This window comes from Akkermansia sp. NBRC 115031 (assembly GCF_030268505.1).
GTDB classification, from domain to species: Bacteria; Verrucomicrobiota; Verrucomicrobiia; order Verrucomicrobiales; family Akkermansiaceae; genus Akkermansia; species Akkermansia massiliensis.
The window spans coordinates 1-45686 of record NZ_BSQU01000011.1 but is presented as its reverse complement, the minus strand read 5'-3'; the positions used below and the strand labels follow the sequence as shown (position 1 = coordinate 45686).

Sequence of the window (45686 nt, the reverse complement as noted above, 5' to 3'; positions counted from 1 at the left end):
ATCGTCTCCTTCCGCTGGCTGTCTCCCGAGGAGGTGTAATAAAAGAGAGAGAGAGTTTTTTTCTTCTTCCCGGCCAGCGCCGCTTCCCATCCACGGGGAGCGGCTCTTTTTGTGCTTAAGGGGAGGGAGGGAAAGAAAGATAGAGTTTATAAGGTTTATAGGGATAATAGGGATAATAGGGATAATGGGGGGGGTTGCAATTATAGACGCATATTTTTTAAGTGAGCCTCCATTTGAGAATTACGAAAAATATAAATCTGCAAATACGAGGCCGGCCTGCTGACATGTTTACTATCCAGAAAGAGAAGGAACGTCTTTTGTTCGCGGAACTTACAAGGCAGCCAATTAAAGAAAACAGGCCTTCTGAAATCCTGGCAAAATGGGCCTTTGCGGATTTCAAGCCGCGGAGGCCTGCATCTTTTATCCCGAACCTCCGAAAGAGGGTTTCTATCATTCCATGTAACTACCCCCGGCATGAGAATTATTCCACTGCATGCCAGAGCAGTTTTTATGTGAAGCGGGAACGGCTTTTTCACGAAATCCATCGCGACAGACAGACCAGTGCAGAGACTTCTGCATTTTTGCTCGATGGGGAAGACCTCAAAAAAGTGAAAAGTTGTGAAGCGGATATTATTTTACTCTCCTTGCCGTTATTTAAAAGAGCCAAAGACAAGGTACAGCCCACATTCCATAGGGACGTCATTAAACCGCTTCTATAAACGTTATCCACCACTTATTTTTTAAGCTCAGCAACAGCCACTTCATGCAATATGTCAAATTCAGCAGGAGCAATTTCAGCAAGCAGTTTCATATGCTCCTGTTTCCGTGCCTATATCAAGCATATTCCGGCCACTTACACATAGTTTGCGATTGATGATTTTATCGTAAAATTCCTGCGGATAAATATCACGGAACATTGCACAGGATGCCGAAGTTCCGCCCCAGACAAATGCTTTTCCTCCGCCTATGTCTTTATCTCACTTTTTCCGCCAATAGAGCCCTTCCCACAAAACGCATCTTACCCGGCCAAGGCGAATAACCAAGGCTTCCTATCCTTTAAATGCAATTATTTTCCTGTGGAGATCTCACATAACTTGTTTTTCATCATTACTCCATGTACCTGCACATAAGCCATTTTATTCATTCAGATACTATTTTACCCTGTGCAGATGAGGTCATGCGTAACAGAAATGCTGAATCCGCAGGCTTTCCCGGCAGAAAAAGGGGGCCAATTACCGCTGGAATTTTCTATTTTTTATCTCCAACATCCCTACTTTGAGCTTGCACGGCCTTCCTCATTCCTGTACTTCACAAGGGATATAAAGTCCATCAAGGCTTGCGTCCGTACCCTGTTGCACGCTCCGATGGATTCAGCCTGCTGCATTCTCTCCCGCAAGACTGTCCGTCAAGGGTCCATGCGCCGGCCAAAAGCCCCCTTTTATTTTTCACTCCCCCGAATATATGCGCATTTTACCTATCCTCGCCTTTACCTGCCTTCTCGGAAGCGTTTCTTTCGTCCATGGACAAACCCGCACTCCTTCCAAGCCGGAGCCGGCTAAACCGGAAACGAACGCCCCGGCGGCTGATACCGTGGACAAGTCCCTCTCCCCCGCCGCCGTCAACGGCATCCGGTTTGTCCTTAAGACGCCCATGCCCCTCCCCTCTCCCATTTACATGCCCATTGATTCCAAAAGGCTGGAGAAAGTGGAAATCCGCGCCGCCCTTCCCGGACGCCGCAGCGTTTATCCCAGGAGCAAGATTATTACCCTGTTCGGTGGCCTGGACCAGAAGGGGATGCCGACCAACAAGCTTGTCAGCAAGCCCCTTCCGACCGACCTTGGCCCCAAAACCCTGGCGCTGGTAGGCAAGAACAGCAGCGGAGAGTTTACCCTGGATTTCATCAATGAAGCGGAACTTCCGCTTAATTGCGTTTACATTCAGAATCTGACCGGCCGCACCTTCACTCTGGAGCTTCCCAAGCCCCCCGCGGGAGAAAAGAGCGCCATTGAATTGCCCAGCAAGTCCATTTACATTTTCGGCAAGGACTCTACGGACAGCAACGTTTCCCGCACTACTGCCGCCAATTTGACGTACATGACCCGTTTGAAGAACGGCAAAGTCGTGAAGGTGAAGGACAGGGGCATGATGCTGACCACCTACCCCGGGCGGAAAGTAGTGATGATCATTTCCCCGGATTCCACCGGACGCACCGTCGTTCTAACGGAACTGATGATTTTCAAGGAAAAACCGGTGGCAGCCTCTTCGGGCAAGTAAGTTTTCCCCCTCATCCTCCGGCAATACGGGGGCGAAAGATATTCAAGAGCCGGAAACCAATCCAGTTTATTCGGAAAAACGGGCATTACTGCCCGTTTTTTTACGCCATCATCCCATCCTGCCGCCATTCCCGGTGAATAAAATGCTCCGCGTTTTCCCGGCAGGAGAAATTGCCGCCGCCATTTAGTTTCCTCATGCGGCAGCCCATTCCTCCGGGACAACAACGACACGATTCCCACAAGAGAAGGAAGTAAAAACAGCAGGTAAGGCAGAAAGTTCCTCCCGGCCAAAACCGGACGGCATGAAGAGCACGAAGATGCCTCGAATACTCCAGGCTCCCGGGCAGTTCATCTCTTCACCTCCCGGAAACCAACCGAGCTTAATAGACCTTCGGCACCAGTCCCTGGCGGCTCATCTTGTCCTCCACCTTGCGGCGGTTTTCCTCCAAGCGCCGTGCGTCATAGGAGTCGTCCACAGGCTGGGCATCCGGAATGTTTTCTCCGCGGCCGGCCTGGTACTGCTGCACCTGCGGAAGCACCCCTTCCACCAGTTCCCGGCATATCCAGGAGGGGAGAATGTAGGTTTCCGTACGTCCGGCGCGGCTCAGGGCCAGCCCCACAAATTTTCCGTTAACGTCAATGACCGGGCATCCGGCGCGTTCCGGGAACAACGTCATGTCCGACTGGATGACCAGCGGGAATTCGTCCCGCTTCAGGCTCATCCGGTTGCCCATGGAGTTCATCATGTCCAGGCGCTTCTGGGGGAATTTCATCACTTTGGGCCTGGGGCCCGTGAGGAGCTTCCCTTCAACCACCTGGTCCCGGCGCTTCACTTCCACGGGAACCGTCTCACCAGGGCGCACCCCGACCATGGCGGCACGGATGGAGTACATGCCGTCCACCGGCTTCCCATTCAGCTTCATCAGCACATCGCCGGCCAGCAAACCGCTGCGGTGCGCTCCGCTTCCGGCCTCCACGCCGCCGATCATGACTCCCTCCCCGTCCCAGCGGGGATCGGAAACGATGCCCAGGTAAGGTTGGTCGTCCGCCCGCAGGCTGCGCTGCGCCACGGAAACAACCCCGAAGTCACTGACATGCCCCGTGGGGGACACGGCCGCAATCACGTCCCCTTCCTGCGCCTGCACGTAGGAGTTCAGGTCAATGGGGGGAGCGGGAAGCCCCGGGACGTCCATCATCAGCAGATCGTGTTCCGGCAGGGCAAAGAGCACCTTGGCGTCATACACCCGTCCGGAAGAGTCCACCAGCATGACCGGCCGTCGTTCCTTCTGAAGGTCGCTCAACTTGGTAAGCACTTTCCCTTTCCCCACCACCGTTCCCAGGGCCACCTGGGTATTGCCGGCCACCAGCGCCACCACGGACTGCCCCACAGGTACAGCCACCTTGTCCCATTCCCGGAAGATTTCCTTGGCCTGGCTATCCAGCACGATTTTGTCCTCCGGGGCTATCATCTGGTCCGGAGGGAGCGGGGACGCTATTTCCTGGGCACACGCGGAAGCCGCCGCGAATGCCGCCCATAAGTATTTCATGATCATCCTTGAGTTTGTTCCTGGTATTTCAGGCCGGACATCAGATCGCCGCGCCTGCCGAATGTAAGATCCGCCTTGTAGGCCGTACCTTTCCTCACCACTACCACCGGAACGGTTTCCCCGGGACGGTGCCTGCCCAGCTCACGGAGCATGTCCCGCACGGAACGGAGGCTGCGGCTGTCCATGTGGGTGATGACATCCCCCGGCTTGATGCCCGCGGTATCCGCCGGGGAGTTGACCACCACGTCTTCCACTACCACTCCGTCCACGCCCAGCACGTCCATCATGGCAAATCCCAATACGGGGGATTCCGGGTCAGCCATGGGATGAAGTCCAAGCTGGCCCCAGTGCCGCCCGGAAAGAAGCCTGTCCCAGTCCCTCCGGAATACGGAGACGGGGACATGGTTGTTGATTTTCAACATGGGGCCGATGGAGGAATGAATGCCCACCAGTTTGCCGGACAGGTCAAAGAGAGGGCCGCCGGAATCTCCGCCGATGAGCGTGCATTCCGAGATGAGAAAGCGCTGTTTTCCGTCCGTGCACAGCCTTCCCATGCGGATGGGCGCGCGGCGTTCCGGGTCAAAGCCCTTGGAATGGCCCAGGGCCACCACAAAGTCCCCCACATGCAGCCCGTCGGATTCCCCCAGTTCCACATGGGGATAGTTTCCGCCGTCCATGATCTGCACCATGGCGGCGTCCCGCGTAAAGTTGGCCCCCAGCACGCGGCCCTTGACCACGCGCCCGTCGGCAAAGACCACGCGCATGATTTCATCGCCGCCCACCACGTGGGCCGCCGTCAGGATGAGCCCCTGCGGAGTGACAATCACGCCGCTGCCCGTCTCCCCCCCGTCGGAAACCAGCGCTACCGTAGCGGCCGTGACCCTGGAAGCCACCTGATGCACATGCTTCTGCAAGTCCGCCATGGAAGAGACATTCCCCGCAAGACTCATTCCTCCTAACAACAGGGACATAAGCCCCCCAACGACCAAGTAATAAAAACTCGTCATCCTGAATGCTGATATCATGAAATTATCGATAATCGAATGATAGGACATATCCTACCATATAAACGTTCAAACCGGTACGAATTTGTCTAAGGATTGCGACATGACGCTCCATCTTTTGCTTAGACCATTCCGGTTGTTTATGATAAAATTCCCTCACGGATGGGTTTAAACGACAAATCACGGAAACGAAATGCCGGCTCCTGGCGGGAACGCATCCAGGACGGTGAGGCGGCTTCCCGTCCCCAAACGGAACGCAAAAAAAGGCCTGCGCCCCGTCCGTCCTATCCCGGTTTGCCGCAGGAAGATCCCGGTCCGGCAGTCATTCCCGGCCCCACCCGCAGAACAAGAAATTCCCGCAGCGGTTCTTCCCGGCATGACACACCGCCCCCGCGCCCGCGGCGCGCTGCCCGTCCGGCTCCGCAGGAGGAGTATGAGGACTACCCTGAAGCGGAAGGAGAATCCCGTTCCGCACGCGCAGGAAGGCCGCGCAAGCCGCGCTTCACGATTTTCGGCGCCCTGCTGTTTGTCCTGCTGATGCCGTTCCGCTTCATCGGCTCTCTGACGCGGAATATCCGCTGGTTCATCAGCTGGCCCCTGCGCATCCTGCTGGGGTGCTGCTTCGTCGGCATCGTAATCGGTTCCATCCTGGTGTTCCTTTACGGAACCATTTCCAACCGCTATGACATTTCCGAGGTCAAGAGCAACATTCCGGAACGCACGGTGATTCTGGACCGCAAGAACCGGACCATCGGCACCCTGCACGGGGAAAACCGCAAGCGGGTGTCCCTCCGGGAAGTCCCCCCCATTTTCATCGACGCCCTGATTCTGCGTGAGGACAACCGCTTTTACGACCACGGCGGCGTGGACTGGATAGGCGTGGGCCGCGCCTTCGCACAGGTGCTCAAGCACAAGAGGGCCACGCAGGGAGCTTCCACGCTGACCATGCAGCTCGCCAAGATCACTTACAACCACCGGGAGCGCAACCTGCATTCCAAGCTGACGGAGGTGGCTCTGGCAAAGCGCATTGAAGCCACCTACACGAAGGATGAGATTCTGGAGACCTACATCAACCGCATTTTCTGGGGACACACTTTCCTGGGGATTGCGGCGGCGGCGCGCGGGTATTATGACAAGGAGCCCCGCGACCTGTCCCTGGCGGAATGCGCCACGCTGGCCGGCATCATTTACGGCCCGAATGATTTTTCCCCCATCAAACACCCGGAGGAAGCCAAAAAAGTGCGCGACATCGTCCTGGGACTGTTGAAAAACGAGGGCAAGATCACGGAGGTGCAGTATCAGGCGGCCCTGGCGGAACCCATCGTCACCCGGACTCCCCAGTCCCGGTCGGAGGAGAATTACGCCATGGACCTTGTGCGCCGGGAACTGGACGCCATTCTGGAAGAAGAAGACATCCGCCTGGGCGGTCTGGTGGTCCACACCACGCTGGACCTGGATTTGCAGAACGCCACGCTGGACGCCATCAACAAGCATATGGAAGCGCTGGAAGCGCGCAAGGATTTCAAGAAGCACCTGGCGTCCCTGCAAGCCAAACGTGAGAAGAAGGGAATCCTGAAGAACAAGCTGACCACCAAGGCAGAATATGAAGCAGCCCTGGCCGCCTGGAAGGCGCTGCCCGCGGAACGGAAGGAGGGAATGCAGCCTCCCATGCCCAATTACATCCAGTCCGCCGCCGTAGTCATGGACAACGCCACGGGGGCCCTCCTCGCCGTCGTCGGCGGACGGGATGCGGAGGAATCCAAGCTGAACCGCGCCATCCAGTCCAGAAGGCAGACCGGCTCCCTGTTCAAGCCGTTCATTTACGCCACGTTTTTCCAGCAGGGCAATTCCGCGGACACCCGCATTTCAGACGACCGGATCGCCTACGGGGAGGTACGCGGAGCCGCCAACTGGTCCCCCCGCAATTCGGACGGCACGTACCGGGGCATGAAGCCGGCCTCCTTCGGCCTCATCCTTTCCCGCAACACCATGTCCGTGCGCATCGGCAACCGGGCCGGGCTGTCCAACGTCATCCAGTCCGCCCAACTGGCGGGCTTCCACGGGAATATTTCCCGCACCCCGGCCCTTTACCTGGGCACGTGGGAGGCCTCCCCGCTGGACATCGCCAGCGCCTACAGCGTCTTCGCCAACGGCGGCGTGCGCCCCACTCCGTACATCATTGACCACATTACGGATTCCCAGGGCCAGCCGCGCTTCGCCATCACCAAGAGCAAGCGCACCGTGTATTCCCAGCGGGCAGCCAACATCACCTCCTCCATCCTCCAGCAGGTCTGCAAACCCGGCGGCACGGCGGGCAGGATCACTGCGCTGGGCTTCAAGTCCCCCTGCGGCGGCAAGACCGGGACCACGAACAATTACACGAACGCGTGGTTTGCCGGATATACTTCCAATCTCACGTGCAGCGTATGGGTGGGGTTTGACTCCTCCACCAAGATTCTGGAGAAAGGCTACGGCGGCACGCTGGCCCTTCCCGTCTGGGTGGACATCATGCTGGCCGCCCAGAAGGAGGGCTATCCCGCCAACGCCATCCGCACGCGGCCCGGTTCGGAAAGGCAGGCCGTGCTCGTCTGCCGGGAGTCCAACCAGCTGGCCCATTCCGGCTGCCAGTATGCCAGGACGGCGTATTTTGAAACTTCCGCCGGCTACCAGGCCCCCACCAGGATGTGTGAAAAGCACATCCCCATGGTGGAACCGGATACGGAAGAGAATATTCCCTATGCGGAGCCGCTGGACGGCAGCGACGACAATATTCCCCTGGCCGAACCCGTAGAAGAAACGGACGCCATCCCCTACGCCACCCCCATCTGATTGCCTTACCCTTCTTATGACTTCTCCCCTGATTCCCTGGTTTCTCGCCCTTCTGCTGCTGGCCGCCTGCGTGGCGCTGCTGATTCTGCTGCTGCGCTACCGGGACCGCTCCGTCCGGCTTGAAGCGGAATCCCGCTCCTGGCAGGAACGGGCGGAGGATAGAACACAGATGCTCCACCGGGCGGAAGAGGTACTGAAGGATTCCTTCGCCGGCATTAGCGCGGAAGTCCTCCGGAATTCGGAAAAACAATTCCTGAACCTGGCGGAAACGCGGCTGCAAAGCCAGCGCCAGCAGGCCAACCATGACCTGGAATCCCGCAAACAGGCCATTGAGTCCATGCTGAAGCCGGTGAGCGAGTCACTGAAACTCGTGCAGTCCCGGCTGGGAGAGATGGAAAAGGAGCGCGTGGGCGCCTATACGGACCTGAAAACGCAAATCCGCTACATCCTTTCCGGGAATGAAGCCCTGAAGAATGAGACCGCCAGGCTTTCCCAGGCCCTGCACCACAACAGCTCGCGCGGCCAGTGGGGGGAACTCCAACTGCGCCGCGTGGTGGAGCTGGCCGGAATGGTGGAATACTGTGATTTCACGACGCAGGAGACCCGTTCCAGGGAAGAGGACCGGGTGCGCCCGGATATGGTCATCCACCTGCCGGGAGGCCGTTCCATCATCATTGACGCGAAGGCCCCCATGTCCTCCTACCTGAATGCCGGGCAGACGGACAGGCTGGAGGAGCGCAGCCAGTGGATGTCCCGCCACGCCGCGGACGTAAAAAGACACCTCCAGCAGCTGAGCGCCAAGAATTATTTTGCCCAGTTTTCCCCGTGCCCCGAATTCGTCATCATGTTCCTGCCGGGGGAAGCCTTTTTCCAGGCGGCCCTGGAAGCGGACCCCTCCCTGATTGAATTCGGCGCGGAGAACAAGGTGATCCTTTCCACGCCCTCCACCCTGATCGCCCTGCTGAAAGCCGTCGCCTACGGCTGGAAGCAGGAGCAACTGGCGGACAACGCCAAGAAAATCTCGGAAGCGGGGGCGGACCTGTTCAATACCTGCTCCATCCTCTCCGGCCATTTTTCCTCCCTGGGCAAGAGCCTGAACCAGGCAGTGACCCAGTATAACAAGACCGTTTCCTCCTTTGAGCACCGGTTCATTCCCCGGGCGCAGAAGTTGAAGAATCTGGGCGTCACTTCCACCAAGGACCTGCCCGGCTCTCTGGAAGACATCACCGTGCAGGCCAAATCCGCAGATATTCCGGACATTCCGTCCTAAACGCGCAGCAGCAACACGGCAGCCATGCCCGCGTCCGGTTCCGGGCCGGGAATGCCGCCAGCCCTTGCGTTCACTGAATTTCTTTGCATCCGCAGGATGCGCTGGTGTTCAAAAAAGCGTGTTCGCGACTCCCGCATTGTTTTGGATGCCGCAGGCCACGGGGCGCTCCAGTATCTTCAAGGGATCGTCCTGTGGGCGGAAACGGGAAACGGCAGGCTGTCTTCATCCCGCAGCCGGGCGGACAGTTCCGTTACAGAGGCGCACACCGGCACACGGAAGGCGTCCAGCGCGGCTCGGGAACTGTAGCCCCACCCTACCAGAACAAGCCGCGTTCCGGCGTTCACGGCCGTGTTGCCGTCGTGGGCTGAATCCCCCACCATGCACACCTGCTCCGGCTCCATTCCCCAGGAACGGACGATGGACAGCAGGGAATCAGGCTCCGGCTTGCGCTGAAAGCGTTCGGAAAAGCCCATCACCTCCCGGAAGGGCACCTCTGGCAGGATATGGCGCACCAGCGGTCCCGTGACCACATGAGGCTTGTTGGACAGAACGCCCAGGGGGTGGCCTGCAGCGGCCAGTTCCAGCAGCATTTCACGGATGCCTGGGTACGGCACCGTGCCGTCCTGCCAGGTATGGGGGTATTCCCGCATGAATTCCCGGTGCACCGCTTCAAAGGCTTCCTCCGGCACCTCTCCGTGGAAGCATCCCCTCAGGGAAGCCAGGCAGAGTTCCCGCGCGCCCCTGCCCACCATTCCCCGGATGGCATTCACGGAGTGCTCCGGATACCCCAGGGACTTCAAGGCCAAGTTCAGGCCGCAGGCGATGCCGGGAATGGAGTCCACCAGCGTTCCGTCCAGGTCAAAGACAAAACCTGTTTTCATGGCCTCAGTGGCAGAAGCCCCGTTCGGAAGTTTCCACGAACTTGACGATTCTTTTCAGACAGGCATTTTCCGCGTAGTCCGAGTTCCGGAGCTCTTCCAGCGCTTCATGAACGGTCAGCTTCTTGTTGACGAAAAGCTTTTTGTAGCACATGCGTACGGCCCGCAGGTCTTCCTCGGAAAATCCGCGCCTCTGCATGCCGATGGAGTTGACGGAGCGCGTCACGGCCGGATGGCCTTCCACAATGGTGTACGGCAGCACGTCCTGGCTCACGCGGGCCATCGCGCCCACCATGGAGTGCTCCCCGATGCTGACGAATTGGTGCACGGCGCAGCATCCCGCCAGAATGGCGTAATCCCCCACCGTAACGTGGCCGGCGGCAGTGGCGAAGCCGGAGAAAATCACATGATTGCCGATCTGGCAGTCATGCCCAGCGTGGCAGGACACCAGGAAGAGGTTGTTATTCCCTATCCGCGTCGTGCCGCCGATGTCCGTAGCCCGGTTGATGGTGGCGTTTTCACGGAAGACGTTGTTGTCCCCCACTTCCAGATAGGTCGGTTCCCCCTTGTATTTCAAATCCTGGCTTTTCAGGCCGAGGACGGAAAACGGAAAAAATTCGTTGCCGCTTCCGAAGGTGGAAGGTCCTTCAATGACCACGTGGCTGTGCAGCACGCAGCCCGGGCCCAGCTTTACATGTTCTCCGACAACGCAAAAGGGACCGATTTTAACATCATCCGCGATCTCCGCAGCAGGATGCACTACTGCCGTTGGGTGTATTTCTGGCATGGCTGGGACAAGTATGAAACAAATTCAGGTGATTAAAAGGCTAAATCCCGCGCGGCCGGTCTTTTTGTCACATTTGCCCGGAGGCGCCCATGTACGCCTCCATTTCCGGCAGCCAGGGAATCAGCAGCACGTACATGACCTGGAGGCACAGGATGACAAGCACCAGCGTCATCACCACCTTGCGGAGGGTGAGTGAGTCGTTCAGCACGTCCGTGGTGCCCAGCTTCCTGTCCCAGGGAGTGAAGCCGAAGCGGCGCACCCACCACCAGGAAAAGAACAGGGCCAGCAGCATCAGGGAGGGGGCAAAGCAGCCCAGCCCCAGCACCATGACGAACAGGGAGCGCCGGAACGCCGTGGAGAAGGAAAGGCGCTTCCCCCGGTAGTCCCTGACGGAGACGCCCAGCATGGCTTTCCCCGGAGTGGTGCCCAGCGTTCCCAGAAAGGCGGTTTCAATGAGCACCATCGGGAGACAGAGGTAAAGGAGGGCTTCATAGGAACCGGGAAGAAAATCGGGGCTGAAGGCCAGGCCGAAGATCCTGAGCACGGCCAGATACAGCGTCATGTGCATCATCACGTCCGCCATTCTTCCCAGAAAACGGACGTACGGGTAGGGAACTACCAGAGGCGTGCCTTCCTCCACAGCCGTTTCCTCTTCTTCCGGCAGGGAATCCGCGTCCGTGGTGCCGGCGGCGGCATCTTGCGCCGCTTCATCCTCCGGCACATCTTCCTCCACATTACGCCGTTCTTCCTCTTCCTTGCGAACGGCGAACATTTCCTTCAGCGCCGGCAGGTCATGGATGCGCACCCATTCCGCGCATCCGGCATGCCACGCCCGGGCGGTTTCCGGAATGAGGCCAGCCTCCAGCATGGAGATTACCTCCACCTCCGGCAGGGGGCCCTTTTTTTCATGATCCTGAATCCAGTAAATATCCATGGGCGGTTTCCTGTTACATGCTGCGCAGGGAGCGGGCCGGGTCCTGGCGCGCCGTGATCAGGGCCGGAATGATGGAGGCCACCACGACCATGACGAAGGCTTTCACCGCCTGCCACGCCAGCTCCGCCCAGTCAATCACCACCGGGATGTTCGCCGTGCCGTGGAAAGCCACGGGGAACGGGTCAAAGCCTATTCCCGCCAGAAAGCCCTGGATCTGCATGCGGTATTCCAGCACCAGCAGTCCCAGGCCCACGCCCAGGAGAGCTCCCACAAAGCCGATGATGACCCCCTGCCACAAGAAAACGCGCACCACCTGGAACGGCGTGGCGCCCAGGGCCTTCATCACGGCGATTTCCTTTTTCCTCTGGATGGAAACGGTAAACATCACCGCCATAATGCAGAAGGCGGAAATCAGGGAGATGAAGGAGAGCACAAAGCTCATCATCATGCGCTCCTTCTGCATGAGTTCAAACCACGCGTTAAAGCGGTCATGCCAGGTTTCCAGCGTCCACGCGGAAGAGGGCTTTTCCTTTTCCAGAGCCTGCATCACGGGGGACAGCATCGTTTCCACATGGTAGGGGTCGTTCACGCGCAGGGCCACGGCCTGCACCACGTCATCTTCATAACCCAGCAATTCCTGGCCGATGACCAGCGGAATGAAGAGATCCGGGCTGGGCGTATGCTGGGAGGCCCGGTAAATGCCGATCACCTCCAGATCCTTCGGCATGACCAGCTCCCTGATCTTGCGGAAGCATTCCATGTCCGCCTCATTCCTCTGCCCCGCCTTGAAGCCGCCCAGAATGGTTTCCCATTCCTTCCGCGTGCCTTCCGGGAAGGTCACCCTGCCGTTGTCCACGGCTTCCCCGTCATTCAGCACGGCAAGCAAATCCATCAGGCTGGAGCGCTCCGCATCCCTGCGGGGGACGGACAGCAGCCCGTTGAGCAGGGTGAATACCTTGTCCACGGAGGCCTTGCCGGCCGTTTCACGCTCTCCCTCCCTTTTCAGGGACTTGCCCCACTCCTTCAAATCATTGAGTTCCCGGGCGTTCTTTTCCGCCAGCATCGGCAGTTCCGTCTGCTGGTAGGCGTGGGAAATTTCCTGGAAATTGCGGGTAGTGTACACCCGGACCACATCCCCCACGTTCAGCCCCATGTTCTCCGCCACGATGGAGGAAACCACAGCCTTTTCCCCCATGTCCAGCTCCGCATTGCCGGCCACCACCAGGTGCTTCAAATCTTCCAGCTGGGCGGCGTTTTCCGTATCGATGGCCCGGAAAAAGCAGGGCCTCTGCCGTCCCTGCACGTCTACCAGCGCGTAGTCTTCTATCAGGGCATACGTGGACTGGACTCCGGGAACGTGCTTGAGCTTCTCGCTCAATTCCATCCAGTCCGGAATCACCTCCCTCACGCCGAAGTCATTCCGGTAGCACACCTGGACGTGCGGGGAGTGCGCAAACAGGTTCCCCTGGATTTCCTTCTGGAGGCCGCCCATGACGGACAGCACGACGATAAGCACCATCACCCCCAGCGATACGCCCAGCAGGCAGATCAGGGTAATGATGGAAAAGAAAGTCCGCAGCGGGTTCAAATACCGCAGCGCCAGGCTCAGGCTGATGTACCGGCTCAATAGGTTCTTCATGAATAACGCGGCACACCTTGCCTGATAGCGGCCCCCTTTCCAAGCTTAAAACATGTTCCGGGGAAGGCCGTCCGCTACTTGGCGGCGGCGGCCTGCCATTCCGTGCACAGCCAGCGGGCCATGGAGGCGATCACCTTCTCGCAGGCGGGAGCGAAATCCTTTGAATCCATGACGAACACGGAGACCGCCATTTTCCGCCCATTGGGAAGAACGATGATGCCGACGTCATTGACGGCGGTGATCACGCCCTCCGGAGTGGTGAAGCCCGATCCGGTCTTGTGCGCCACCACATAATCCTGCGGCAACTTCCCTTTCAGGCGCGTAGTCCCCGTAGCGCAGCCGGCCATCATGTCCCAGAGAAGCCGCTGCGTGTCCTTGTTCAGTATCTTACCCTCGTCAAACGCGCGCAGCAGGGCATTCATGGCTGACGGACGGCTCGAGTTGGCGTACTGCAATTCATGATTCCGCAGCATCTCGTCTTCCGTAAACCGGACGTTGATGCCGCTGATGCCCCATTCCTTCAAATCCTTCTGCACGGTCTCCGTCCCGCCGATGAGGGCAAACAGGAGGTCGCACGTGTTGTTGTCGCTCTCCTGAACGGTCACGCGCAGCAGTTCCTTTAAAGAAAAATCACCGCCCTGCGGAAAGCGCTCCCGCAGGGGACTCCACGTGTCTTTTACCAACTGCTCCGGGCGTATATGGATGATCTGTTCCAGATTCAGGGCTCCCTGGTCCACCCGCTTGAGCACGGACAGGGCCAGCACGAATTTGAAGACGCTCTGCATGGGATAGGCAGTCTCATCACCTACCGCCACGGCCTCCCCCGTGTCCAGCATCACTGCGGCCATGCCCACACGGGCTTTCAGGGAATGAGCCAGCTTCTGCACAGCGGCGGAATCAGCCGCGGGAGACGCGGCCACCACGGGCATAACACCCAGAGAAAGAGCGCAGGAGCACACCATGCAGCCACGCAGAAAAGAACCGGTGAAAGTCATGGGCGCCATTCCATACCACGCCCGCAAAAACCGCAACAGCAATCCATGCACTTCCCCCCTTTTTTCCGTCATCCGCAAGCCGGGCAGAAGCCTTGCCACACGCCTCCCTTCCTGATAAGAAGGGAGGCATGCCACCCGTCCTTTCAGAAACCCTCGTCTGGTGCGTCACCCTGCTGCTGTTCGGCATGGGGCTGATCGGCACGCTTATTCCCATGCTCCCCGGCATCATTATCATTGCGGCAGGGTGCATCTGGCAGGGAGTGATGGGCAGCAGGCACCTGGCGTGGTGGGAATGGACCGTCCTGGCGCTGATGGTTGCGGGCGGCCTGGTCATTGACAAGCTCTCCGGAGGCATGGGGGCCAAAAAATTCGGCAGCACCGCCGCCGGCATCTGGGGAGCCATCATCGGCGCCGTGGTGGGCGGCATCCTTTTCACCCCCATCGTGGGCCTTCTGTTCATGCCGTTCCTGGGAGCGCTGCTGGCGGAACTCATCTTTGCCAGAAAAGACATCATGGCCGCCTTCAAGGCAGGCTCCGGCGCGGCGCTGGGAATGCTCACCGGGCTGCTGCTGGAATTCACCTGCGGCCTGCTCATCATCGCCTGGTTCTGCTCCTGCTACTTCCTGTTTTGACGCAAAAAACAGGCCGCGGCGCTGCCTTGCGAAAGCTTCCGGCAGAAAAAACAGACGCTTTTTCTTCCGCTGAAAAAAAACCATTTCCCTAACGTATTCCCTTAAAGACCACTCTACGTACTTATCCGGGCGAGTTGCCGCGGACTTTCATTTCCCCCATTTTTCCGGCTTATGGATGCACCTATTCTGATACCCGTCGCCATGATGGCAGGCTTCATCATTCTTGGAGTCATTCTTTCCATGGGAAAATGCTCCTTCCTCATCGCAGGCTACAATATGATGAGCAAGGAGCAGAAGAAGCAGTACGATGAACGCGCGCTGTGCCGGTTCATGGGAAAGCTCATGTACTGCCTGGCCTTCGCCATGCTGCTGTGGCTCATCAGCATCATCCTCCAGAATTCCGTGCTCCTGTCCGTCTCCCTGTGCCTTCTGGTGGGCAGCATAGCGTTTGCAGTCATTTATGCCGGTACCGGAAGCCGGTTTAAAAAATAGCGGCTTTTTACATCAACCTCCTCTTTTACGGGACACCCATCCTCTCTCATGACTGTCTCTACAACCTTGAAATATTTCTTCCTCCCCTGCCTTCTTGCGGCGGCCGTCCCTCTCCGGGCCGCTCCCGCCCCCATGCAGGCCACTTCCACCGAACCTGCACGGATCTGGACGGATGGCTACGGCACGGGCAACGGAAGGCTGGGCATTCTTTCTTTTGGCGTTTTTCCGAAGGAAATCGTCGTTTTCAATGAAGGAAGCATCTTCGCGAAGAAGAATTTCCAGATGAAGGAAGGCGCCGCGGAGGCCCTGGACAAGGCGCGCGAACTTTGCAAGGAAGGAAAATACCGGAGCGCGGACCAGGTGTTCCGGAAGGATATCCTTCCCCCCGGCAGCATCGCGGGGGATTACCAGCAGGGAGGTCTCCTCCAGGTGGAATTCCAGGGGCTTCCCGCCGCTGCCTCCTACCGGCGCACGCTGGACATGCAGCGGGGCAAGGCTTCCTCCCGCGTTCAATTCGGCACGGGAGAATTGTCCACGGAAATCCTGGCGGCTCCGTCCAGCGATTGCGCCGCTTACCGCATCACCTGCACCCTTCCGGCCGGGTGCCGCGTTGCGCTGGACTTGCAGCATCCGGACCCGTCCGCCCGGATTGACGCACGGCCCGATGGCTGGGTCCTGACGGGACAGGGAAGCAACGGGGGCACCCGGTTTGAAAACAGGGTGGTCATCCTGGCTCCCGGCGCCGCCATATCCCGCAAGGGGAAAACGGTCGTTCTGGATTCCGCGCGGGAAGTGCTGGTGCTTTCCTCCACCTCCACGGATTACAATATCCGGAAGCCGGAAGAGCCCCTGACCCATTCCCTGGCAGACAAGAACAGGCAAATTCTGGCGAAGGCACAGAAAAAAGGCTGGAAAAAACTGGCGGCGGAAACGGAAGATTATTTTTCCCGTCTCATGATGCGCTGCCAGGTGGACCTGGGGGATTCCCCTCCCGAGGTTTCCGCCATGACCACCCCTGAGCGGCTGGAACGGGTCAAACAAGGGGAAAAGGATCCGGACCTTCTGGAACAGCTTTTCCAGTTCGGCCGCTTTTGCACGATTGTCCACACCAGGCCGGGGCAGCTTCCCTGCGGCTTGCAGGGATTGTGGAATCCGGAGCTGCGGGCGGCGTGGATGGGCTGCTATTTCCTGAACATCAACAGCCAGATGAACCAGTGGCCCTCCTATGCCACCGGCCTGGGGGAATTCCAGCAGCCCTATCTTGAATTCGTCCGCAGCCTGCGCCCTCATGGAGAGGAATTTGCGCGCTTCATCAAACGGGACGGATTCTGCTTCGGCCATTACACGGATTGCTGGAAGCGCACCTATTTTTCAGGAAATAACCCGGAATGGGGGGCCAGCCTCATGAACGGGGCGTGGGCGTGCGCCCACCTGGTGGACAGCTACCGCTTCACCGGAGACAGGGAAGACCTGAAGAAGTCCCTGCCCATTCTGGAATCCAACGCGCGTTTCATCATGTCCTGGTTTGAGGAGGACGACCAGGGGCATTACCTTTCCGGGCCCGGCGTCTCCCCGGAAACCGGATTTTACGCGCCGGACGGCACAGGTCCCAACGTGCTTTCCTACGTTTCCAACGGGACTTCTCATGACCAGCTTCTGGGCAGGGAGTCCCTCCGCAATTACATTTACGCCTGCGGAGAGCTGGGCATACGGACGCCTACTCTGGTCAAAGCCGTTCAATTCCTCAAAAAGATTCCCCAGCCTGCCATTGGCTCCGACGGGAGGGTGCTGGAATGGAGGCAGCCTTTTGAAGAAATGCAGAAGGGCCATCGCCATATCAGCCATCTTTACGGCTTGTTTCCCGGCACGGAATGGGACGTGCTCAATACGCCTGAATATGCCGCCGCCGTGCGCAAGTCCGCCGATTTCCGGCGCAAGTACGCGGACAAGGGGAACAACGGCATCAGGACCGGCTGGAGCACCGCATGGCTCATCAACCTTTATGCCGCCCTTGGCGACGGAAACGCCGCGGAGGACAGGATGTACGCCATGCTGAGGCATTACATCAATTCCAACCTTTTCGACCTGCATCCCCCGTTCCAGATCGACGGCAACTTCGGCTTTGCCTCCGGCGTGGCCCAGTGCCTGATTCAGAGCCAGATCACGCAGGACGGCTTCCAGGTTATCCTGCTGGCTCCGGCCCTGGCGGACGATTGGAAGAAGGGTTCCGCCACGGGGCTGCGCACCCGGGGAGGGCTGAAGGTGGACCTGTCCTGGCAAAACGGCAGGGTGCAGGCCACAGCCACCACCACCCGTCCCGGCAGGTTCCGGTTCATGCACCAGGGCAGGAAAAAGGATCTGGCCATGAAAAAGGGGGAAACGGCGCGGCTTGATTTTCCGCCGCTTCCCCACTAGCATTCCTTCCTCTCCCCACCCTCCAACTCCCCCATGAATGTCTCATCCAGAACTCTCAAGTACGGGCTGCTCACCGCGGCGGCCTGCGTCGCCCTCGGCTCCTGCTCCAAGCTTTTTTCCCCCTGCGGAAGCGGAGAAATTCCGGACACGGACCAGACGGAAACACTCCTGAAAGCACACGTGTTCCATCTGGCGGATTCCATCGGGGAACGCAACGTCTACAAACCCGGCACCATGGAGCGATCCGCCCGCTACATTGAAAAAACCCTGGCGGACATGGGCTATGCCGTCACGCGCCAGGCCGTGAACATTCCGCCCTCCGGGGAATTCGGCGCCGTGAAGGACAGGACGGCGTACAACCTCATCGCCACCAAAAAGGGAACATCCCTCCGCCCCAGAATGCTCATCGTAGGCGCGCATTACGATACCAAGGTAGGCATGGACAACTGGCACGACCACGGTCCCGCCAGACCCGCCCGTACCGGAACGCCGGGCGCCAATGACAACGCTTCCGGCGTGGCCGCCCTGCTGGAAACGGCGCGCGCCCTGACGGCCACTCCCACCCTGCACGACGTGTGCCTGGTGGCTTATGCCAATGAAGAGCCGCCCTTTTACCAGACGCCCTCCATGGGCAGCGTGGTGCACGCCAAATCCGTCGCCCGCCATCCGGGCAAGGACAGAATCATCGGCATGATTGCCCTGGAAACGCTGGGCTGCTATTCCCCGCGGGTGAACAAAAAACGCCAGTCAGCCGTGGTTGCCGGATTGGCCGGGCTGCCGGACCGCTGCGACTACGTGGCCTTCATGTCCACCAACACGGGCCGCAAGCTGGCCCGCTCCTGCGCGGAGGAATTTGCCGCTTTGAGCCGCTTTCCGGTCCGTTCCGCCGTGTTCCCGTATTACACCCGCGGCGTTTCCTGGTCCGACGACTGGGGATACATGAAGGAGGGCATTCCCTCCTTTGCCGCCACGGACACGGCCTTCCTCCGCTGCGACGACTACCATGAAACCAGCGACACGGCTGAAAAGCTGGATTATCCCCAGTTTGCGGAAGTGGTGCAGGGCCTTTCCCAACTCGTCATCTCACTCGCCAATAAACCATGAGCATGAAGCTTGCCTTCCTCCTTCCCGCCCTTTTCCTGGCCTTCCCTCACGGCCACGCCGGAGCCGCGCCGTTTGAACCGTCCGTGCTGGAGGCCCTCCAGCCGCCCGCGGAACACGGAGCCTTTCATTCCGGGTGGATTTCCCTGGGGCTCAAGGCGGCGCCCCTGAAGGAAAAACAAGTATCCCCCGGACATATTACGGACGTGGGGGAAGCGCAGATGCAGCTCTACTTTCCCGCCGGATGGAAGCCGCAGGACAGGCGCGCGGCCCTGTGCATTTTTCCGGGCGGGGGCTATGCCATCCAGGCCATTGAAAAGGAAGGCGGCCATATCGCTCGCTGGGCGGCGGAGCACGGCATGGTGGGCGTCGTCGTGAAGTACCGCATTTCCGAGAGCAATGATGCCGTCGGCAGGTTTCCCGGCCCTCTGCTGGACGCCCGGCAGGCTCTGCGCGTAACGCGCCGGCATGCCTCCGCGCTGGGGGTTGACCCGCACCGCATCGGCGTCATGGGCTTTTCCGCAGGCGGCCATCTGGCTGCCATGGCTTCCACGCTCTGGAACCGCCCCCTGCCGGAAGAAGCGGAAAACCCGCTGAAAAGCGTTTCCGCCCGGCCGGATTTCTCCCTGCTTATCTACCCCGTCATCACCATGGACCCCAAAACCACCCACGGGGGCACCCGCAGCAGGATTCTGGGGCCTGGGCCTGCCCCCGGCGCGGATCTGGCGGAGCTGTGTTCCGCGGAACGGCAGGTGACGCCGCAGACGCCGCCCGTGTTCCTCGTCCACGCGCTGGACGACGGCGTAGCCAGCGCCAACAGCAGGCTGATGGAACAGGCCTGCCGGGAAAAGGGCGTTCCCTCCAGCCTGCATTTTTATCCCTCCGGAGGGCATGGGTACGGCATGGAGAAGCGCGGCCAGCCCACGGACAAATGGCCGGAAGCCGCGGAACAATGGCTCGCGGAACGGGGAATTCTCCCCTCCCCGGCTCCTGCCTGCGGGGATGCGCCTTCCGGTGCGGGCGCCCCCCCGGAACACGGCGGGAATGAATGCGCTAGGCCCTGATTTGTGCCGCACCGCAGGGTTGACCGGAAACGGGCCCGGTGCTACCTTTTTCGGGCATGAGTGCGCCCGAAAAGAATTATAAAGACACCATCCTGTTGCCGGAGACCGGCTTCCCCATGAGAGGGGACCTGACGAAAAACGAACCAGTACGCCTGAAAAAGTGGGAAGACACCGGGCTGTACGAACGAATTTTGTCCCGCAGGATAGAACAGGGCGCACCCCGTTTCCTCCTTCACGACGGCCCCCCCTTTGCCAACGGAGACGTGCACATGGGCACCGCCCTGAACAAGATTCTCAAGGACCTCGTCCTGAAGTCCAAGACCATGGCCGGCTACGCCGCCCCCTACGTTCCGGGCTGGGACTGCCACGGCCTCCCCATCGAATTCAAGGTGGTGCAGAAGGCCCGTGACCTGGACGCGGCTGAAATCCGCCGCCGCTGCGCGGAATTTGCCGAAGGCTTCATTGACATCCAACGGACTTCCTTCCGCCGCCTGGGCGTTTTCGGTGACTGGGAGCATCCCTACCTGACCATGAAGCCGGCGTATGAAGCCAACATTCTGCGTGTGTTCGCCAAGCTGGTGGAAGACGGCGCGGTCTACCAGAGCCGCAAGCCCGTCCAGTGGTCCTACGGGGCCTATACCGCGCTGGCGGAAGCGGAAATCGACTACAAGGAGAAGATCAGCTCCTCCGTGTTCGTGCGCTTCCCTCTGCTGGACAATCCCCTGGACCTGAAGACCTCCATGGTGATCTGGACCACTACCCCGTGGACATTGCCTGCCAACGTGGGCATCGCCCTGCATCCGCGCTTCACGTATGTGGCCGGCAAGTTCATGAAGGACGGCCAGACGGAAACCCTCATCATCCTGAAAGACCTGCTGGACGCCTTCGCGCAGAAGACGGGCTGGGCCCTGGCGGAAACCATCCGCGAGTTCAAGGGCGCCGAGCTGGAAAACTGCGAGGCCCGGCACCCCTTCCTTCCCCGCACGTCAAAAATCATCCTGGCGGACTTCGTGACCACGGACACCGGCACCGGCGCCGTGCACATCGCTCCCGGCCACGGGGCGGACGACTACAACGTAGGCCGCCTATACGGACTGCCCGTCCTTTCCCCCGTGGACGACGACGGCAAGTACACGGAAGAAGTGGGCGTTCCCTCCCTGGTGGGCAAGCACGTCTTTGACGCCAACAAGGACATCATCTCCATGCTGGAGAAGGACGACAACCTTTTCGGCGTGGAGGAATACCGCCACCAGTACCCGCACTGCTGGCGTTCCAAGACGCCCATCATCTTCCGCGCCGTGGAGCAGTTCTTCATCTCCATGGACAGGCTGCGACCGCAGGCCCTGGAAGAAATAGACAAGGTGCAGTGGCTGCCCGCCTGGGGCCGCAACCGCATTTACGGCACCGTGGAGGCGCGCCCGGACTGGTGCATCTCCCGCCAGCGCACCTGGGGCGTGCCCCTGCCCGTCTTCTTTGACGAAGACGGAAAGGCCGTTCTGGACGCCGCCCTGGTCCGCAAGATCGCGGATATGGTGGAGGCCCACGGCTCCAACATCTGGTTTGAGCTTTCCGATGAAGACCTGTGCGAACGCCTCGGCCTGCCGAAGACCTGGAAGAAGGGCAAGGATACGCTGGACGTCTGGATCGATTCCGGCTGTTCCCACATGGCCGTCATGGACGCCCGCCCCGGGCTGGACGCCCCGGCGGACCTGTACCTGGAAGCCACGGACCAGCACCGCGGCTGGTTCCAGAGTTCCCTGATGCTTTCCGTCGCCTGGCGCGGCAAGGCCCCGTACAAGGCCGTGATGACCCACGGCTTCGTGGTGGACAAGGACACCGGGAAAAAGACCTCCAAGTCCGACGCCAAGAGCGGCAAGCCCATTGACGCCGCCTACTACTACGACAAGTACGGCGCGGACATCGTGCGCCTGTGGGCCGCCTCCGTGGACTGGCAGAATGAAGTCCCCTTCGGGGAAGACCTCTTCAAGCAGGTCACGGAGCCCTACCGACGGCTGCGCAACACCCTGCGCATCCTGCTGGGCAACATCAGCGGGTTTGACTTCGCCACGCAGGCGGTCGCCCCGGAACACATGCCCATCCTGGACCGCTGGATTCTGGAACGCCTGAACGCCGTCATCAAGGAAACGCTGAAAGCCTATGAAGCCTATGACTTCCGCAAGGCGTTCAGCGTCATCAACCAGTTCTGCACCAGCGACCTTTCCGCCCTGTACGTGGACACCACGAAGGACCGCCTGTACTGCGACGACGTCACCTCCGTGCGCCGCCGCGCCACCCAGACGGCCATGACCATCGTCTTCAAGGCCCTGTGCCGCCTGCTGGCCCCTATCCTGGTCTTCACGGCGGATGAAGCCTGGGAATACGCCGGGTATGAAGGCAGCGTGCACGAGCAGGACTTCCCCGCGCCGATGCCGGAGTACGACACCCAGGAGGCTTCCTCCGCCATTTCCCGCCTCCAGGAAATCAAGTCCGTCATCCAGGTAGCCATTGAAGAGCAGGTGAAAGCCAAGGCGTTCTCCAAGAACAATGAGGCCTCCATCACCCTCACCGTTCCCACGAATGAAAGCGAGGACGTGGTGGCGCTGCTGGAAGACCGCGCCTTTGCCACGGAATTCTTCATCATTGCAGACCTGGACGTGAAGAGCGGTCCGGAGCTGGCGGCCACCGCCGCCAAAACGGAACACGCCATGTGCCCGCGCTGCCGCCGGTATGAACCCGCGGCGGACGGCAGCGACGTGTGCGAACGCTGCTCGGAAGTCCTTTCCTGAACTGAAACCATTCCCCGATCTTTTATGGATACCCAGACGGAAAAGGAACCCGGCCCCCATAAGAAAACGCCTCCCGGTTGGCTCTGGTGGAGCCTGCTGGGCGTAGGGCTGTATGTACTGGACCAGGCAAGCAAGCTGTGGATCGTCCACCGCTTCCCGCTGAACTACCTGAACGAGAAAGTCCACAAGTACGCCTACCTGCCGGACTTTCCGGGCTTCCACCACGTCAATGCGGACGGCACGCTGGACTTCGCCACGAACGGGCACATACCGGCGGCGGACATGGCGCAGTTCCAGGACCTGAACCCGAACACGGTGGACGCCCTGAACAGGCTGAGGGAGCTGGAACCCATTTCCTTCCTGGACGGAACGATGAACATCACCCGCGTGCACAACACGGGCGTGGCCTTCGGGCTGGGCAACGGAACGGCATGGTCCAGCTACCTGTTCCTGGCGATTCCCGTGCTCGCCATCGTGGCCCTGGTCGTGCTCTACCGGAAAAACTTCTTCCATACGGTATGGCTCAAGCTGGCCTATGTGCTGCTGCTGGCCGGGGTGGCGGGCAACCTGACGGACCGCCTGATGCAGGGCTTCCTGATTCCCTACGAACAGCCGCACGGCTTCTTCACGAAGCTCATGAACGGCTACGTGGTGGACTTCATTGACGTCACCATTCCCCTCTTCAACTACCGCTGGCCCGCCTTCAACGTGGCGGATTCCTGCATCTTCGTGGCGGCGATCATCTTCTTCATCGCCAGCATCTTCTCCGCCAGGAAGAAAGAGGAAAAACCATCCTGAAACGACCATGACCATCCGGACCATTATTCTGTCAGGACTGCTGCTGTGCGGGGGCCTCGCCTCCGGCAAAAACGAACTGTCCTTCAAGGAAACGGTGGTTCCGGTAAAGGTGGCTCCGGACCAGGACAGCATCACGGCCTCCTTCCCCTTCACCAATACCTCCGGCGTTCCCGTCACGATCAGCAAAATCCATGTCTCCTGCGACTGCACCACTGCCGGGGCGAAGGATAACAAGCTGACGTACGCTCCGGGGGAATCCGGCGTTATCAGCGCCGTGATGAAGACCGGCAACTTTTCCGGCACCGTGGACAAGGACATGACGGTGCACGCCAACGGCTCCGCCTACAAGCTGGTGATACGCGCGCAAATCCCGGACATCATCCGGATGGAACCCCGCAAGCTGGAATGGACCAGGGGAGAAGCCCCTGCCCCCAAGACCATTAAAATCACCATCTCCAAGGAACTGCCCGTCAACCTGACCACGGTGGACCTGACCGGGGACGCCTTTGACTATGAGCCCGTGACCGTGAAGAAAGGCAGGGAATACAAAATCATCGTCACTCCCAGATCCACGGCCAAGCCGGCCTTCAACACCATCTGGGTGCGCACGGATTCCACCGTGCCGCGCTACAAGCGCCAGATGGGGTTCCTGACCATCAAGGAAAACTGACCTTCCCCACATGAGAGACGCCCTTTCCACCGCCCTGAAGCTCCTGCTGGCCGTATTCCTGCTGGCCGTGGGCATCGCCGCGCTGGACCTGCGCGTCATCCAGCCGTTCCGCACGCCGCCCTGCAATCCGGAGACGCTGGAGGAGGGGCACGTGTGCCTGGCCCAGGTGCTGAAGGAATGGCCGGGAAAAATCATCTGGATAGACGCCAGAAAGCAGGACGACTTTGAACGCCACACTATCACGCAGGCCCCCGTCTACCCCATCCGTCCGGCGGACGCCAATTACCAGGAACTCCTGGCCAACGCCATGGAAGCCCTGATGACGGCGGAAGACAAGGGCTGCTGCATCGTCATCTTTTGCAGCAGGGACTGCACCTCCAGCGCAGCCGTAGCCAATGAACTGAAAAAGCCGGAATACGGCATCCGCGCGCCCATCTTCATTCTGGAAGGGGGCTGGGACGAATTGCGCAAAGAACCCTCACTCGTACCATAGCCATGCTTGACACAGCAACCATCCGCCCGCAGTTTCCCATCCTGGAAACCAGCGTGCACGGCAAACCGCTCATTTACCTGGACAATGCGGCCACCACGCAGAAGCCCCTGGCCGTCCTGGATGCCACCCGGAATTATTATGAAACGCAGAACGCCAACGTGCACCGCGGCTCCCACTACCTGAGCCAGCTTGCCACGGAGGCGCATGAAGAGTCGCGGGAAACGGTGGCCCGGTTCATCAACGCGCCGGAAACGGCGGAAGTCCTGTTCACCTCCGGCTGCACCATGGGCATCAACCTGGCGGCAGACACCATCGCCAGGTCCGGAATGGTCAAGCCGGGGGACGAAGTTATCCTGACCGCCTGTGAGCACCACTCCAACATCGTCCCCTGGCAGATGCTCTGCGAACGCACGGGCGCGATCCTCAAGGTAGTCCCGCTGACTCCGGGCCAGACGCTGGACATGGAGGCCTACCGGAACCTGCTTTCCCCCCGCACCCGCATCGTGGCCGTGGGCCACGTCTCCAACACGCTCGGAACAATCAATCCCGTGCAGGAGATCACCGCGCTTGCCAGGGAAAACAGGCCGGACACCATTGTGCTGATTGACGGCGCCCAGGCCGTCTCCCACATGAACGTGGACGTTCAGGAACTGGGATGCGACCTGTACGCCTTTTCCGGCCACAAGCTGTACGCTCCCACCGGCATCGGCGCGCTGTGGGGAAAAAGGGAGCTGCTGGAAAAGCTGCCGCCGTGGATGGGCGGCGGGGAGATGATCAAGGAAGTCACCTTTGAAAAAACCGTCTACAACGACATCCCTTTCAAATATGAGGCTGGGACGCCCAACATTGGCGGAGCGGTAGGTCTGGCGGCGGCCATCCGCTACGTCTCCGGACTGGGGCTGGACAACATCGCCGCCCATGAACAGAAACTGACGGACATGGCCGTGGAAGGCCTCAAGGCCATGCCGCGCCTGACCGTGCTGGCCCCGGACGTGCCGCACAGCGCCGTGGTCTCCGTCCTGGCGGAAGGCATCCACCATTACGACCTGGGCACCCTGCTGGACCAGATGGGCATTGCCGTGCGCACTGGGCACCATTGCTGCCAGCCTCTCATGTGCGCCCTGGGAACCACGGGAACCACCCGCGCCTCCTTTGCCCTGTACAATACGGAAGAGGAAGTTCAGACCTTCCTCAAGTCCATGAACCGGGCTCTGGACATGCTCTCCTGACCTCTCCGCCCCCTTCTCTCCTTGTTCATCATGAAAACGGCTTCCGCCCTTCTTCTAGGCCTTCTCATGGGCCTTTCCGGCTGTTCCCTGCACCACCAGCAGCAGGAAAGGGCGTACGCCCATTACCAGGATGACGCCGCAGCCATCCGGGAAGCCCAGGCCGCATGGCTCATCCTCTCCTCTCCCCGCCGCAGCAGGGAATGGCCGGAAGCCAGAAAAAAATACAACGCATGCATCCGGAAGCTGGCCTCCCACCTGAAAGAGGCCAAACGGGAGGGCGGCATGAATGAGAAGAAGCGTCAAAGCCTCCCCTTCATCATTGAAAAATCTCCTTACGCCAAGGACAGCAACCCCTGGTTCTACGAGGCCATCTTCATGTCCGACGAAGTGGACCCCACCTTCCGCCTGCGGGAAAGCGTAACCGTGGAGGGAATGGGCATTCCCCTGGCGGGCCTGGCGCCCCAGGGCGTCTCCCGGCCCCATGCCAACGTGCTCAAGGACAACGGGAACGTGCACACGCTGACGGCCATCCTGGACTTTGACCGCATGGTGGACGGGAAGCCCACCCTCCGCACCATTCCCCGTCTGATGAATGAGCACGTCTTCATCGGCAAAAACAAGGTGCGTCAGCCCCTGGCGGCCAACTTCTCCGTTCCCATCGCCCTTTTCTGGAAGCTTTCCGACGCGGACGGAACGGAACTGCTGGGCGCGTTCCGTCCCAAAAAGGCCATCAATACGATGGGGCTTTATTTTTCCGAACCCTATGACCCCCGGAAAATTCCCGTGGTCTTCACCCACGGCCTGATGTCCGGCCCCGCCACCTTTGCCAACCTGACCAACCGCCTTCTGGTGGATCCCGTCATCCGGGAAAACTACCAGTTCTGGTTCTTCGGCTATCCGTCCGGCCTGGCCTGGACCATTCCGGCCAGCAGGCAGCGGAAGGCCCTGGAGGAACTCATGCAGGAATACAATCCCCGCGGCGACTCCACGGAAATGAACAACATCGTCATGGTGGGGCACTCCATGGGCGGCCTCATCACCCGCTTCAACAACTCCACCAAGCCCTGGACGCTGATGAAGGGCCTCTTTGAGCTTCCCCCGGAAACCTTTGCAGACATGACGCTGGAGAACTGGAAAACCGGGCTGGAACCCCTGCACTGTGACGAGCCCATGCTTGAACAGCTCCAGAACAATTTTATCTTCTCCCCCGCCAGGGGCGTCACGCGCATCGTGTACATGGCCACCCCGCACCGCGGCTCCACCTTTGCGGACAACTGGATAGGGCGGCTGGGCCAGCGCCTGATCGATCTCCCGGCGGACATGCTGGAGGAAGTCACCCGCATCGCCACCCTCAGCCGCGGCATGTTCCTGCTCAATCCCCTGCAGCTGAAGGACGAACTCACCAGCATCCGCCAGCTTTCCCCGAACTCCTCCCTGGTCAAGTACATGTCGGAGTTGCGCGGGGACCCGAACGTTCCCGTCCATTCCATCATCGGGGACAGGGGCAGGAACGATACGCCCCACTCCTCCGACGGCGTGGTCAAGTACCGCTCCTCCCATCTGGACTGGAGCGCCAGTGAAAAAATCGTCCCGTCCGGGCACAGCGTGCAGGATGACCCGGCCGCCGCCGTGGAACTGCGGCGCATCCTCCGGGAACACCTGATGAAGGTCAAGGGGCGCCAGACGCTGGAGGAAGCGGACGCACGGGCCGCCACCCCGGTGTGGCAGACCAACCCCGCCCCGCCCATCATCCTTAAAAGGCCGTAATGCAGGAATGCGGCTCCCCGCCGGGCCTCTGGAAATACCCCGCTCTTTCGCATGCATGATTTCCTGTCCCAGCTCCTGTCATCCATCATGGTTGACTGGACCGCGTTCAAAGCGAAAAAGGAAGAACGGTTCCTGAGTAAAAAGGAGGTTCGGGCAATCGTGGACAAACACAAACTCCCCGCTGAATTTGCCGGTTCGGCCTTCCGGCTTCTGCCCCTCCTGTTTTAACCGGACGGCAGGCAAAAAGGCCGAACGAAGAGGAAACAACCCTTCCTGAAAACGGAGGGGGCATCCGCCTTTTCCAACAAACTTCCCCGTCAGGAAAAACCATTGCGCCAGCGGAAGGAACAGGCCCGTCAACCGTATGGATACGGAAAGAACGGCCCCTCGGGACGCCTTCTTCAAAGGAGAGCGTCCACCCCGCCCGGAAAAGGCCGTTCCGGCCCGGCACGAGCGGTTTCCGTTCAGCGTCAGGACATCCCGCCAGCAAAATATGCCCGCTTATAGAGTTGCTTCCGGCAAGGATTTTAAGGTAGACTGTTTGCCGATACTATTCCACCTCCCTTTTCCATGCCTGCCGACGATTCCCTTTCCATGGACCAGATTTCCGCCCTCTTCCCCCAGCTGGAAAACATCCAGCTTGTCGGGGCCAAAGGCCCCCAGCAAATTTTCACCGCCACCCTGAAATCCAATTTCGCTCCCGTCATGCTGCGGGTGGTCCCCACGGAGGAAGCCGGAGTCTTCGGCTGGAATCCGGAATTCATCGTCCGCTCCCTCACCATTGTGGAACAGGCGCACCAGGGCCTTCTGCGCGTTTACGAAGTGGGACAGGCAGGACCGTTCACCTTCATCATTTCCGAACACTCCCCCTATCCGCGCCTGGCGGACCTGGAAACCCTCCCCCAGATATCCCCCCAGGCGGCGCTCAACCTGGTGCGGAACATGGCGGAAGGCCTGCTGACGCTGCACCGGAAAAACATCTTTCACGGCGGCATCACGCCCAAGCTGATTTCCCTGCGCGCGGACGGCGGAGACGCCCTGCTGCTGCCCATCAACATTTATCCCGCGCAGCCCCCGGTAGACATGGGGGACTTCGCCTCTCCGGAATGGGTCACCGGGGCGGAAGCCGCCTTCACGCCGGGCATGGACATTTACGCCCTGGGGCTGACGCTCTACATCCTGCTGACCCGCAAGACGCCGATGGAAGCGGGCTTCGCCATGCCCTCCACCCTGATCAAGTGCAGCGACGCCGTGGACGCCGTGCTCTCCCGGGCCATCAATCCGGACACCCGCGAACGCTACCGGAACCTGGGGGACTTTATCACGGACCTGGACAAGGCCATCGCCAGCCCCACGGGAAGAAACGCGGCAGCCATTCCTCCCCGGCCGTCCTCAACGCCCGTCCCCGCCATGAATATGCAGAAAGGGCAGACCAATGTTTACTACTACCTTATCCCGGCCCTGATCGTGGGCATTGTGCTGACCTACACCTGCATCCTGTACAAGAAGGACGTCGTCAGAATGCGCAATGACTACAACGAACAGGTGCAGAAGGAAAACAACGCGAAGGCGGATGCGGCGAGAAAAGCGAACAGGGAAGCGCGCCGCCATGCTCCGGCAACACCTGCGCCCTCTGCCCCGGCCGTCGCGGAAAACACCACTCCGGCCCCTGCGGTTCCCGCACCTGCCCCGCTCCCGCATCCGGAACCCGTGCCTGCAGCTCCCAAACCCTCCGCCGAACCCGGCAAAGTCAACTGGAGCCTTCAGCCCGGCGTCAAGGTGCGCCAGAGCTCCAACCGCAACATGCTGGGCGCCTACGGTCCGGAAAAGGCCGTGGACGGCAATACCAGCTCCGAGCTTTCCGACGTTTCCATCAGCGCCACCGGCGTGGCGGAAGGAAAAACCGCCTGGTTCGGCATCGACTTCGGCAAGGAGACCAACCGCACCATAGAAAAAGTGGTTATTTACACGCCAGCCAACCTGACTCTGCTGGGCACCATGGAGGAATTCAAGGTGATTCTGTACGACAATGACAAGAACGTGCTGGCGGAAAAAACCTTCAACACCACACCCTCGGAAAAATCCACCAACGTCACCACCTGGAAGCTGGAAGCTCCGGTCAAGGCGCGCGCCCTGCGCGTGGAATCCACCGATCCGGCCCATCCGCTGGCGCTGACGGAAGTGGAGGCATACGGCCCGGAAGAAGCGGCGGAAACACCGGCCCCCGCACCTGCGGAAGAATAATGCCTGCGGAAGCGTTTTCAGCCGGAATTCCGCCCCTCCGGAAGCTCGGCGTCCTCTTGTTCCTCCTGTGCCTGTTTGCCCTGGCGCTGGCCGGGGGCACCTTCTATCTGCTTTTCCACGATCTTCCCCTGATTCAGCAAGCCATCTCGGAAACGCTGGCTCAAACCATGAAGGAACTCCAGGAAGGGGACCGCGCCTCCCTTTCCCTCTCCCTTGCCAGGGCGGATGCAGGCTCCGCCGCTCCGTTGACGCTGGACGGCGGCCTGTTTTACCTGTCCATGGCCGGGCTGGTGGTCTGCTGGCTGATGCTGGTTTACCGGCTGGCGCAGAATGCGGAAACGGTGAAGAAGGGAGCCATGCGCGCCTCTCCCCTGCTCTGCGTCCTTTCCTTCTTCCTCCCCGTGGGCAATATCTGGATGCCCCTTCAAGCCATGCTGGACGTCAACAAGGCCCTCTCCTTCCCCGGCCCTTCACGCGGAAAAGGCTGGATATGGCTGGCCTGGGCCGTCAGCGTGCCGGGTTCCCTGCTCATCTTCCTGTATACGCTGTTCCAGCCCCTGTTCCATTTCTCGGAGACGCTCCGGGCATGGGCGGAAGAAAGCCCGGAAAACGTGCTTGCGCTGGACCGGGAGCTGGAAGCCCTGCTGAACGGCATGGTGCGCCCCGTCATCATGTACAACGGAACGGCCTTCCTGGTGAGCCTGGCAAGTTCCGTGCTGATGATGCTCCACTTCTATTTCCTGCAAAAGAGGCTGGCCAACCGCCTGCCTTCCTGATTAGCTCCCTCCCCCCGGCAAAGCCCCGCCGGAAGGAACGGAAAAGCCGGAGGACTTGTTCCATCCCGTTCCTTTTTCTTGCCGGCTTTCTTTCAGCCTCTCTCCCCCTTTCCGGAACTTTCACCGGGAAAAACCGTGTTGCCCTCACAGGGGGGTTCACGAAAATTTTTTCACGCCTTCCTTTCCCGTCCGGCCCCTTCTTCCTCCGGGGTGGAATAAAACCTTCCGGGCATAAAAAACCCGGCCTCGCCTCACGGCGGGCCGGGCCAGCAAAAATAGCAATTTTTCCGATTACCGGTTGGCGGACTTCACGATCATGGCGTCCTTGCCGATACGGCCGCGCAGGTAGTGAAGCTTGGCACGGCGGACCTTGCCTCGGTTCACGACTTCAATCTTGGCGATGCGGGGGGTGTGCAGGGGGAACACGCGCTCCACGCCTTCACCGTAGGAAATCTTGCGGACCGTGAAAGCTTCATTGATGCCGGAACCGCGCTTGGCGATCACGATGCCCTGGAAAATCTGGATACGTTCCTTGCCGCCTTCAATAACACGAGTGTGAACCTTGATGGTATCACCTACGTTAAATGGGGTCACATCCGCCTTGAGTTGCTCTTGCTCGATTTTGTTGATAATGTTCATCTTGTGTTATCTATTGCTGGTGAATATCAGTAAAAGGAAAACTTACGGGACGCAGAATATGGGCCATAATCCCCTAAAAGGCAATCCAAATTTGCCGTACGGCCTTAATTTTATTTTTTAGGCGGGGGCGGCGGCGGAGCTATCCTTGCATGCCACTCCTCCAGCGCCGGGAGAAAGGCGGAGGAAGACATGAGGGCGCGGACGCTGTCCATCCGCAGCAGGAAGGCCTTGTCCCCGCCCTGGGCGCGGTCCGCCAGCAGGGACTCCAGCAGAAGACGGGCGCGGGTGCGGGCGTCCGACTCGCCGTCAAGGGCGGAGAAAACCAGCTCCCCGGCCCGTGCCGGCTCCTTCCGGTACAGGTATTCCAGCGCCAGCGCTTCATAAAGGCAGGAGGAGGGTGCCTTCCGGGCGGATTCCAGCAGGCGCGCGGAACGGTCCCGCCAGCGGTCCCCGAACTGTACAGAGGAAGCCCACCAGCCCTGGAAATAGCGGTCCTCTTCCGTCGGCTTCACGTCCATGTTCTTCATGCGGGCGTACGGACGGTAGAGGGGGTCCCCGAACACCACCCCCTGCCAGGACAGTACGGGCATGCTCATCCAGGAGGCTTCCGCCACGGTATAGCCGTCCAGCAGGCGGTCCGCAAAAATGTCAAAGCGGTGACACGCGCCCAGGAACGGTTCATACACGTTCCCCACCGTCACGTCCGCCCCCTTTTCCAGCAGGGCAGAACTCCACCCCCTGCCGGGAATCTTGAAATCGGAGGCGCTGAAGGAATGCAGGTGCATGGCGACCGCTCCGGGCCGGAAACGGAAGGTTGGGTCCGTAAACGGACCGTTCGCATTCCCGGTGTACCAGCCGCAGTAAAGCGCCGTGTCCCGGCTCAGCGGAAATTTCTCCGGAAGAGTCTGGGGCCAGTCATCCAGGTAAACGGGGATTCCCGCTTCCCGCACGCGGCGGAACACGGCGTCCAGCCACTGGTCCCCCTGGGCGTAGGGACCGCCCCGGTCCACCACCGCCCACCCCCACAGGCCCTTCTTCTCCACCTCCGCAGGTTCCGTGACCAGCCGCAGGCAGGTATCCGCCGTCAGACCGTCCAGGCGGCACACCAGGAACGTGGGCAGGCCGGAGCCCACAAAATCCTCCTTCCTGTCAAAATAGGGGTTTCCTACCCAGGCCTTCCTCTCATAACCGTCCACCGCCAGCAGCGCCAGTTCGGAATCCACGGCGGCGCGGTCCGTCTGCATCTGGTTGATATCCTTCCCGGGAGGGGGAACGGGCGCTTCATGCCGTATCTTCATTGGCAGGTCCGCCATCAGCACCAGCGCAAAAATCTTCCGGTCCATCATGGGGGCGGAGGCAATGCCGGACGGCACCCACCACCGCTGCTCCTGCGCCGTCCGCAGCAGGGGCGCACGGATCAGGTCTTCATACTCCTTCCGGGAAATCTCGTTGGCCGAGGGGCAGTCCAGGGAAACCAGGTTCCCTTCCGGCACGCCGCGCACCCGCGCATACTCCCTGGCCATGCGGCGGCTCAGCTCGGATTTTCCGTTGTAAACCACGGCCACATGGGCGGGCAGCAGCTCATAGGCACACGCGGCGGAAAACCACGACGCCAGCAGGAACAATACGGCTAATCCCCTCTTGAACATGCCCCTACCATACCTCATCTTCCGGGGCAATCAAGCAGGTGAAACGGAGCGGGCGCGATTTCGCCATTTTTCCGCTTTTCGCTTCACATCTAAAAAAAATCCGCTTTAATGGCTCCTGATGTATTGCAGGCTTCCACCTGCATTCCCTACAACCATCATACGCATATGATTCAACAAATTGACCATATCGGCATCGCCGTCAAGAGCCTTGACGCCACCGTTCCCTACTACCGTGATGCGCTCGGACTCGGAGAGCCCCACATTGAGGAAGTGCCCACGCAAAAGGTGCGCGTCGCCATGTTTGACGTTGCCGGAGTCCACATCGAACTGCTCGAACCCACCTCTCCGGAAAGCGCCATCGCCAAGGCCATCGAGAAGAAAGGGGAAGGCATCCATCACATCGCTTTCAAGACCAACGACATTGCTGACAACATCTCCCAGGCCAAGGAAGCCGGCCTTACCGTGCTGAACGACCCGCCCGTCCCCGGCGCGCACAATACGCAGGTCACCTTCCTGCATCCCAAGTGCACCTTCGGCGTGCTGACCGAATTCTGCCAGCACCCCGGCGGTTGCGGATGCGGCAAGTAACATTCTCCGAATCCACCATACCACTATACCAATGGCTATTGATCCCAAATTGATTGACGATCTGAACAGCCGCCGCAAGAAGGTCATCCTCAGCGGCGGTCAGGAAAAGATCGACAAGAGACACGAAAAGGGCGAAATGACGGCCCGCGACCGCATGGGGTACCTCTTTGAAGAAGGCACCTTCTCGGAAATCGGCATGCATGTGCGCCACAACTGCCACAACTTCGGCATGGGCAAGAAGGAAATCCCCGGCGACGGCGTCGTTTCCGGCTTCGGCCTCGTGAACGGCCGTCCGGTCGCCTGCGCGGCCTCCGACTTCCTGGCCCAGGGCGGCTCCCTCGGCTACATGCACGCCATGAAGATTGCGGACGCCCAGAAGTACGCCCTGAAAGCCGGCATCCCGATGGTGACGGTGAACGACTCCGGCGGCGCGCGCCTCCAGGAAGGCGTGGCGGCCCTGTCCGGCTACGCCCAGGTGTTCTACAACAACGTGCTGGCTTCCGGCGTGGTTCCGCAGATATCCATGATCCTGGGGCCCTGCGCAGGCGGCGCGGCCTATTCCCCCGCCCTGACGGACTTCATCATCATGCGCAATTCCGGCAACGCCGGCATGTACATCACCGGTCCCAAGGTGATTGAACAGGTCACGTATGAAAAGTGCACGATGGACGACATCGGCTCCGCGGCCATCCACGCCTCCGTGTCCGGCAACGTCCACTTCGTGGCGGACAGCGACGCGCACGCCCTGGACATCCTGAAGAGGCTCCTTTCCTTCCTTCCCGCCAACAACGCGGAAGAACCGCCCCACAAGCTGGACACCCCGCTTGACCTGAGCGCGGACGAAGGCATGAGCGACCTGATTCCCGGCGACAACCGCACGCCCCTGGACGTCCAGCCCATCATCAGCCGCCTGGTGGATGACGGGGATTTCCTGGAAGTGCACAAGGACTTCGCCAAGAACGTCGTCGTCGGCTTCGGCCGGGTCTGCGGCGTGGTGGTCGGCATCATCGCCAACCAGCCCAACGTGAAGGCCGGCTGCCTGGACATCGACTCCTCCGACAAGGCCGCCCGCTTCATCCGCTTCTGCAACGCGTTCAACATCCCATTGGTGAACCTGGTGGACGTGCCCGGCTTCCTGCCCGGCAAGAACCAGGAACGCGGCGGCATCATCCGCCACGGCGCCAAGCTCATCTTCGCCTACTCCCAGGCCACGGTGCCCAAGGTCACCCTGATCATGCGCAAAGCCTACGGCGGCGCCTATATCGCCATGTGCTGCAAGGACCTGGGCGCTGACGCCGTTTTCGCCTGGCCCGGCGCGGAAATCGCCGTGATGGGCGCGGAAGGCGCTGTTCCGGTGCTTTACGGCCGCGAGCTGAAAGCCGTGGAAGACCCCGCGGAAAAGGCCAAGCGCCAGGGAGAACTTCTGGAAGAATACCGGGAGGCCTTCTACAACCCGTACGTGGCGGCCGGCATGGGCCAGATCACGGAAGTCATCAATCCGGAAGAAACCCGCGCCAAGATCGCCTTCGCCCTGCGCACCCTCCTGAACAAGAAGGAAGTGCGTCCGGCCAAGAAGCACGGCAACATTCCGCTCTAACATCCATCTTAACGGATTCATATGTTACTTACGACACTCGCCTTTGCGCAGGGCATGGCCAACATCATGGAGAATCTGGACTACCAGATCGTCGGCATCCTGGTGGTCATGATGTGCCTGGGTGGCCTGGCCGTCATTCTGACCATCAGCGGCTCCATTGCCGCTTCCATCCAGAACAAGGCCAAAGCCAAGGCCGCAGCGGCCTCCGCCGCTCCCGCTCCTGTGCCTGCCGCCGCCCCTGCGGCAGCAGGCAAGCCGGGCATGACTCCGGAAATGCTCGCCATCCTCTCCGCAGCCGTGGACTCCGCCATGACGGAGCTCACGCCGGAAATGGTGGCCGTCATCTCCGCCGCCGTGGACGCAGGCCTGGACGGCATGAGCCACCGCATCGTGGAAATCAAGCAATCCCCGGGCTCCGGCTATGCGGCCGCAGGCAGGGCGGAAATCTTCGCCTCCCACCGCATCCGGCCCAGTCATTGAACCACTGCATTATTCACCCTTACCCCCGCCCCCGGCGGGAATCATTTAACTTAATATTCCATACCATACATTATTATGAAGAAACTTCGCATCACCGTAGACGGCAAGGTATTTGACGTATCCGTAGAACTCCTGGACCAGGTCTCCTCCACTACCTCCGCCCCGGCTCCGGCCCCCGTTGCAGCCCCGGCTCCCGCACCCGCAGCCTCCGCCCCTGTCGCGGCGCCCGCTCCGGCTCCCACGCCCGCCCCCGCCCCGGCCGCCGCCGGTGCAGGAGACGTGCCCAGCCCGCTCGCCGGCAAAGTCGTTTCCCTGGACGTTGCCCCCGGCACCGCCGTGAAGGCCGGTGACCAGATCCTGACGCTGGAAGCCATGAAGATGAACACCATCATTTACGCTCCCGCCTCCGGCACGCTCACCGCTTTCTGCGTAAGCGCGGGCGACACGGTTCAGGAAGGACAGGCGCTGGCCAAGATTGGTTAATCCCGGCGGGAGCCGTCCGGTCCCCCTAACACAGGTCCGGACTCCGACTCAGACTAAAAACCGCTACAATAATTATTCCATATGAGTCTTTTTGATTCATTAATCACCTTTTTACAGGGGATGGGCATCTTCTCCCTATCATGGCAAATGGTAGGGATGTGGGGCATTGCCGTTCTTCTCCTGTACCTGGGTGTAGCCAAGCAGTACGAACCTCTTCTGATGGTTCCAATTGCCTTTGGCGCATTAATTGCCAACATTCCGGACAACGGAATGCTCATCACCCAGCTGAACCAGCAGGTCATCTCCTCTAATAAGGCGGGGGAAGTGACCGCCACGTCCCTCAACAACGTGGGCTACCTGCGCGTTCACGTGGCCCCGCTCCAGCAGGCCCCCGTCAAGGTGCCGGCCAACCTGACCACGCCTGAAGCGCGCGCCCAGTATCTGGCAAACATGGAACAGCCCATGCAGGTTTACCCCGGCAGCCCGCTGACCGTCTCCCAGATCAAGCCCGCGCGGGAATCCCAGGAAAAAGCCAAGGCTGACGCCGCCCTTCTGGGGGACGACAGCCTGACGGTGGACCCCAACCTGAAGGACTTCCACAACGTGACGGAAGCGGACGCCAACGATCCGGTGTACCTGCTCACGAACGGTGGAGTCACCACCGTTCTGCGCCAGAAGGGAGTCAACTACTTTGACACGGAAGGTAACCAGGTTCCGGTGAATCTGGAAACGCAGAAGCTGGAACCCCTGGTGGTATCCGCCGCGGGCAAATACGTGGCCGTGGGCCAGCACACCCAGGAATTACTGGTCACCTCCATCCACGGCGGCCTGTACGACTGGATCGGGCTGGGCATCAAGGCTGAAATCTTCCCGCCCATCATCTTCCTGGGCGTGGGAGCCCTGACGGACTTCGGCCCGCTGCTCGCCGCACCGCGCACCCTTCTTCTGGGTGCCGCGGCCCAGGTGGGCGTGGCCGCCACGTTCTTCATGGCCCTGTTCATGGGCTTCACGCCCAATGAATCCGCCTCCATCGGCATCATCGGCGGCGCTGACGGCCCCACCTCCATCTTCCTGACGATGAAGCTGGCTCCGCACCTGCTGGGCGCCGTAGCCGTGGCCGCGTATACGTACATGGCCCTGGTCCCGCTGATACAGCCGCCCATCATGGCTCTGCTGACCACGAAGAAGGAGCGGGTCATCCGCATGAAATCCCTGCGAACGGTCAGCAAGAGTGAAAAACTGTTCTTCGCCGTGCTGGTAACCATTGTCACCATCCTGCTGATTCCGGACGCCTCTCCGCTGATCGGCATGCTGATGCTGGGCAACTTCCTGCGCGAGTGCAAGGTAACGGAACGCCTGGTGCAGGCCTCCCAGAATGAAATCATCAACATCGTCACCATTTTCCTGGGCACCTCCGTGGGCCTCACGATGCAGGGTGACCGCTTCCTGCAGAAGGAAACGCTGCTGATCATTCTGCTGGGCATTGTCGCCTTCGGCGTAGCCACCGCGGGCGGCGTGATCGCCGCTAAGCTGATGAACCTCATCTGGCGCAAGAATCCGGTCAATCCCCTGATCGGTTCCGCAGGCGTCTCCGCCGTTCCGATGGCGGCCCGCGTTTCCCACAATGTGGGCCAGAAGTATGATCCCTCCAACTACCTTCTCATGCACGCCATGGGACCGAACGTTGCGGGCGTGATCGGCACCGCAGTCATCGCAGGCTACTACATTGCCACTCTGGCGAGATAACCTGACAGAAATTATTCCAGGCCTCGGCCCATCCCATGAATTCCACCGCCCCATCCCCCACTCCTCCAGAGGAGGAAGGACCATGCGGCGACTGGACCTATCATGAATGGGCCGAGGCTTCTTCCACCAATGACCTGGCCCGTTCCCTGCCCCCCCGCCACATTGCCGTCTGCCGCGTGCAGAAAAGCGGCCGCGGCAGGTTCAACCGCAAATGGGTAGGGGAGGAAGGCGGCCTGTGGTCCTCCTTCACCGTTCCCCTGGATACTGCGGCCGGCGTACACTGGGGCCATCTACCCCTGGTTGCAGGGCTGGCCCTGCTCAACATGCTCCGCAGCATGGGCATTGCCAACGCGCGCCTGCGCTGGCCCAACGACGTCCTCATAGGAAAATCCAAACTGGCGGGCATTCTTGTGGAGCGCCCCTCCGCGCACATGGCCGTCATCGGCATAGGCATCAACATTTTCAATGACGTGGCCTCTATAGCCGGAGAAATCAAGGACCCTCCCGCAAGGCTCGCGGATCTTGTTCAGGACTGTCCCTCACTGCATGACGTCATGGCTTCCCTCGGCAGGCATTTGGACCAGGTTTTTTCTACCTTTGCCCACGGCGGCATCCCCACCCTTCAGGAGGGGCTGGCGCAAGCATGGGCCGGGGAAAGGCCGGTTTCCATCCTTACGGATGACGAAACCATCCGGGGAATCTTTACGGGGATTGACGATCAGGGCAATCCTGTGGTATCCCTTCCGACCGGTTCCCTCCGGACCGTTCCGGCACATCTGATCAACAGGCTTGTTGAAGAACAAGCCTGACCGCTCCGTTGACACGGAGTTTCTTTCTCTTTCATCCAACAAAAATCACTGACATGAGTTACAAGGAACTAACACCAGAAGAAGCAGCAAGCCTGATTAAACACGGCCACCACATTGGCCTGAGCGGGTTTACTCCCGCAGGGACGGCCAAGGCTGTGACGGCTGAATTGGCAAAAATTGCAGAAGCGGAACACGCTAAGGGGAACCCCTTCCAGGTGAGCGTCTTCACCGGTGCTTCCACGGGCGATTCCTGCGACGGGGTTCTTTCCCGCGCCAAGGCTATTCGCTACCGCGCCCCCTACACCACCAACGTTGACTTCCGCAAGGCGGTGAACAATGGGGAAATCGCCTACAACGACATCCACCTGTCCCAGATGGCCCAGGAAATCCGTTACGGGTTCATGGGCAAAGTAGACATGGCCATCATCGAAGCCTGCGAGGTCACGGCCGACGGTAAAATTTATCTGACGGCCGCCGGAGGGATCGCTCCCACCATTTGCCGCCTTGCCGACAAGATCATCGTGGAATTGAACGCCGCCCACAGCAAAAATGCCATGGGGCTGCATGACGTTTACGAACCCCTGGATCCTCCCAACCGCCGTGAAATCCCCATTTACAAACCCAGCGACCGTATCGGGAAACCATACATCCAGGTTGATCCGAAAAAGATCGTGGGCATCGTGGAAACCAACTGGCCGGACGAAGCCCGTTCCTTTGCCGCGGCTGACCCCCTGACCGATAAAATCGGGCAGAACGTGGCGGACTTCCTGGCCGCCGACATGAAGCGGGGCATTATCCCCTCCACCTTCCTGCCGCTTCAATCCGGCGTGGGCAACATTGCAAACGCCGTGCTGGGCGCCCTGGGCCGCGACAAGACCATTCCCGCCTTTGAAATGTACACGGAAGTCATTCAGAACTCCGTGATCGGTCTGATCCGGGAGGGCCGCGTGAAATTCGGGAGCGCCTGTTCCCTGACCGTTACGAACGACTGCCTGGAAGGCATTTACAGGGATATGGACTTCTTCCGCGACAAGCTGGTGCTCCGTCCCTCGGAAATATCCAACAGCCCGGAAGTGATCCGCCGCCTCGGCGTCATCTCCATCAACACCGCCATTGAAGCCGACCTTTACGGGAACGTCAACTCCACGCACATCGGCGGCACGAAGATGATGAACGGCATCGGCGGTTCCGGCGACTTCACGCGCAACGCCTATATTTCCATCTTCACCTGCCCGTCCGTCGCCAAGGACGGCAAGATCAGCGCCATCGTCCCCATGGTCTCCCACCACGACCATACGGAACATGACGTCAATATCATCATTACCGAACAGGGCGTCGCCGATCTTCGCGGCAAGAGCCCGAAAGAACGGGCCCAGACCATTATCGAGAACTGCGTCCATCCGGATTACAAGAACATCCTCTGGGATTACCTGAAACTGTCCGGCGGCAAGGCCCAGACTCCGCAGTCCATCCGGGCCGCCCTGGGCATGCATGCCGAGCTGGCCAGGAGCGGAGACATGAAGAATGTCGACTGGGCCCAGTACAAGTAACCCATGTCTGCCGTCATTGCATTGGCGTCCATGACTTCACGTTAACCCTACAGGACCGCTCCCACGCAGGGAGCGGTCCTTTTCCTTTTTCCCGTCCTTCTCCACTTCCCGCTCCTCTCCCATGAACTGGATGATTTACCCCGCAGCCAAGGCATTTATCAGAGCCTGCACCTTCCTCTTCGGAGCAGGCGTCACGGCGACCGTCCTCATTCATCTTTTCATGCCCCTTTTCCTCCACTGCCCACGGACAGCCGCGCCCTTCCTGCTTTTGGGAACATGGTCGGAACTAATCTCCATCCTGGCCCTGTCTTTCCTCCTATCCTGGGGAAGCAGGGTCCTGCTGGCTTCCCAGGGGAGCAGGATCACAAGAATTCTAAGCGCGCTGGCCTTCCTGCCCGCCCTGTACTCCCTCCTCATTCCGTTTGCGGGGATGCCCGTCTTATTGCAATACGCGGAAATGGACAAGGTTTGGGAGTCCTTCCTCCTTCTGGCGGCCATCATTTCTTTCTTTTCCTTCCCTTATACGGCGGGATACGGATCCGCAGGCAGAAGGACATTCCTGGCCTGGGGCATTGCGGCGGCAGGCTGCGGACTGCAAAGCGTCCTGTTCTTCCTCTCCACCCTGTTGCGGCAGTGCCTGTCCTCCGTGGCTCCCTCCCTGGCAACGCCAGCTGCGTGGCTGGCCATTATCCTGTCCTGCGGCCTCGAAATCCTGCTAGCGGCCCTTTCCGTTATTCTGGTGCGGCGCCTTTTTAAAAACGCCATGTCCATAGCCTCCATGCCGGAATTGATGAATCCTTCCATGCCGGACAGCCGCCCGTAGGCCCCTCTCTCCATTCCTACAGGCTTTCCGAAAGAGTTCCTGCCTCATCCTGCGAAATGAATGCGCGCGCTCCGCGCCGCGGCCCTTCTTACAGCCCGGGTGCGGCTCCCGGAGCGCCGAAGCCTTTTACGGCTTTGAATAAAAAACCGGCGGCATCATTTATCCGTCCGGGAACACGGCCGTCCCTACGGGCAGGCACTGCAAGGGAGGCACCCACGCCCTCCGGGAATCCCGGGCTACGGCAGGGAGCCAACGCAACCCGGACCATTTTCCCAGGCAGGGGAAACAGGAGCGCCGCTCGGAACGTTACTTCACCAATTCGTCCAAATAACAGCCGTAGCCGTTATTTTTCATGGCTCCGGCCTGGATACGCAGCGTTTCTGCGGAAATCCAGCCGTTGTTGAAGGCAATCTCCTCCAGGCACGCCACCTTGAAGCCCTGGTGGTGTTCCAGGGTGCGGACAAACATGGAAGCCTCCAGAAGGGTGTCGTGCGTGCCCGTGTCCAGCCACGTATAGCCGCGCGCCAGCTTTTCCACGCGCAGAAGGCCCTGTTTCAGGTACTCCTGGTTCACGGAGGTGATTTCCAGCTCTCCCCGGGCGGATTTGGGAATCCTCTTGGCGATCTCCACCACCTGGTTGTCGTAAAAATAAAGGCCCGTCACGGCGATGTCCGACTTGGGCTTGAGCGGTTTTTCCTCAATGGAAACGGCCTTTCCTTCTTCATTGAACTCCACCACGCCGAAACGCTGCGGATCGTGCACCTGGTAACCGAAAATGGTCGCCCCGCTCGTCAGTTCAGCGGCGCGCCTCAACTTCTCCGTCAGGCCGCGACCGTAAAAAATATTGTCCCCCAGCACCAAGGCCACGGTATCTTTTCCGATGAATTCCTCCCCGATGATGAAGGCCTGAGCCAGTCCCTCCGGCCTGGGCTGCTCCCGGTATTCAAAAGTTACGCCGAACCTGCTTCCGTCCCCCAGCAGATCCTGGTACAGAGGCAGGTCCCGCGGAGTGGAAATGACGAGGATTTCCCGTATCCCGGCCAGCATCAGCACGGAAATGGGGTAATACACCATCGGCTTGTCGTAAACGGGCAGCAATTGCTTGCTGACGGAAAGCGTGACGGGATGCAGGCGCGTGCCGCTTCCCCCGGCCAGAACAATACCTTTCATATCAATTTCCTAGCCATTGGTTCCCAGACGTTCCAGACGGTATTCCCCGGACAGGATTCCCCGCCACCAGTCTTCATGGTCCAGATACCACTGAATGGTTTTCCTGAACCCGGAAGAATGGTCCTGGCGCGGAGACCAGCCCAGCTCCCTCCGTATTTTGGACGCATCAATCGCATAGCGCAGGTCGTGGCCGGGCCTGTCCTGCACAAAGGTGATCTGCTCCCGGTAGCTCCGGCCGTCCGCGCGGGGCCGCAATTCATCCAGATGGGAGCACAGCAGCTCCACCAGCTCCAGATTCGTTTTCTCGTTATTGCCGCCGATGTTGTACGTTTCGCCGGGTTTTCCGGAGGAAACGACCGTCAGCAGGGCTTCGCAGTGGTCCTCCACGTACAGCCAGTCCCGCACGTTTTCCCCCTTGCCGTACACGGGAATGGGCTCGCCGCCCAGGGCCTTCAGGACGACCACGGGAATCAGTTTTTCCGGGAACTGGTAAGGGCCGTAGTTGTTGGAACAGTTGGTAATCAGCACGGGCAGCCCGTACGTATCATGCCAGGCGCGCACCAGATGGTCGCTGGACGCCTTGCTGGCGGAATAGGGGGAATGGGGGCGGTACGGCGTGGATTCCGTAAACAGGCCGTCCTTTCCCAGGGAGCCGTATACTTCGTCCGTGGAAATATGGTGGAAGCGGAAACGCTCCTTCTTCTCCCCCTCCAGGGAACGGTAATATTCCAGGGCGGCCTGGAGCATGGAAAAGGTGCCCATGACATTGGTGGTCATGAAATCCCCCGGATCGTCAATGGAACGGTCCACGTGGGACTCCGCCGCCAGGTGCATCACCCAGTCCGGTCCGTATTCCCGCAGGGTGTTCCGCATCAGGGCGGCGTCCCGAACGTCGGCGTGCAGGAAGCGGTACGCCGGAGAGTCCGCCGCGCCGTCCAGGGAACGGACGTTGCCGGCATAAGTCAGGGCGTCAATATTCAGGACTTCATGGCCGCGCTCAAGCAGCAGCCTGACCAGATTGGAGCCGATGAATCCGGCGCCGCCCGTAACGATAACTTTCATAACACTGTTTTCAGGGAAAGATGCGGCGCCATCATACAGCAGCGGCAGGGTTTTTCAAAACAAATCCGCCCATGCCGCCGGGAACATGGAGGCATGGGCGCGGAAAAGCGGGGGCAGGAACCGCGGAACCGGCTAGCAGCTCAGTTCCCGGCAGAGGTTGATGATGTCCGGATTCACGGAATACTGCTGCCCGGCCACGGCGTCCAGGGAGGCATAGCCGTACTGGCCGTCATGGTACACCATGATCTGGTTGATGTCCCCGTTGTTCAGGGCTTCCACGGCGCGGGTGGCAAAGCGGGTGCCCATCAGGCGGTCGCGGGCGGTGGGAGAGCCGCCGCGCTGCACATGGCCCAGCACGGTCAGCCGGGTGTCCATGCCGGCGCGTTCCGTCAGCCAGCGGGTCAGGTACTGCGCCACGCGGGTGCCTTCCGCCACCACGGCGATGATGCAGCTTCCTTCCTCATTGATGACGGGCTGGAGGCGCTTGTAAATGGATTCCAGGTCGTAAGGGATTTCAGGGACGATGCAGATGTCCGCCGCGCTGCAAAGGGCGGTGGTCATCGCCAGGTAGCCGCAGTCCCGGCCCATCGTCTCAATCACGAAGGCGCGGTGGTGGGAGCGGGCCGTGTCGCGGACGGAGTCGATGCAGTCCAGAATCACGTTCCGGGCGGTGTCCACGCCCAGGCAGTAGTCCGTGCCGGCGATGTCGTTGTCAATCGTGGCCGGAATGCCGGCGAAGGGCACTTCAAAATCGTTGAAAAAGTCGTTCAGCGCGCGGAAGGAACCGTCGCCGCCCATGATAACGAGCTTGTCGATGTTGCGGTCCTTCAGGTGTTCGTAGGCCTGCTTGCGGAATTCATAATCGAAAAAGCGCTTGGACCGGGAGGAGCGGAGGAGAGTGCCGCCCCTGTAAATCATGTCGCTGGTCAGTTCCCTGGTGGCTTCCTTGATTTTTCCATCGATCAGTCCTTCCAAGCCGTCATAGACAACGTACGGGTTCATTCCAAGCTGGCGGGCATGATCCACAGCCGCCCTGATCGCCGGATTCATTCCGGCGGCGTCACCGCCTGATGTCATAATGGCTATTCCACTCATAAGTAATAAGGTTAACTTGTCCGGGGGGAAATGTTACCGGGCCGGGCAAATAATGCAAGCGCGGAGTTTTTGCTGGCGCAATAAACGGCAACGCTTCATGATGCAGCGGCATGAACGACACCGCAGCAGCCATTCTGAAGGCCACGGCCGCCCTCCGGGACGGTACGGAGCGGCTCCAGTTCGGAGACCCGGTCCACTTTACCTACAACCCGCTCACCTACGCCTGGGCGCCGCATGAGCAGTACGTGCGCGCCTACGGGAACGGGGAAAAGAGCCACTTCTTCCTGGGCATGAATCCCGGCCCCTTCGGCATGGCCCAGACGGGCGTCCCCTTCGGGGAAGTGGATGCGGTCGTCAACTGGCTGCACATCCGCGGAGAAGTCGGCAGGCCGGAGCACACCCATCCCAAGCGTCCCGTGGAGGGCTTCGGCTGCCCTCGGTCGGAAGTCAGCGGGCGCCGCCTGTGGGGGCTCTTTGCGGAAGCCTTCGGCACCGCGGAAAACTTCTTCCGTCACAATTACGTGGCCAACTACTGCCCGCTGATCTGGATGGGGGCAACGGGAGCCAACATCACGCCGGACAAATTACCGGCGGAACAGCGCGCCGCCGTGGATGCAGTATGCATGGAGCACCTGGTTTCCCTAATCACCATCCTGAACCCGCATACGCTGGTAGGGGTGGGAGCCTACGCCACGCAGAAGCTGCGGGACGCCGCCGAACGGCTCCCCGGCAAAAGCTTCACCATCGGCACCCTGCTCCACCCCAGCCCCGCCAGCCCCATCGCCAACAAGCTCTGGCCGGAACGCCCCCTCCAGCAGCTTAAAGAGCTGGGCATTTTATGAAGGGTTGAGAGTTCAGAGTGGAGAGTTTAGTGATGGAGGGAATTACTAGAGTAAAAAGCAGGAAATTTGCTGTTCGGATCGTTCGTTTGTACCAGTTTTTGTGTAATGAGAGAAAGGAGTTCGTGCTTTCAAAACAACTGCTGAGAAGCGGTACCGGCATTGGAGCCAACCTGGCGGAAGCGGAATGCGCCATCAGCAAAAAGGATTTCCTTTCCAAAATTTACATTGCCTTGAAGGAATGCTCGGAAACCCTCTATTGGCTGGATTTGCTTAAAGACACCTCTTTCCTGACGGAAGAAATGCACGCCAGCATTTACCGGGATGGAGAAGAACTCAAACGCCTCCTCACCTCCACCACAAAAACCGTCTCCCTCCAAATCAAAAAATAATTCTTAATCTAAAACTCCACTCTCCACTCTCCACTCTCCACTCTCCACTCTCCACTCTCCACTCTCCACTCTCCACTCTCCACTCTCCACTCTCCACTCTCCACTCTCCACTCTCCACTCTCCACTCTCCACTCTCCACTC

At 60.1% G+C, this 45686-nt stretch carries 41 protein-coding genes; 29 read left to right on the top strand and 12 right to left on the bottom strand.

The genetic code is table 11. The annotated features are described in order from the left end of the window. The 3 genes from QSJ36_RS12570 to QSJ36_RS12560 all read left to right on the top strand — a co-directional run. Positions 1-283 (top strand): hypothetical protein (locus QSJ36_RS12570; RefSeq protein WP_285468768.1); only part of this gene is annotated, 283 nt, incomplete at its 5' end. A 1-nt stretch (position 284) separates the two neighbouring features. Then, positions 285-719 carry a hypothetical protein gene (locus tag QSJ36_RS12565; protein WP_285468767.1) on the top strand — a complete coding sequence of 145 codons (435 nt, stop codon included), beginning with the start codon at positions 285-287 and terminating at the stop codon, positions 717-719. 742 nt (positions 720-1461) lie between these two features. Continuing rightward, positions 1462-2274, top strand: a complete 813-nt coding sequence (locus QSJ36_RS12560) for a hypothetical protein (RefSeq protein ID WP_022395928.1) — start codon at positions 1462-1464, stop codon at positions 2272-2274. A gap of 379 nt (positions 2275-2653) precedes the next feature. Here QSJ36_RS12560 and QSJ36_RS12555 read toward each other — a convergent pair whose 3' ends face one another. After that, complete coding sequence (locus QSJ36_RS12555) at positions 2654-3820, bottom strand: PDZ domain-containing protein (protein WP_180971141.1); 1167 nt, start codon at positions 3818-3820, stop codon at positions 2654-2656. A 2-nt stretch (positions 3821-3822) separates the two neighbouring features. Next, the gene (locus QSJ36_RS12550) at positions 3823-4743 is read right to left on the bottom strand and encodes a trypsin-like peptidase domain-containing protein (RefSeq protein ID WP_285468766.1); all 921 of its coding nucleotides are present in this window, start codon (positions 4741-4743) and stop codon (positions 3823-3825) included. Positions 4744-5118: 375 nt separating this feature from the next. On the opposite strand from QSJ36_RS12550, the gene QSJ36_RS12545 reads away from it, so the two are divergent. Then, positions 5119-7653, top strand: coding sequence for a transglycosylase domain-containing protein (locus tag QSJ36_RS12545; protein WP_285468765.1), 2535 nt, complete (start codon positions 5119-5121; stop codon positions 7651-7653). A 16-nt stretch (positions 7654-7669) separates the two neighbouring features. After that, the gene (locus QSJ36_RS12540; RefSeq protein ID WP_285468764.1) at positions 7670-8923 is read left to right on the top strand and encodes a DNA recombination protein RmuC; all 1254 of its coding nucleotides are present in this window, start codon (positions 7670-7672) and stop codon (positions 8921-8923) included. 176 nt (positions 8924-9099) lie between these two features. On the opposite strand, the gene QSJ36_RS12535 is transcribed toward QSJ36_RS12540, so the two are convergent. From QSJ36_RS12535 to bla, 5 genes are all read right to left on the bottom strand, one after another. Continuing rightward, on the bottom strand, positions 9100-9804 hold the full coding sequence (locus QSJ36_RS12535; RefSeq protein ID WP_285468763.1) for an HAD-IA family hydrolase: 705 nt from the start codon (positions 9802-9804) through the stop codon (positions 9100-9102). Positions 9805-9808: 4 nt separating this feature from the next. Beyond that, positions 9809-10588 (bottom strand): acyl-ACP--UDP-N-acetylglucosamine O-acyltransferase, encoded by a 780-nt coding sequence (lpxA, locus tag QSJ36_RS12530; protein ID WP_102730681.1) that lies wholly within the window; start codon positions 10586-10588, stop codon positions 9809-9811. A 67-nt stretch (positions 10589-10655) separates the two neighbouring features. After that, positions 10656-11522 carry an RDD family protein gene (locus QSJ36_RS12525; RefSeq protein ID WP_102721027.1) on the bottom strand — a complete coding sequence of 289 codons (867 nt, stop codon included), beginning with the start codon at positions 11520-11522 and terminating at the stop codon, positions 10656-10658. A gap of 13 nt (positions 11523-11535) precedes the next feature. Then, a complete protein-coding gene (locus tag QSJ36_RS12520; protein WP_285468762.1) occupies positions 11536-13161 on the bottom strand; it encodes an FtsX-like permease family protein in 1626 nt (541 codons plus the stop codon). A 74-nt stretch (positions 13162-13235) separates the two neighbouring features. Then, positions 13236-14156 (bottom strand): class A beta-lactamase, encoded by a 921-nt coding sequence (gene bla / locus QSJ36_RS12515; RefSeq protein ID WP_253232381.1) that lies wholly within the window; start codon positions 14154-14156, stop codon positions 13236-13238. A gap of 128 nt (positions 14157-14284) precedes the next feature. Here bla and QSJ36_RS12510 point away from each other — a divergent pair, with 128 nt between their 5' ends. The 14 genes from QSJ36_RS12510 to QSJ36_RS12445 all read left to right on the top strand — a co-directional run bounded on the left by QSJ36_RS12510 (position 14285) and on the right by QSJ36_RS12445 (position 30623). After that, entirely contained in the window at positions 14285-14788 is a 504-nt protein-coding gene (locus QSJ36_RS12510; RefSeq protein ID WP_022395939.1) for a DUF456 domain-containing protein, read from the top strand. A gap of 171 nt (positions 14789-14959) precedes the next feature. Next, entirely contained in the window at positions 14960-15280 is a 321-nt protein-coding gene (locus tag QSJ36_RS12505; RefSeq protein WP_022395940.1) for a DUF3784 domain-containing protein, read from the top strand. Positions 15281-15328: 48 nt separating this feature from the next. Further along, positions 15329-17695, top strand: a complete 2367-nt coding sequence (locus QSJ36_RS12500; protein WP_253232380.1) for a glycoside hydrolase N-terminal domain-containing protein — start codon at positions 15329-15331, stop codon at positions 17693-17695. A gap of 33 nt (positions 17696-17728) precedes the next feature. Next, positions 17729-18799, top strand: a complete 1071-nt coding sequence (locus QSJ36_RS12495; protein WP_102721032.1) for a M20/M25/M40 family metallo-hydrolase — start codon at positions 17729-17731, stop codon at positions 18797-18799. Then, positions 18796-19860: an alpha/beta hydrolase gene (locus tag QSJ36_RS12490; RefSeq protein WP_285468761.1), complete on the top strand. Its 1065-nt coding sequence runs from the start codon at positions 18796-18798 to the stop codon at positions 19858-19860. Before QSJ36_RS12495 ends, QSJ36_RS12490 begins: the two co-directional genes overlap by 4 nt. A 56-nt stretch (positions 19861-19916) precedes the next feature. After that, on the top strand, positions 19917-22646 hold the full coding sequence (gene ileS / locus QSJ36_RS12485; protein ID WP_285468760.1) for an isoleucine--tRNA ligase: 2730 nt from the start codon (positions 19917-19919) through the stop codon (positions 22644-22646). Positions 22647-22670: 24 nt separating this feature from the next. After that, a complete protein-coding gene (locus tag QSJ36_RS12480; RefSeq protein WP_102721035.1) occupies positions 22671-23444 on the top strand; it encodes a signal peptidase II in 774 nt (257 codons plus the stop codon). A 7-nt stretch (positions 23445-23451) separates the two neighbouring features. After that, positions 23452-24114, top strand: a complete 663-nt coding sequence (locus QSJ36_RS12475; protein WP_022395946.1) for a DUF1573 domain-containing protein — start codon at positions 23452-23454, stop codon at positions 24112-24114. Between the two features lie 10 nt (positions 24115-24124). After that, positions 24125-24607 (top strand): rhodanese-like domain-containing protein, encoded by a 483-nt coding sequence (locus tag QSJ36_RS12470; RefSeq protein ID WP_285468759.1) that lies wholly within the window; start codon positions 24125-24127, stop codon positions 24605-24607. 2 nt (positions 24608-24609) lie between these two features. Further along, on the top strand, positions 24610-25836 hold the full coding sequence (locus QSJ36_RS12465; protein ID WP_285468758.1) for a cysteine desulfurase: 1227 nt from the start codon (positions 24610-24612) through the stop codon (positions 25834-25836). A gap of 30 nt (positions 25837-25866) precedes the next feature. Then, positions 25867-27603 carry an alpha/beta hydrolase gene (locus tag QSJ36_RS12460; protein WP_285468757.1) on the top strand — a complete coding sequence of 579 codons (1737 nt, stop codon included), beginning with the start codon at positions 25867-25869 and terminating at the stop codon, positions 27601-27603. 87 nt (positions 27604-27690) lie between these two features. Further along, positions 27691-27831, top strand: coding sequence for a hypothetical protein (locus tag QSJ36_RS12455; protein ID WP_215443813.1), 141 nt, complete (start codon positions 27691-27693; stop codon positions 27829-27831). 342 nt (positions 27832-28173) lie between these two features. Next, a complete protein-coding gene (locus QSJ36_RS12450) occupies positions 28174-29847 on the top strand; it encodes a discoidin domain-containing protein (protein ID WP_285468756.1) in 1674 nt (557 codons plus the stop codon). After that, on the top strand, positions 29847-30623 hold the full coding sequence (locus QSJ36_RS12445) for a DUF4328 domain-containing protein (RefSeq protein WP_285468755.1): 777 nt from the start codon (positions 29847-29849) through the stop codon (positions 30621-30623). Before QSJ36_RS12450 ends, QSJ36_RS12445 begins: the two co-directional genes overlap by 1 nt. Positions 30624-30914: 291 nt before the next feature. Here QSJ36_RS12445 and rplS read toward each other — a convergent pair whose 3' ends face one another. Together rplS and QSJ36_RS12435 are read right to left on the bottom strand one after the other, a co-directional pair. Continuing rightward, positions 30915-31262, bottom strand: a complete 348-nt coding sequence (gene rplS, locus QSJ36_RS12440; RefSeq protein WP_012419257.1) for a 50S ribosomal protein L19 — start codon at positions 31260-31262, stop codon at positions 30915-30917. 110 nt (positions 31263-31372) lie between these two features. Beyond that, complete coding sequence (locus tag QSJ36_RS12435; protein WP_285468754.1) at positions 31373-32911, bottom strand: TIGR03790 family protein; 1539 nt, start codon at positions 32909-32911, stop codon at positions 31373-31375. 165 nt (positions 32912-33076) lie between these two features. Between QSJ36_RS12435 and mce the strand changes: the two genes are divergently transcribed. The 8 genes from mce to QSJ36_RS12395 all read left to right on the top strand — a co-directional run bounded on the left by mce (position 33077) and on the right by QSJ36_RS12395 (position 40987). Then, positions 33077-33499: a methylmalonyl-CoA epimerase gene (gene mce / locus QSJ36_RS12430; RefSeq protein WP_102722924.1), complete on the top strand. Its 423-nt coding sequence runs from the start codon at positions 33077-33079 to the stop codon at positions 33497-33499. A 31-nt stretch (positions 33500-33530) separates the two neighbouring features. Next, positions 33531-35096 (top strand): acyl-CoA carboxylase subunit beta, encoded by a 1566-nt coding sequence (locus QSJ36_RS12425; protein ID WP_022395955.1) that lies wholly within the window; start codon positions 33531-33533, stop codon positions 35094-35096. Positions 35097-35117: 21 nt separating this feature from the next. After that, entirely contained in the window at positions 35118-35576 is a 459-nt protein-coding gene (locus QSJ36_RS12420) for an OadG family transporter subunit (RefSeq protein ID WP_022395956.1), read from the top strand. 75 nt (positions 35577-35651) lie between these two features. Beyond that, on the top strand, positions 35652-36059 hold the full coding sequence (locus QSJ36_RS12415; protein ID WP_180971744.1) for an acetyl-CoA carboxylase biotin carboxyl carrier protein subunit: 408 nt from the start codon (positions 35652-35654) through the stop codon (positions 36057-36059). An 81-nt stretch (positions 36060-36140) separates the two neighbouring features. Next, positions 36141-37805, top strand: coding sequence for a sodium ion-translocating decarboxylase subunit beta (locus QSJ36_RS12410; protein WP_285468753.1), 1665 nt, complete (start codon positions 36141-36143; stop codon positions 37803-37805). 35 nt (positions 37806-37840) lie between these two features. Further along, entirely contained in the window at positions 37841-38614 is a 774-nt protein-coding gene (locus QSJ36_RS12405; RefSeq protein ID WP_022397421.1) for a biotin--[acetyl-CoA-carboxylase] ligase, read from the top strand. Positions 38615-38667: 53 nt separating this feature from the next. Further along, on the top strand, positions 38668-40164 hold the full coding sequence (locus QSJ36_RS12400; protein WP_022397422.1) for an acetyl-CoA hydrolase/transferase family protein: 1497 nt from the start codon (positions 38668-38670) through the stop codon (positions 40162-40164). A gap of 121 nt (positions 40165-40285) precedes the next feature. Continuing rightward, positions 40286-40987, top strand: a complete 702-nt coding sequence (locus QSJ36_RS12395) for a hypothetical protein (protein WP_022397423.1) — start codon at positions 40286-40288, stop codon at positions 40985-40987. A 306-nt stretch (positions 40988-41293) separates the two neighbouring features. Here the strand turns inward: QSJ36_RS12395 and rfbA are convergent, their stop codons facing one another. The 3 genes from rfbA to QSJ36_RS12380 all read right to left on the bottom strand — a co-directional run bounded on the left by rfbA (position 41294) and on the right by QSJ36_RS12380 (position 44296). Continuing rightward, on the bottom strand, positions 41294-42157 hold the full coding sequence (rfbA, locus tag QSJ36_RS12390; RefSeq protein WP_253232424.1) for a glucose-1-phosphate thymidylyltransferase RfbA: 864 nt from the start codon (positions 42155-42157) through the stop codon (positions 41294-41296). A gap of 9 nt (positions 42158-42166) precedes the next feature. After that, a complete protein-coding gene (gene rfbB / locus QSJ36_RS12385; protein ID WP_102722870.1) occupies positions 42167-43219 on the bottom strand; it encodes a dTDP-glucose 4,6-dehydratase in 1053 nt (350 codons plus the stop codon). Between the two features lie 132 nt (positions 43220-43351). Continuing rightward, entirely contained in the window at positions 43352-44296 is a 945-nt protein-coding gene (locus QSJ36_RS12380; RefSeq protein WP_285468769.1) for a 6-phosphofructokinase, read from the bottom strand. A gap of 128 nt (positions 44297-44424) precedes the next feature. Between QSJ36_RS12380 and QSJ36_RS12375 the strand changes: the two genes are divergently transcribed. Then, entirely contained in the window at positions 44425-45156 is a 732-nt protein-coding gene (locus QSJ36_RS12375) for a uracil-DNA glycosylase family protein (protein WP_102737215.1), read from the top strand. A 32-nt stretch (positions 45157-45188) separates the two neighbouring features. Next, a complete protein-coding gene (locus QSJ36_RS12370; protein ID WP_022397428.1) occupies positions 45189-45545 on the top strand; it encodes a four helix bundle protein in 357 nt (118 codons plus the stop codon). Positions 45546-45686 lie beyond the last annotated feature (141 nt).

Coding starts and splice junctions, on each gene's coding strand:
- QSJ36_RS12375 (WP_102737215.1), top strand. CDS start 44,425: ATGAACGACACCGCAGCAGCCATTCTGAAGGCCACGGCCGCCCTCCGG.
- QSJ36_RS12445 (WP_285468755.1), top strand. CDS start 29,847: ATGCCTGCGGAAGCGTTTTCAGCCGGAATTCCGCCCCTCCGGAAGCTC.
- QSJ36_RS12490 (WP_285468761.1), top strand. CDS start 18,796: ATGAGCATGAAGCTTGCCTTCCTCCTTCCCGCCCTTTTCCTGGCCTTC.
- bla (WP_253232381.1), bottom strand. CDS start 14,156: ATGACTTTCACCGGTTCTTTTCTGCGTGGCTGCATGGTGTGCTCCTGC.
- QSJ36_RS12410 (WP_285468753.1), top strand. CDS start 36,141: ATGAGTCTTTTTGATTCATTAATCACCTTTTTACAGGGGATGGGCATC.
- QSJ36_RS12495 (WP_102721032.1), top strand. CDS start 17,729: ATGAATGTCTCATCCAGAACTCTCAAGTACGGGCTGCTCACCGCGGCG.
- QSJ36_RS12500 (WP_253232380.1), top strand. CDS start 15,329: ATGACTGTCTCTACAACCTTGAAATATTTCTTCCTCCCCTGCCTTCTT.
- ileS (WP_285468760.1), top strand. CDS start 19,917: ATGAGTGCGCCCGAAAAGAATTATAAAGACACCATCCTGTTGCCGGAG.
- QSJ36_RS12425 (WP_022395955.1), top strand. CDS start 33,531: ATGGCTATTGATCCCAAATTGATTGACGATCTGAACAGCCGCCGCAAG.
- QSJ36_RS12465 (WP_285468758.1), top strand. CDS start 24,610: ATGCTTGACACAGCAACCATCCGCCCGCAGTTTCCCATCCTGGAAACC.
- QSJ36_RS12555 (WP_180971141.1), bottom strand. CDS start 3,820: ATGAAATACTTATGGGCGGCATTCGCGGCGGCTTCCGCGTGTGCCCAG.
- QSJ36_RS12475 (WP_022395946.1), top strand. CDS start 23,452: ATGACCATCCGGACCATTATTCTGTCAGGACTGCTGCTGTGCGGGGGC.
- QSJ36_RS12420 (WP_022395956.1), top strand. CDS start 35,118: ATGTTACTTACGACACTCGCCTTTGCGCAGGGCATGGCCAACATCATG.
- rplS (WP_012419257.1), bottom strand. CDS start 31,262: ATGAACATTATCAACAAAATCGAGCAAGAGCAACTCAAGGCGGATGTG.
- QSJ36_RS12370 (WP_022397428.1), top strand. CDS start 45,189: ATGGAGGGAATTACTAGAGTAAAAAGCAGGAAATTTGCTGTTCGGATC.
- QSJ36_RS12455 (WP_215443813.1), top strand. CDS start 27,691: ATGGTTGACTGGACCGCGTTCAAAGCGAAAAAGGAAGAACGGTTCCTG.
- QSJ36_RS12480 (WP_102721035.1), top strand. CDS start 22,671: ATGGATACCCAGACGGAAAAGGAACCCGGCCCCCATAAGAAAACGCCT.
- rfbA (WP_253232424.1), bottom strand. CDS start 42,157: ATGAAAGGTATTGTTCTGGCCGGGGGAAGCGGCACGCGCCTGCATCCC.
- QSJ36_RS12395 (WP_022397423.1), top strand. CDS start 40,286: ATGAACTGGATGATTTACCCCGCAGCCAAGGCATTTATCAGAGCCTGC.
- QSJ36_RS12400 (WP_022397422.1), top strand. CDS start 38,668: ATGAGTTACAAGGAACTAACACCAGAAGAAGCAGCAAGCCTGATTAAA.
- QSJ36_RS12540 (WP_285468764.1), top strand. CDS start 7,670: ATGACTTCTCCCCTGATTCCCTGGTTTCTCGCCCTTCTGCTGCTGGCC.
- QSJ36_RS12435 (WP_285468754.1), bottom strand. CDS start 32,911: ATGTTCAAGAGGGGATTAGCCGTATTGTTCCTGCTGGCGTCGTGGTTT.
- QSJ36_RS12450 (WP_285468756.1), top strand. CDS start 28,174: ATGCCTGCCGACGATTCCCTTTCCATGGACCAGATTTCCGCCCTCTTC.
- QSJ36_RS12380 (WP_285468769.1), bottom strand. CDS start 44,296: ATGACATCAGGCGGTGACGCCGCCGGAATGAATCCGGCGATCAGGGCG.
- QSJ36_RS12565 (WP_285468767.1), top strand. CDS start 285: ATGTTTACTATCCAGAAAGAGAAGGAACGTCTTTTGTTCGCGGAACTT.
- QSJ36_RS12415 (WP_180971744.1), top strand. CDS start 35,652: ATGAAGAAACTTCGCATCACCGTAGACGGCAAGGTATTTGACGTATCC.
- QSJ36_RS12510 (WP_022395939.1), top strand. CDS start 14,285: ATGCCACCCGTCCTTTCAGAAACCCTCGTCTGGTGCGTCACCCTGCTG.
- rfbB (WP_102722870.1), bottom strand. CDS start 43,219: ATGAAAGTTATCGTTACGGGCGGCGCCGGATTCATCGGCTCCAATCTG.
- QSJ36_RS12525 (WP_102721027.1), bottom strand. CDS start 11,522: ATGGATATTTACTGGATTCAGGATCATGAAAAAAAGGGCCCCCTGCCG.
- QSJ36_RS12460 (WP_285468757.1), top strand. CDS start 25,867: ATGAAAACGGCTTCCGCCCTTCTTCTAGGCCTTCTCATGGGCCTTTCC.
- QSJ36_RS12550 (WP_285468766.1), bottom strand. CDS start 4,743: ATGGCGGACTTGCAGAAGCATGTGCATCAGGTGGCTTCCAGGGTCACG.
- QSJ36_RS12405 (WP_022397421.1), top strand. CDS start 37,841: ATGAATTCCACCGCCCCATCCCCCACTCCTCCAGAGGAGGAAGGACCA.
- mce (WP_102722924.1), top strand. CDS start 33,077: ATGATTCAACAAATTGACCATATCGGCATCGCCGTCAAGAGCCTTGAC.
- QSJ36_RS12520 (WP_285468762.1), bottom strand. CDS start 13,161: ATGAAGAACCTATTGAGCCGGTACATCAGCCTGAGCCTGGCGCTGCGG.
- lpxA (WP_102730681.1), bottom strand. CDS start 10,588: ATGCCAGAAATACACCCAACGGCAGTAGTGCATCCTGCTGCGGAGATC.
- QSJ36_RS12470 (WP_285468759.1), top strand. CDS start 24,125: ATGAGAGACGCCCTTTCCACCGCCCTGAAGCTCCTGCTGGCCGTATTC.
- QSJ36_RS12560 (WP_022395928.1), top strand. CDS start 1,462: ATGCGCATTTTACCTATCCTCGCCTTTACCTGCCTTCTCGGAAGCGTT.
- QSJ36_RS12505 (WP_022395940.1), top strand. CDS start 14,960: ATGGATGCACCTATTCTGATACCCGTCGCCATGATGGCAGGCTTCATC.
- QSJ36_RS12535 (WP_285468763.1), bottom strand. CDS start 9,804: ATGAAAACAGGTTTTGTCTTTGACCTGGACGGAACGCTGGTGGACTCC.